This is a genomic window from Mesorhizobium caraganae (assembly GCF_016836705.1).
In the GTDB taxonomy this organism is placed as follows: domain Bacteria; phylum Pseudomonadota; class Alphaproteobacteria; order Rhizobiales; family Rhizobiaceae; genus Mesorhizobium; species Mesorhizobium caraganae.
Window position 1 is genome coordinate 1 of sequence record NZ_JAFCGY010000014.1, and the last position, 56,583, is coordinate 56,583.

Genomic DNA, 56,583 nt, shown 5'->3' on the forward strand with positions numbered 1-56,583 from the left:
ATAAGGAGCGTGGCGCTCTATGCCGGCGCACCTGAGATTCCAGAAAACTTCTATCCGCGTCGCTCAGAACGACGACGTCCGCCTGCCTGCCAACCATCGATCAAACTCCTGCTCTTGTGACAGAAGCCGAACAAAATGAACCTTACTTTGGTTCCAGGTGACTAGTCGGCGCCTTCCTCGGGATCGATCGCCGAGGCCTCGGTGGCTAGGACCTCGATCTCCTGGTTCTGTCCGGCAACGACGGTAAAATCCTTCTGGTAGATGCGGTCGCGGTTCTTGGCGATGATGGTGTATTGGCCTTCGGCCAGCACCATCGAGGCGAAGGCGCCGACGGCTTCCTTGATCGGATCGCCGGATTCGTTGAGCAGCGACCAGGATGTATCGGCGATGGCTTCGCCGCCGGTCTCGCGCACCAGCTTCATGGTCATTTCAGCCGCACGATGCTCGACCGTGGCTTCGGTCAGCTTGCCGGCCTCGACGCGTATGTCGGAGCGAATGACGGCATTCACAGCGCCATAGGTGGAGACGACATGGTAGACGCCGGCGTTGAGCCGCACGACGCTGTTCGGCTCGACATCGGGGATGATCAAAGCACGGTCGCCATTGGCCTCCGCGGTGCCCTCATAGATGGAAAAGCGCAGCTTTTTCGGCGGAATGCGCACGCCGCCCGACAGCACCGCGTCGAGCTTGAGGCCGCCGGCATCGAGCACCAGGCTTTCGCGCTTGGCGTCCTTGCCGACGGTGATGCGCTTGGTGGCGCCGGCGCGTCCGTAGGAGGCGTGCACCAGATAGCTGCCCGGTTCGAGCTGGAACACCGCGGTGCCGCCATGCGCGGACGCCACCATCGGCAGCTTGCCGTCGCTGGCGGCCTCGGGCTTGAACACGCGCCAGACGATGCCGCGGGTGATATCGGCGCCCTTGTCGGTAAGTTGGGCCGACAGCGTTATGGCGCCACCGCCACTAAGCGCCAGCGACGTCCCGCTCTTGGGCGATGTATAGCTCGAAATATCGGGGAGTTTCAGATTGGAGATGCCGTCGGCATTCTGCGCGATGGCCATCGAGGCCGGCGCCATCAACAGCGCGGCGGCGAGCCAAATCAGGAAAAGGCGCAATGTCCCCTCAAACATGCCTTGCGTTGAAGCCCAAGGCGGTGGCAATTTCAAGGCTTAAGAGTCCGGTCCGCCTTGGCAACAGGCTCTTTCGTCCGGCGCGTCCGCGCCAATGCCCGAGCCGCCCCGATCCGCAATGGCGCGCTTCAGCTCAAAATCGAGTGCTTTAGGAGACTAGGCCCCCATGGCGTCGCCGATCATCGACTTCCTGCTGACCCGAAATTCCGCACCGATCCCTGAATTGAAGGAGCCGGCGCCCAGCGATGCCGATATCGCGACCATGATCGCGGCTGCAAGCCGTGTGCCTGATCACGGCCGGCTGGAGCCCTGGCGCTTCATCCTCTATCGCGGCCAAGCACGCGTCGAGATCGGCAGGAAGCTGGCCGCCCTTGCCGAACAGCGCGAAGGGCCGTTGCCGGAAAACCGCCATAACCAGGAACTGGCGCGGTTTTCGCGTGCGCCGCTGGTGATCGGCGTGGTGTCGGTTCCGAAGGACAACCCAAAAATCCCGCAATGGGAAATGTTCCTGTCCGGCGGCATGGCGGCGATGAACCTGATGATCGCGGCCAATGCGCTGGGCTACGGCACCAACATGATCAGCAACTGGTATTCCGACGTGGCCGAGGGCAGGGCACTGCTTGGGCTGGCGCCGCAAGAACGCGTCGTCGGCTTCGTCCATATCGGCTCCTACCAGGGGCCGGCGCCGGAACGGCCGCGGCCCGATCCGGCAAAGCTCTACGCCGACTATACGGGGCCGTGGAAGGCTTGAAGGCGTGCCGTCGTGAGCCGGCGCATCCGTGCCGACGAGCGGCCGTTGGGCGGCGTTACACTCAACGGGACTAAGTAGAAACGCCCGCAGCGCCGGCCCGGGCCAGGAGCCGTTCGGCCAGCCGCAGATGTGGCCGGTCATACATCTTGCCGTCAATGCCGACCACGCCGGGATTTCCGGCAGCTTCGAACGCTGCGACGATGGCCTGCGATCGTTCAATCGCCTCGGCCGATGGCGTGAAGGCGGCATTGATGACCGGTACTTGCGCCGGATGGATCGCCATCTTGCCGGTAAAGCCGTCGCGCTCGGCCTCGGCGCATTCGGCTTCGAAGGCAGCTATGTCACGAAAGGCGGGGAAGACCGTGTCGATCGCCGCGACTTCGGCCGCGCCGGCGGCGAGGATGGTCATGGAGCGGGCAAGACGGAAGACATCGGTATAGCGGCCGTTGTCGTCGCGCGCGGCGCGCGCACCGATCGCAGCCGACAGATCTTCCGCACCCCAGGTGAGGCCGGCAAGCCGGGCGCTTGCCCCCGCATAGCTCGCGGCGGCAAGCACGCCGGCAGCGGTCTCGGTGATGATCGGCAGGATTTTTATGCCGCCGTCCGGCAATCCGTTTTCGGCTTCGTGCACGCGGAGCTTTGCAGAGAGCTGCTGAACATCCTGGCCGCTGTTCGACTTCGGCAGCATGATGCCGTCGGGTTTGACTGCCACCAGCACTGCCAGATCATCGTCGGTCAATCCGGTCGAGAGATCGTTGACTCTGATATAGATGGCGGAGCTTGTCTGCCGCCTGTTGCCGGCAATGAAGCGTGCCGCGATCTCGCGCGCCGCCACCTTGTTTTGTGGCGCGACGGAATCCTCGAGGTCGACGATGACCACGTCGGCGCCGGCGCCAAAGCCTTTCTCCAGCTTCTTTTCGGAATCGCCGGGCACAAACAGCAGCGAGCGCATCAGATCGCCTTTTTCATCATCATCGCCTGACGCGTGCATTTGGCGACAAGCACATCGCTCTGATTGTAGGCGCGATGTTCGAACTCGACGATGCCGCGGTCCGGTTTCGATTTCGAATCCCGGACCGAGAGCACCGTCGTCTCGACACGGATGGTGTCGCCGTGGAAGACCGGGTGGGGAAACACCGTCTCCTTCATGCCGAGATTGGCGACCGTGGTGCCGACGGTGATGTCATTGACGGAAATGCCGATCATCAGGCCGAGCGTGAACAGTGAATTGACCAGCGGTCTGCCCCATTCGCTTTTGGCGGCGAAGTCGAAGTCGATATGCAGCGGCTGCGGGTTCAGCGTCATCACCGAAAACAGCATGTTGTCGCTTTCGGTGACGGTCTTTCGCAGAGTGTGCCGGAAGACATGGCCGACGACGAACTCTTCGAGATAAAGCCCGGCCATCGTTGTTCTCCTCTCCTGCCTGACGGTTGATAGGCGCTGCCCATGCCACCCGCAAGCCAGTTAATAAACATGGTGAACCGTTCGTAAACCTTTTCTGCCTAGGGTCATTCCTGGGGCCGGAAGCTTTCCGGCAAGGGGCATAAGCAGGCAGTATGGTTGTCTCGCATCTTCTCAAATGGATCTACACGGCGAGGGTTTCGGAGCGTGCCGCGGCGGCGAGCGCGCTCGCCCGCGCCTATATCAATTCCGACCTGCCGTTCGAGGACCGCTGCGCCGCCGAGGCGGCGCTGACGCTGCTGCTTGACGACGCCTCGTCGAAGGTGCGGCTGGCGCTGGCCGAGGCACTGTCGATGAGCCACCACGCGCCGCTGCAGATCATCAGCGCGCTCGCCTCCGACCAGCCGGAGGTTGCAGCCCTGGTGCTGGCACGCTCGCCGCTGCTCACCGATGCCGACCTGATCGACCGTGTTGCGGCCGGTCACAAGGCGACGCAAAAGCTGATCGCCGACCGGCCGGTCGTTTCGATGGCGGTTGCCGCGGCCATTGCCGAGATCGGCGAACCGGAAGCATGCGCCGCGCTGCTCGCCAATGACGGCGCCGATATAGCATCGCTCAGCTTTCGCCGCATGGCCGAGCGGCATGGCCATATCGCTCATTTGCGCGAGGCTATGGTCACCGACAGCAGGCTGCCCGCCGACTGCCGGCACATGCTGCTGGTCAAGCTCGGCGAAACGCTGAAGGGTTCACCGCTGGTGATGGCGCTGATGGGGGCAGCCAGGGCCGAGCGCGTCACGCGCGATGCCTGCGTCAAGGCTTCGGTGCGGCTGGTCGAAGGCACGCGCACGGAGGAACATGCCGCACTCATCGAACATCTGCGCCTGCGCGGCGACCTGACCGCAAGTTTCATCATCCGCACCATTGCCCATGGCAAGGTCGACTTTTTCGGCTCGACCCTGGTCGCGCTCAGCCAGCAGTCGGAGCAACGGGTGCGGGCGCTGCTTGCCGGCGGACAAGACGTTGCGCTGCAGGCGCTGTTTCGCAGCGCCGGCCTTGCCGCGCCCACCCACGCCATCATCCTGCGGGCGCTCAAGATCTGGCGCGAGGTCGCCAATGGCAAGCGCGTCGCCGGCGTCCAGGAAGTCAGCTGGCTGATGCTGAAGGAACTCGGCGGCCAGTCCACCGAGGGCGATCTCGCCGGCCTGGTCAAGTCGATCCATCTCGACGCGCTGCGCGAAAACGCGCGCGGCCATGCGCTGGCGATCGCCGCAGCTTAACTGCTTAGCCCCGATCCTTGGCGAAAAAGTCCGGAAAGTTCTCGATTGCGGCGGCGATGATGCGGAGCGAGGCTGCAATCTGCAGTGTGTCGGCACTGCCGCTGCGTTCGCTGAGGCCGGCTGCATATTGCCGGGCGACGGCGATGGTTGCCGTCTGCGGATCGCCGGGTGCGCGAAACAGCAGTTCACGCGCCAGGCCGCGCAGGAAATTGCCGATCGAAAGCGCGGTTTCGGAAGGCGTGGCCGGCCTCTGCTGCGCGGTGCGCAGCCGCAGGATCTCGAGGCCGACGGTGACGGCGGCAACGCTGCCGCCGAGGACGGCATCGCCTTTCCTGCCGGCATTCTGCAACAGCGGCATCAACTGGTTGATGCGGTCATAGGCCAGGCTCTCGAAGGCCGAACGCCGCGGCACACGCTCATGCAGGCAAAGCCGGGCCAGATCCTCGCGCATGGCGCGTACGATGCGGTTGGCCGCGAGCCATGGGTCGGCGGGCAGCACCACGATAAAGACACCGATCGCCAGCAGGATGCCGACCAGCACCGACGCCGAGCCGGCGAAGAACGGGCCTGGAGCATAGGTCATCGCCTGATGCGGGCTGAGGAAGGCGAGGAAATTGATTGCAAAGGCGGTCGCCACCCCGACGGTGCGCGGATTGGCCATGCCCAGCGCCGTCGGAATCAGGATCGGCACGACAAACAGCGTGAACCAGCCGAAGCCGGGCAGGGCGGGCAGCGCGACCTGGCCGACAAGGAAGGCAAAGGGCAAAGCCAGCAGCGTTCCCCTGAAGAAGCCCCAGGACACCTGCACCGGGTCAGGCCGGGCGGCGAAAAGACTGGAGACGACGGCCACGAGAATGACGGTGCCGGCCGCATCGGACCATTTCGTCGCCAGCCAGAAGGCTGCCACCGCCAGCGTGGCGAGGGCCGCGCGTATGGCATTGCGAAAAGCGCCGGGGTAGTCGCGGTGCACCACCAGCGCGGGCTGCTGCCTGTTGCCTTGACCAGGACGGGTCACCGGTGCGCGCAGGGCATCGAGACCGCGCAGCACCTGCTTGAAGGCTTCGGCGAAATCGGCGGCGATGGTGAGGCGCGTTATGGTGCCGACCCTGTCGTCGCCTTGATCGGTCGAGGCATCGGGCATTTGCCGGGCCTTGCCGGCAATCGCGTCGAGCCGCGTCACCCATGGTGACGTGTCGTCCAGCGCCTCGGGCGTGGCGGCTAGTTCGCTGACCAGCGACTGCAGTTCCGAGCGCACCGGAATGAGTGCCGCGTTTTTGGGAGCGGCGTGAGAATGCAAGGCACGTGCGGCCGACAGCGCCGACAGGAGCTGGCCGATGGTGCGCCGGACCGGATGGGCGCGGGTGGCGAAGCTCGGCGCTTCGAGCCTTGCATAGGTGCGCATTTCGGCCAGCGTCTGGGCGTCAGCAATAAGCTTGCGGTGCAGGCCGGCCAGCGTCGCCGGGTCGCCGCCGGAAAAAGCGCCGCCGGCATAGGTGGCAAGGTCGAGGATGCTGCGCTTCAGCCTGGAGATGATGGCGTCGACCGCCAGCTTGGGCAGGATCAGACGGCTCGTCAGCCCAGCACAGACAATGCCGAGCACAATCTCGGCGCAGCGCGCGACAGCGAGATCGACGATCACATGCGGCTGGCCGAAGGCCGGCAGCCCGATGATCATCGCGGTATAGCCGGCAAGGGCGGCGCCATAGGCTTCCGGGTTGCGCAGCAGCGACGAAACCAGCGTGCACAGGCCGATCCAGACGGACAGGGCAGTCACCAGAAGCCATGGATTGGCGCCGAAAATCGAGGTGATGCCGATCGCCGCAAGCCCACCGGCCAGCGTGCCGAGCAGCCGGTAAAAGCCTTTCGCCAGCACCATACCGGCGACCGGCTGGGCGACGATGAAGACTGTCATCATCGCCCATTGCGGGTGTTCGAGTTTTAGCGCGTAGGCAACGAGAAGCGCGATCAGGCCGGCCGAAACGGTGCGTAGCGCGAAAATCCAGTCCGAGCGTGTCGGCTGAGTCAGCCCCGCCAAACTGGCTTCGAAATAGCTCTTCAGCCGCGCCCAGATCACAAGCTGGTCTCCGTATCGGAAGCGCAGGCTAGACCGGCTGACGCTCAGATATCCAGCACTTCCGTCGCGGCGAATTCGGCGCGTTCCTGGATGAAGCGGAAGCGGGCCTCAGGCTTGGTTCCCATCAGCGCGTCGACCGCATCCTTGGTCGCCGCCACGGCATCGATGACATCGACCCTGAGCAGCGTGCGCTTCCTCGGGTCCATGGTGGTTTCCTTGAGCTGCGCGGCCATCATCTCGCCCAGGCCCTTGAAGCGGCCGATCTCGACCTTGGCGCGGCCGGTGAACTCGGTGCGCAAGAGCTCGTCCTTGTGCGCATCGTCGCGGGCGTAGGCAACCTTGCCGCCTTGCCGGATCGAATAGAGCGGCGGCACAGCCAGATAGAGATGGCCGCCATTCACCAGGTTCGGCATTTCCTGGTAGAAGAAGGTGATCAGCAGCGAGGCGATGTGGGCGCCGTCGACGTCGGCGTCGGTCATGATGATGACGCGGTCGTAGCGCAGATCCTCGTCGCGGTATTTTGAGCGCGTGCCGCAGCCGAGCGCCTGGATCAGGTCCGAAATCTGCTGGTTGGCGGCCAGCTTGTCGTTGCCAGCGCTGGCGACGTTGAGGATTTTTCCGCGCAGCGGCAGGACCGCCTGGCTGGCGCGGTCGCGCGCCTGCTTGGCCGAGCCGCCGGCCGAGTCGCCTTCGACGATGAACAGCTCGGCGCCGGCTGCGGCATTCTGCGTGCAGTCGGCGAGCTTGCCGGGTAGCCTGAGCTTGCGCACCGCGCTCTTGCGCGACACTTCCTTTTCCTGACGCCGGCGCACCCGTTCGTCGGCGCGCGCGATCACCCATTCCAAGAGCTTGGAGGCTTCCTGCGGATTGTCGGCCAGCCAATGGTCGAAGGGATCGCGGATGGCGGTCTCGACAATGCGGATGGCCTCGATCGTTGCCAGCCGATCCTTGGTCTGGCCGACGAATTCCGGCTCGCGGATGAACACCGACAGCATGCCTGCCGCCGAGATCATGACGTCTTCGGAGGTGACGATCGAGGCGCGCTTGTTGCCGACGAGGTCGGCATAGGCGCGAAGCCCGCGCGTCAGCACATTGCGGAAGCCGGCCTCATGCGTGCCGCCTTCGCCGGTCGGGATGGTGTTGCAGTAGGAATTGATGAAGCCGTCGCCGCCGAACCAGGTCACCGCCCATTCCAGCGAACCGTGGCCGCCCTGCTTCTCGCTCTTGCCGGCGAAGATTTCGCGCGTCACCTGGAAGTCGTCGCCGAGCGATGCCTTGAGGTAGTCCTTCAGGCCGCCGGGGAAATGGAACTCCGCCTTGGCCGGCGTCTGGTCCTTTTCCTTGATCAGCGACGGATCGCAGCTCCAGCGGATCTCGACACCGCCGAACAGGTAGGCTTTCGAGCGCGTCATGCGATAGAGCCGCGCCGGCTCGAAGGCTGCGCCCTTGCCGAAGATCTGCTCGTCGGGATGGAAGCGGATCTTGGTGCCGCGGCGGTTGTGCACTTCGCCGAGCTGCTCCAGCCCGCTTACCGGAACGCCACGAGAGAATCTTTGGCGGTAGAGCTGGCGGCCTCGCGCCACTTCGACTTCGAGATGGTCCGACAGCGCATTGACGACGGAGACGCCGACGCCGTGCAGGCCGCCCGAGGTCTCATAAACCTTTGAGTCGAATTTGCCGCCCGAATGCAGCGTCGTCATGATGACTTCGAGCGCCGGCTTCTTGAATTTAGGATGCGGATCGACCGGGATGCCGCGGCCATTGTCGGTAACGGTCAGAAACCCGTCGGCCGAAAGCTCGACGTCGATGAAGGTGGCATGGCCGGCGACCGCCTCGTCCATCGAATTGTCGATGACCTCGGCGAACAGATGGTGCATCGCCTTGTCATCGGTGCCGCCAATATACATGCCGGGACGGCGCCGCACCGGCTCCAGCCCTTCCAGCACCTCGATGTCGGCAGCGCTGTAGCCTTCGCTGCCATCCTTGGTCGCAACGGGACGCTTCGCGGCCTGCACCAGCGGATCAGCTGGGCGCGCCGTTGTCCGGGTCGGTTGGGGCTGCTTTTCCAGATTGCCGAAAAGATCGTTGTTGTCGTCCATGCCTGCCATAGAATCCGGTGCCGCGAATCACCCGTCGATACTGCCACGCTTTTCAGCGCCAAGCGACGGAAGTTCCTGTTACGTTCGGGGATTTAACCCCTTCTTATCCTAAAACCTTTCGATAACCAAGCCGGCGGAAATAGGTCCGTGCGGACCGGCCGGGATTCCTGAATCTTTAACCAAGCGGCCTAGTGTGGGCCTCAATAAACAAAAGACCATCAGGGTGTCAGGGGTTAGTTGTGAGGGGCAAGGCCATAACTATGATCGGAATCGCCGCCGTCTTCGGCGCGATCTCGATCTTTGCCGCGGATTTCTGGGTCAAGAGCCAGGCCAGGACCGATGCCGAGGAAAAGACGGCAGCGATCCCGGCGCCCGTGACCCCAAAAGTTGAGTTCAAGACCATTGTGGTGGCCAACGCACCGCTGCGTTACGGCATGGAACTCGACCGCGCACAGCTCACCGAAATCCCATGGTCGGAAGAGTCCGTGCCGCAGGGCGCCTTCACCACCATCAATGCATTGCTTGCCGAAGGCAGCCGTGTTGTACTGTCGCCGATCGAGATCAACGAGCCGGTGCTGCTCAGCAAGCTGTCTGGGCCGAACGGCCGCGCGACGCTGTCCAACATGATGACGCCCGGCATGCGGGCGGTGACCATCCGCACCGATGAGATCGCCGGGGTCGGCGGCTTCGTGATGCCGGGCGACCGCGTCGACGTGGTGCTGACACGCGATGCCGGCGAAATCCAGGAAGTGGCCAAGAATGCGCAAGGCGCGGCCGGTTCGACCGTTACCTCCGAAATCGTCGTCTCCGACGCCAGGGTGCTGACCGTCGGCCAGGGCGCCGACGAGCGCCAGACCACGCCGCAGATCGCCAATTCCGTAACCATCGAGGTAACAACGGACGGCGCGCAGAAAGTGGCGCTTGCCCGCACCGTCGGCACCTTGTCGCTGTCGCTCCGCTCCTCCGCCGACGGCGGTGCCGCAAAGGACGGCGTCACCACCATCTCATCCTTCGGCGGGTCGGTCGCCTCCGGCGTCCAGGCCGCTGCCGGCGCGCTGTTCACGGCCGCGACCAAGGAGCCTGAGAAGCCGAAATTCAAGACGATCATCGTGACGCGCGGCACGCAGGTCGAGGAATACCAGGTTCCTGCGCGGGACCAGCCATAACTGCCGGTGGGGACCGGGCGAGGGACGGGACAGATGTCGGGACTTCATGCATATCGGATGACGAAAGGGCTGCGCCCAATGCGGGCGTTTGCGATGGCGGCTTGCCTCGCCGCGGCCGCAATGCTCGGCCTCAGCGCGCCGGCCAAGGCAGACAACGACATCGTCTATGTGTCGTCGACCAAGAATGCGTCGATCAAGGTGGCCAAGGGCAAGCCGAAGACGATCATGACCAATGCCGCCTTCTACCAGATCGTCATCGGCGATCCGGAGATCGCAAACGTCAATCCGCTGACCGACAAATCCTTCTATGTGCTGGGCAACAATCTCGGCACCACCGGCGTCGCGTTGTTCGACGAGAACAAGCAGCTGGTCGGCACCATCGACATCGAGGTGACGCTGGACACCGACCAGCTGGCCAGCACCATCCGCGCCAGCGTGCCGGATGCCAAGATCAAGGTCGGCTCGGCCAATGGCCGCGTCGTGCTGTCGGGAGAGGCGGATGACGCGGTCGCCGCCGAGAAGGCGAGCAAGATCGCCAGCCGCTTCTCCGGCAATGAGGAAGTGATCAATTCGGTCAACATCTCGTCCTCGCAGCAGGTTCAGCTCAACGTCCGCTTCGTCGAGATCAACCGCCAGGCCGGACAGGATCTCGGCGCCAAATACAGCGCCAATTTCGCTTACGGCCTTGGCGGGCGCGACGTCACCATCGAGCCGGGCTCGTTGCCGGCGGCGGGCAATGGCGAGATCATCGGCCGGCTGCTGTCGAACGGCCTGTCGATCGACGTTGCCATCAAGGCCCTGGAAGAGCGCGGCCTTGCCAGGCGGCTGGCCGAGCCGAACCTGATCGCCCGTTCGGGGCAGACGGCAAGCTTCCTTGCCGGCGGCGAGTTTCCGATCCCGGTCTCCGAGGACAATGGCAAGATCTCCGTCAGCTACAAGAAATACGGCGTCAGCCTGGATTTCACGCCAACCGTGCTGAAGGACGGGCTGGTCAGCCTCGACATCGCGCCGGAAGTGTCTTCGATCGATGCCTCGGCCTCCTACAATATCGGTGAGATTTCGGTGCCGGGCTTCATCGTGCGCCGCGCCAGGACATCGGTCGACCTGAAGAACGGCCAGAGCTTCATGATCGCCGGTCTGCTTCAATCGCAGAACGACATCACCACGTCGCGCCTTCCCGGCCTCGGCAAGCTGCCGGTGCTCGGCCCGCTGTTCTCTTCGAAATCCTATCAGCGGCGCGAGACCGATCTGGTGATCATCGTCACCCCCTATCTGGTCAAGCCGGTCGATCCGTCGAAGAAGTTGCTCGAGCCGACCGACGGCACGCAGCCGGCCAGCAATGTCGACTATTTCCTCAACAACACCGAAGAAGTGAAGGCGTCCGACGCCAACCGCGCAATGGCAATGGCCAGCGGCAGCACGGCACAGCCGGCCCCGGTCACCACGGTCGGGCACTTCCTCGACCTGCCGAAGGATTGAAGCCATGCGCGTGGGACCATGCATTGCCCTGCTGCTCGCCGGCTTCGCCAGCGGCTGTACCAGCGACGACTATATCCGCTCCGAGGGGCCGACGACCGCCGCCGGCAACGCGCAAGCTGCCAATACGGCCATGCAGATGGTCGATCCCTGGAAATACGGCGTCCAGAACACCAGGCTGTTGGTGCCGGCGCAGCGCAGTGACGCGGCGGTCAACGCCGCCGATCAGGCGGCTGCTGCCAAGGCCGTGCAACCAACAGCGACAACCGATTGATTTGCCTGGCGATTTGACCGGGAATGACCTGACAGGCTGACAAAATGGCAAGCGGCATCAAGACCAAGAAAATCCTGCTGGTGTCCAGCGACCGGACCTTTGTGCAGGATACGCGCACCGCATTCGCGGCCTCGGAGGTGATCCAGCTTTCGACAGTCGAGAAGAATATTTCCGAACTGCGCGGCGAGGTCCAGGAAGCCGATTTCGGCGCGCTCATCGTCGACATGGACGCGGCGAAGCTGGAAGAGATCGAGTCGCTGCAGCGCATCATGCGCCGGCTCGAAGGCCGGGTTCCGGTCGTCGTCGTCACCCAGGAGTTCAACGCCGCCGCGGTGCGCATCCTCGTGCAGCTGCAGGTCGCCGATTTCCTGGTCAAGCCGATCACCACCGCAGACCTGGTGCGCTCCGTCATTCGCGCGCTGCAAGGGCCGGGACGCGAGGAAAACACCGAGTCGCAGATCTACACCTTCATGCCGGCCGCCGGCGGCGTCGGCACCACGACGCTGGCGTTGCAAACCGCCTTCCAGCTGCATCATTCGGTGACGCGCGGCGCGTCGACCTGCGTGGTCGACCTCAATTTCCAGCAGGGCGCCTGCGCCGAATATCTCGACCTTGAGCCGCGCTTCGACATCACCGAAATCGAGAACCAGCCCGAGCGCCTCGACCGGCAGCTGCTGGATGTGATGCTGTCCAAGCATGCCAGCGGGCTCTGCGTGCTGGCCGCCCCCACACATCCATCGGAAATGCGCTCGTTCAAGACCGATGTCGTGGTGCGCATGCTCGATCTCGTCTCGGCCTATTTCGACAATGTCGTCATCGACATGCCGCGCACCTGGTTTCCGTGGACGGAGACGGTGCTGCTCGGCTCCAACAAGCTCTACATCGTCGCCGAAATGACGGTGCCGTGCCTGCGCCACACACAGCGGCTGATCCAGGCGGTCTACGAGACGGCCGGCAAGGAAGTGAAGCCCAATGTCATCGTCAACCGGTTCGAGCAGAAGATGTTCGACAGCGGTATCAAGCAGGCGGATGTGCAGGAAATCCTCGGCGAGCATTTCGTCGGCGGCATCTCCAACAATTACCGGCTGGTGCGCGAAGCGGTCGACCGCGGCGTGCCGCTGCACGAGATCGACCCGAACGCCAATGTCGTCAACGATCTGAAGAAGATCATCCTGCCGGAGGAAGCCGTGGCGACGCCGGAGAAATCACGCTCGCTGTTCGGCATCGGCAGGGGCCTCCTGAAGAGGAAAGCGGGATGACCAGTCGCTTCTCGACCCTGCAGAACCGTGACGTCCGCCCGCTGAAGCCGGCCGATGCGGCGCCGGTCGCGCATCATGCGGTGGTCATTCCGACGATCCGCAAGGCCTCGCCGCCGAAGCCAGATACAACACCGGGAAAAAGCGCCAACAAGGTGCTCGACGCCCGCGTGCGCATTCACCGTCTGCTGCTCGAAGAAATCAACCTTGTCGCGCTGGAGCGCCTGCCCAAGGAAGAGATGCGCCGGCAGGTGCAGGAATTCGTATCGGAAAAGACCCGCCAGGAGCGGATGGCGATCAACACCGTCGAGCTCGAGTCGCTGGTCGACGACATCGTCGACGAGATGGTCGGCCTCGGTCCGCTGGAGCCGCTGCTCAAGGACCCCGACATCAACGACATCCTGATCAACGGCCACCAGAACTGCTTTGTCGAAAAACGCGGCAAGCTGCAGCAGGTCCACATCCCGTTCAAGGATGAGGCGCACCTGTTGCGCATCATCAACAAGATCGTCGCCGCCGTCGGTCGCCGGGTCGACGAATCGCAGCCGATGGTCGACGCCCGCATGCTCGACGGCTCGCGCTTCAATGCCGCCATCCGGCCGGTGGGCGTCGACGGGCCGCTGGTGTCGATCCGCAAGTTTTCCAAGAACAAGCTCGGCCTGCACAAACTGGTTGAGTTCGGCGCCATCACCCAGAATATGGCCGAGGTGCTGGCCGCCGCCGTGCATGCCCGCAAGACCACCATCATCTCGGGCGGCACAGGCACCGGCAAGACGACGATGCTCAACGCGCTGTCGGCCTTCATTCCGGAAGACGAGCGGCTGATCACCATCGAGGACGCGGCCGAACTGCAACTGCAGCAGCCGCATGTCGCGCGCATGGAAACGCGCCCCGCCAACATTGAAGGTCACGGCGAACTGAAGCAGCGCGACCTGGTCAAGAACGCGCTGCGCATGCGCCCCGACCGCGTCATCCTCGGCGAGTGCCGCGGCGAGGAGGCCTTCGACATGCTGCAGGCGATGAACACGGGCCATGAAGGTTCGATGGCGACCATCCACGCCAACACGCCACGCGATGCCATTTCACGCCTAGAGCAGATGCTGGGCATGACCGGCATGCCGATGACGGTGCAGTCGATCCGCAGCCAGATCGCCAGCGCGCTCGACCTTATCGTCCAGCTGACGCGTCTGTCCGACGGCAAGCGCAAGGTGACCAGCGTCGCCGAGGTGACCGGCATGGAAGGCGACGTCATCCAGATGCAGGAGATATTCCGCTTCGTGCGCACCGGCATGGAAGCCGACGGCACCATCCTCGGTCACTACGAGGCGACCGGCATTCGCCCGCGCTTTCTTGAGGATCTGCGCAATATGGGCATCGAATTCCCCGGTAAATATTTCGAACCCGGCCGACCGCAGGAGTAGGCTGGTGTTCGAGAGTTTCAGCCCGATCTATGTCGTCTATGCCGCGGCAGCGCTGACCGGCATCATGATCGCCGAAGGCTGTTATCTGCTTTATGCCGGCCGTAGCGATAAGCGCCTGGCCATCAACCGGCGCATGAAGCTGCAGGAAAACAAGATCAGCCAGGAACAGGTGCTGATCCAGTTGCGCAAGGAGCGCGGCCTGGACGCCGGCACCTCACTGTTCTCGCCCGATCGTTTTCGCGCCTTGCGTACGCAGTCGGGCATGGTGATGCCGTTGCCGAAATTCCTGATGATCACGACGGGCGTGGCGCTGGCGATGACGCTCGCCGCGCTCTGGTACGGTCTGCCGCTGCTGCTCGCCATCTTGCTGTTTGTGATGCTCGCGCCATTGCTGCCGGTGCTGGTGCTGCGTACCAAGCGCAGCCGCCGGGTCAAGCGGTTCGGCGTGCAACTGCCGGAAGCGCTGGAGTTGATCACGCGCGGCCTTAAAGCCGGGCATCCGGTTCCGGTGGCGATCTCTATGGTGTCGCGCGAGATGCCCGATCCGATCGGCACGGAGTTCGGCGTTATCTCCGACGAGGTGACCTATGGTTCCGACCTGGTCTCGGCGTTGAACTCACTGTTCGACCGGGTCGGCCAGGAGGATCTGCCGCTGTTCGTCACCGCGGTGTCGATCCAGACGAGTTCGGGCGGCAATTTGCGCGAGATCCTCGACGGGCTGTCAACGACCATCCGCGAGCGCGGCAAGCTGCGCCGCAAGGTGCGCGCCATTTCGACGGAAGGCCGTATGTCGGCCTACATCCTGACGGCGGTTCCGGCGCTGCTGTTCGCCGCCATCATGGTGCTGATGCCGCAATTTTACAGCCAGGTTTGGGATGTGCCGAAGACCTGGTACCTGCTGGGCGGCTCGGTGACATGGCTGATACTGGGCAACATCATCATGTTCAAGATGTCGAACTTCCGGTTCTGAGATGGAACAGGTGATCCAGTTCCTCGCCTCGCTGGCGCCGACCTCGATGATGCCGGTGGCCGCGCTGCTCCTGGCATTGGGCGGCAGCGCGGTGGCATGGCCGCTGGTGTTGGCCAAGGGCGACCGCAACGATCTCAAGCGCCGGCTCAAGGTCGATGACAGGAAGGTTCCCGAACAGGTCGAGGCGGCGCCGAAGAAGAGCCAGAGCGTCGTGCGCGAGAAGGCGGTGAAGCGGGCGCAGGAATTCTACGCCAAGAGCGATCCGGAAAATGTCGCCCGGCTGCGCATGAAGCTGATCCAGGCGGGCTATATGGAGCCGCGTGCGGTCGGCACGTTCTTCCTGATCCGCTTCGGCTGTCTCGTGGGCACAGCGATAGGCGCGTTCCTGGTCAATCAGTGGATGGCGAGCGCCGATTCCACCGCGACCAGCCGCTGGACCTTCATCATCCTGTCGGGAGCCGCCGGCTATTTCGTGCCCGGCCTGGTGCTCAGCCAGAAGGTGCGGGAAAAAATGCGCGAATACCGCAACGGCTTTCCCGACTTCATGGATTTGATGATCGTCTGCTCCGATGCCGGCATGAGCATGGAAGCCGGCATCGAGCGCGTCTCGAAGGAACTGGCCAAGACCTATCCGTCGCTCAGCCAGAACCTGCAGTTGGTGTCGCTGGAACTGAGGGCTGGCCGCAGCCTCGACGATGCCCTGAAGGCGCTCGCCGATCGCCTCAGCCTTGACGAGGTGCGCTCCTTCGCCACGCTCCTGCAGCAGTCCAAGGAACTCGGCACCAGCCTCGCCGGGGCGCTGCGTGTGTTCTCCGACGAAATGCGCCACAAGCGCATGTCGCTGGCCGAGGAAAAGGCACATGCCTTGCCGGCCAAGATGTCGGTGCCGGTGGTGGTGTGCATCCTGCCGGTGGTGCTGATGATCGCCGTCATCCCGATCATCGTCAAAATGACTGCCGCGCAGTAGATACGTCGGAGCCGCCCGGCGACTTCCTGCGGTTACTCACTTCAATTAGCCCTGCCTGGATTTCGCGGGACCCGGCCAGTGCGGCTGCTTCGGCAAAACCAGCAAATGAGTGATCAGCCAATGCGAATAATCTTGTGCACCGTCTTCCTCAGCCTAGCCACGGCCGGCTTGTCGCCTGCCCAGGCTGCGGCCGGCGACTGCGGCGATGCTGCCGCTCTCGTGCAGCAGGCCTATCCCAAGGCTCGCAAGAGTACTGACGGCACCTCGTTCACACTCGAGCCCCATACCAGCATCGCTCAAACCCTCCGGGACGGCGATATGCCGTTCGGTTTGGTCTGCAAGGTCTGGCCCGCCCATGACGAATTGTTGCTGGTCGCGGTGCCGCTGCTCGACAGCTCCCAATCCAGCGACGACCGACACGTCGGCGATATCGAGTTGCTGGTGGTCGACCGGAACAGCCTGCAGGTGCGCCAGCGGCTGCTCCAGCCTGATCTGATGACGGATGACGCCATCGCAATCCGCGAGATCGAGTTCGACACCGGCCACTATGGGCTGGCCCCTGGTATCACCGCCTTCGGCCTGCGCATCGGGATGGCAAACCATTCGCAGCCGAATCCCTTTAGCGAGACCGATCTGCGGCTCTATGCGGTTGACGGCAACGGCCTGCGGGTGGTGCTCGCTGGCATGATCGTGGCAGGCAGTGGCGGCGAGGGCGATACCAACTGCGCAGGATCGTTTCATTCCACTCAGGTGACGCTGACCATGGGCCGGGCGGTACATCACGGCTATCACGACATTCATGTGGTCGAGCGATCGGATACCGATAATCCATTTCCTGATGCGAACGGGGAGTGCCAGTCTCATCCCGGCAAGTCCACAGGCCATACCTATCGGCTGCGTTATGACGGCAGCCGCTATCCGGTTCCGGCTGCGCTCAACGCCTTGGAACCTTGAGGCCGCTCGCGTCGGTGCCGATGGAAGGCTGCGCCTGCTGGTTAATGGACGGTGTGCCGGAAACCAAATTTTCAGCGCATTTCAGCACCGAAGCTTAATCGCTCTCCTGTACAAATGATCCCCAGAGAATGACCCGGTAAATCGGGCGATTGGGGCAGGGGCATGCGTCACAGAAATTTCACGGCAATGGCCGCGCTAGCGGCCGTCTTGGCGGTCAGCGGTTGTACGACCGAGAACGTCGACAAGACCAAGACCACATCTATCCAACCGGCGGCAAAGGACGTCAGCACGTCCGACCTGGCGCAGGGCAAGGCGCAGTTCCGCGACGCCAATTACGGTCTTGCCGAACAGCATTTCCGCAAGGCCGTGGAGCTGAAGGCCGACAGTGCCGAGGGATGGATGGGGCTGGCTGCGTCCTACGACGAGCTCGGCCGCTTCGACTTCGCCGACCGCGCCTACGACCAGCTGTTGAAGGTTGCCGGGCGCAAGCCGCAGATCGTCAACAATATGGGTTATTCGCAGCTGCTGCGCGGCAACAAGCAGAAGGCAAGAGCCCTGCTGATGGAAGCAAGGGCCGGCATGGCCGACCCGACCGTGGTCAACGCCAATCTGGCGCTGCTCAACAAGGGGTGAGGCTTCGCAACCGTCGTTTGTGGTATCTGCCGCGATCTATCGACGGTTTGTAAACCCTGTCGAAAATTTGCACTGCAAGCCCGGTCAAAAACGGTATCTCGAAGCCATCGCTCGCCTATGATGCGGTGCAACCGACGATCCCTGAAGGCTGTCGTTCACCCATGCTGGATTTCAGTTCGCTCCTGCTGGCGGCTGCGCTGTCGGGCACATGCCTCAGCGTTACCATGTTTGCGATCTGGTTCACGGCGCCGCGTGCGCGCTTTGTGCTAACGGTGGCGTGCGGCATTCTGGTCCTTGTCACCCATGTCATCGTGTTCTGGCGCTACACAAGGGAGCCCAATCCCTGGCTTTGCCAGACGGCATTAGCACTTCTCAGCCTCGGGTTCCTGGCCCTCTCGCTTTCGGCCATGCAGTATCTCGGTGTGCGCGACCACAGTCGAGCCGTCCTGCCGACCCTGCTTGCGATGGCGATCTGCGCCGGCGTGACCTATCTCGGTTTCGACGGCGTCGGTTTCATCCTCACCTATACGACGGTAACGGTGCTACTCGCCTCGATCGGGGTGATGTTCTGGATAAAGGGCGGCGGTCATGATCGCGGCATTCTTCTGGTCGTCTCGGCTCTGAGCGGTGTCTGCGGGCTGTCCTTCGGGCTCTGCGGCGCGGTGCTTCTGGTTAAGGGCCAGTGGGTGCTTGGCGTCGCGCCCGACAATTGGGCCGAGCGGCTGAATTCCGTCGTCGCGGTCGCCTGCATGACGGCGCTCGGCGCGCTGACGCTGTCGCTGCATCATTTGCAGGCGCAGATCGAGTTGAAGGCCGAGACCTTGACCGACCCGCTGACCGGCCTGATGAACCGGCGGGCTTTGAATTCACTCTATGGCGAGCGCGTCTTCGGACCGTTCATGTCGGTCGCCATGTTCGACCTCGATCATTTCAAGCGGACCAACGATGTCTATGGCCATCCGGTCGGCGACCGGGTGCTTTGCCGCTTCGCCGCAATCATCAAGAAGTATGACAGGGCCGGCGTCCATGCCTTCCGGCTGGGCGGCGAGGAGTTCGCGCTGGTCATGTCGCGGATGACCGAGGACAAGGCCTACGATCTCGCCAGCAAGATCGGCGTCGCTTTCGGTACGGAAGTGGTGCCGACGCCGCGCGGTCCGCTGCGCAGCAGCGTCAGCGGCGGCATCGGCTTCGGCGCGGAGGGCGGCAGCAGCCTCGACGAGGTGCTGGCCGAGGCCGACAAGGCGCTCTACGCGGCCAAGCACGCCGGGCGAAACCGTGTGCTGGTCCTGGACAAGACGAGCAAGGCCGACGGGCCGGCCTTGCGTTCTGCCTGATCCATCTGCTTTTTCCGCAATTCCCAAGGGAAAGCGCTGCGCTTTTCCCGCGAAAACCGCGTCGCATTTTCCCTGCTTATAGCCTCTACTCGGCGGCGCCGAGATATTCCGACAGCGGCGGGCAGGAGCAGACGAGGTTGCGGTCGCCGGCGACATTGTCGATGCGCGACACCGGCGGCCAGTACTTGGCTGATGTATCGGCGTCGCCGGCAGGGTAGGCCGCTTCCAGCCGCGAATAAGGATGCGTCCACTGGCCGGCAAGCGTTTCGGCCGCTGTGTGCGGCGCGTTGACCAGCGGGTTGTCCTCAAGCGGCCATTCACCCTTCGCCACCTTGGCGGCCTCGCCGGCGATGGCGATCATCGCCTCGCAGAACCGGTCGAGCTCGCGCTTGGGCTCGGACTCGGTTGGCTCGACCATCAGCGTGCCGGCGACCGGGAACGACATGGTCGGCGCGTGAAAACCGTAGTCGATCAGGCGCTTGGCGATGTCGTCGACACTGATGCCGGCGCTTTCCTTGAGCACGCGGGTGTCGAGGATGCATTCATGCGCGATGCGATCGTGCCTGCCCTTATAGAGAAGCGGGAAGTACGGCGCGAGCCGCGTCGCCACATAGTTGGCCGAGATGATCGCCGTCTCCGTCGCCTGCTTCAGCCCGCCGGCGCCCATCATGCGGATGTACATCCAGGTGATCGGCAGGATGGAAGCGCTGCCGAACGGGGCAGCCGACACGGCATGCGCCGAGCCTTCGGTGACATGACCCGGCAGATAGGGCTTGAGATGCGCCCTGACGCCGATCGGGCCGACGCCTGGACCGCCGCCACCATGCGGAATGCAGAAGGTCTTGTGCAGGTTCATATGGCAGACATCGGCGCCGATGTCGGCGGGGCGCGCTAGGGCGACCAGCGCATTGAGGTTGGCGCCGTCGAAATAGACCTGGCCGCCATGCTCATGGATCAGGGCGCAGAGGTGGCGCGCGCCTTCTTCGTAGACGCCGTGCGTCGAAGGATAGGTGAACATCAGCGCTGCGAGATTCTTCGAATGCTCGTTGGCCTTGGCCCGCATATCGTCCATGTCGATATTGCCGTCCTCAAGGCAACGCACGACGACGACGCTCATGCCGGCCATGGCCGCACTCGCCGGATTGGTGCCATGCGCGGAGGAGGGGATCAGGCAGATGGTGCGATGGCCTTCACCGCGCGCGCGGTGATAGGCGCGGATGGCAAGCAGGCCGGCATATTCGCCCTGGCTGCCGGCATTGGGCTGCAGGCTGACGGCGTCGAAGCCGGTAATCTCAGACAGCCAGCCCTCCAGTTCGCCGACCATGGCGCGATAGCCCTGCGAATGGCTGGCCGGTGCAAAGGGATGCAGATTGGCGACGCTCGGCCAGCTGACCGGCATCATTTCGGCCGCCGCGTTGAGCTTCATGGTGCAGGAGCCCAGCGGGATCATGGTGCGGTCGAGCGCCAGGTCCTTGTCGGCCAGCCGGCGCAGCAAGCGCATCATGTCGGTCTCGGAGTGGTTCTCGCGGAAAACCGGCTGGGTGAGGAATTCCTTGCCGCGCGGCTTGCCGGGCATCACGCCGGCTTCGGCAGCCCCGGGCTTGGCGCCGAACAGGGCGGCGATCGCCTCGAGATCGGCCTCGGTCGAGGTCTCGTCGAAGGCGATGCTGATGCGGTCGGCGTCGATGACACGCAGCAACCGGCCATCCTTTTCAGCGGCAGCGTCGATCGAGGCTGCCTTGCCCTTCACCTCGGCCGTAACCGTGTCGAAGCGGCTTGAGCCGAGTATGGAAACACCTGCGGCCTTCAGGCCCGCCGCGAGGCGATTGGCGAGCTCATGGATGCGCGCTGCAATCGCCTGCAGTCCGGCGGGGCCATGCCAGATCGCATAGGCCGTCGCCATGTTGGCAAGCAGCGCCTGCGCGGTGCAGATGTTGGAGGTCGCCTTGTCGCGGCGGATATGCTGTTCGCGTGTCTGCAGGGCAAGACGATAGCCCGGGCGGCCCTTGCTGTCAGTGGACTGGCCGACGAGGCGGCCGGGCATCAGCCGGGTCAGTTTGTCGGAGACGGCGCAATAGGCGGCGTGCGGGCCGCCAAAGCCCATCGGCACGCCAAAGCGCTGCATCGGGCCGACGGCGATGTCGGCGCCAAGCTTGGCCGGCGCATCGGTGAGCGTTAGCGCAAGCGGATCGGCGATGAAGACGACGACCGCACCGGTGGCGCGGGCCTTGTCGATCGCCGCCTTGTGGTCGCCATAGACACCAAACGTGTCCGGCCAGGAGACGAGCAGAGCGGCGGTGTTGTCGTCGATGGTCTCGCCGTCGACCTCGATGCCGAGCGGTTCGGCGCGGGTACGCACGACGTCCAGCGTCTGCGGGTGTGGCGTACCGGCCAGTGCCACCTTGGTGCGCTTGTCGCGATGATGGCGCAAGGCGATGCCGACGGCTTCGGCCACCGCCGTCGCCTCATCGAGCAGTGAGGCCGAGGCCACGGGCAGCCCGGTCAGTTCGGTGACCAGGGTCTGGAAATTGAACAGCATTTCCAAGCGGCCCTGGCTGATCTCGGCTTGGTAGGGCGTATAGGCGGTGTACCAGGCCGGGTTCTCGAACAGGTTACGCTGGATGACCGGCGGCACATGGACGCCGTGATAGCCAGCGCCGATGAAGCTCTTCAGCACCGTGTTCTTCGCCATGGTCGCCGACAATTCGGCCAACGCCTCGGCTTCGCTCGCCGGTGCGGGCAGGCCCAGCGGCAGGTCGAGGCGGATCGACTGCGGCACGGCCTGGCTGATCAGCGTCTCGACGGAGGGGACGCCGATCACGGCAAGCATGGCTCTGACATCATTTACGCCCGGGCCGATGTGGCGGGCCGAGAAGGGGGTAAGTGCTGCGCTCATCGTTTTTAAGTCCTGTTATCAGCCGATATGGGCTTTGTAGGCGGCCTCATCCATGAGGCCGGCGAGCTGGCCTTCGTCGGCAAGCTTCATCTTCCACAGCCAGCCGTTGCCGGTGGCGGCCGAATTGACCAGCGACGGGTCCGAGGACAGTGCGCCATTGGCGTCGGTGATCTCGCCGTCGACCGGCGCATAGACGTCCGATGCCGCCTTGACGGATTCGACGACCACGGCCGTATCGCCCTTGCTCAGCTTCGTGCCGATTTGAGGCAGTTCGACGAAAACGAGATCACCGAGCTGTTCCTGCGCATAGTCGGTGATCCCGACGGTGGCGATGCCGCCCTCGACGCTCAGCCATTCGTGATCTTGTGTGAAATAGGTTTTTGCCATCGGGGTTATCCTTTGCGGTAGCGATGAGGAGTGAAGGGCAAGGAACTGATATCGATCGGGATTTTCGTCCCGCGAACGTCGGCGAACAGTTTTGTCCCCGGCTTTGCCAGGGACGCCGAGGCATAGCCCATGGCGACGGGGTGGCCGGCCGAAGGGCCGAAGCCGCCTGATGTGACATGGCCGGCCGGATTGCCGTCGGGGTCGAACAGGGCGGCGCCGGCGCGCACCGGCTGGCGGCCTTCCGGCTTCAGGCCGACGCGCTTTTGCGCCGCGCCACGCTCCAGGATCGCCCGCAAGGCGTCGGCACCGATGAAGGATCCGCTGGCACGGAGATCCTTGGGGATCGCCCACATCAGGCCGGCACTGGCCGGATCGATTTCCGGCGTAATGTCCTGGCCATGCAGGCAAAGCCCGGCCTCCAGCCGCAGCGAGTCGCGGGCGGCAAGGCCGATCCACAACACGCGCTCGTCCTCAAGCAATTTCGCAACCAAAGCCCGCGCATCCGCTTCCGGCAGGCCGATCTCGAATCCGTCCTCGCCGGTATAGCCGGAGCGGCTCATGAACCAGTTCTGCTTCGGCTCGATGCCGTGCATGAACAGCAGAGAGCCGGTTTCGATGCCGGCGCGGGACAAGGCAGCCCAGGCTTCGGGTCCCTGGATGGCGAGAAAGACGCGGTCGAGCGCCTCGACCTTCACATCGAAATCCACCGCCAGCGCGCGCAAATGCTTCTCGTCCTCGACAGCATTGCCGGCATTGGCGACCACCATGAACCTGGTATCGCCGAGCCGGGTGACGATCAGGTCGTCGATGATCCCGGCGGCTTCGTTGAGGAAAAAGGTGTATTTGGACTGCGAAATCCCGAGCGCGCCGGCATCGAGCGGGCAGGCGCGGTTGAGCAGGGCGCCGGCGCCAGGGCCGCTGACTTCGAACAGCTTCATATGCGAAATGTCGAACAGGCCGGCATGTTCGCGGGTGTGGAGGTGCTCCTTCATCACGCCGGCCGGATAGGTCAGCGGCATCGACCAGCCGGCAAAGGCGCCAAAGCGCGCGCCGACGGCGGTGTGCAGGTCCTCGAGGGGAAGGTGTTTGGTATCGTCGCCCGTCATGTCATCTCCAGAGTCGCACGCAATCGGCCGCTGCTGGCGACCAGTCCGTGCCCCTCTGTCTGAAGCCTGAGAGACTCGCGCAACCGGAACTCTGTCGGCGACGCTTACACCTTCGGCGCGGGGGCAAGCCCCGACTTTCCAGAGTGTCTTTCCCGTCTACGGTTCTTTTGCCTGAGAGATTTCGGGCGATTTCCCCTTCGGCGGCAGCTCGCGCGCTGCTCTCTCCCGCAAACAGGTAGGACTCAGACCCTGAGTCCTCGACGCGCCATCCATAGCTTGTCGGCGACACCTTGTCACCTGCCAGCGACATCTTCCTGACAAGTCTTCACTAACCACGCCGTTTGCCGGTTTTTCAAGACACTGCTGATAGTTTGGTGGGCAATTGCGTTGGGCACGGCGGACGGGGATTGACAGATGAGCGAACGGATCCAGAGCGCACCGGTGGCGGCGCTGACTTCGAAAGATCGCATCACGGCGGAAGATGTCGTCATGTTGCGCCGCGAAGTGTTCGCCGACGGCGTGGTGAGCCGCGGTGAGGCCGAGGCGCTGTTCGCGCTTGACGCGTCAGCGACGAACAAATGTCAGGAATGGCCGCCTTTTTTCGTCGAGGCTGTCACCGACTACATCGTCCACCAGGAAAAGCCGGCGGGCTACATTTCCGAGGACAATGCCGACTGGCTCATCAGGACAATCTCCTGCGACGGTATGGTCGACAGTCTCACCGAGCTGGAGCTTCTGGTGCATGTGCTGGAGAGGGCGAAATCATCGCCCGGCCGGCTGTCCGCCTATGCGCTGGAACAGGTCGCCCATGCCGTGGTGGATGGCAAGGGACCGCTGATGCTCGGTGGCGCGCTGGTTCCCGGGCTGGTCGCCAAGGCTGAAGTCGATCTGTTGCGCCGCATCCTCTATGCCTATGGCGGCGACGGCAACATCGCCATCACCCGCACCGAGGCCGAGGTGCTGTTCAGGATCAACGAGCAGACTTCAGCCGCCGGCAATGATCCGTCCTGGAATGAGTTGTTCGTCAAGGCGCTCGCCAATTTCGTCATGTGTTCGGCCGGCTACGAAGCGCCGACGCGCGAGGCCGCCTTGCGCCGTGACAGCTTCTTCGAACAGGCCGAGCCTGAGTTTGGCGGCTTTTTCAGCCGGATGGTGTCGGGCGGGCTCGCCGGCATCATGGAAGCCTATCGTTCGCCCGGCGATATCGAGGCCGAGTGGGAATCGAAGAACCGGGCTGCCGAAGCGCTCGCGCGCCGTGCCGAAACGATCGATTCCGGCGAGGCAAAATGGCTGGCCGAGCGCATCGGCACCGGCCGTCCGCTGCATGACAATGAACGCGCGCTGCTGACGCTGATCAAGCACGCCTCGCCGGAAATCCATCCGGCGCTGAAGCCGCTGCTCGACAAGGTGGCGTGAACTCGATCGGCAGGCTCAATCAAATCCCGCCATACCAGTCGTAGCCATTGTCTTCCCAGTAGCCACCGCGGCCGCCGCCGACATTGGCGAAACTGTCGACCAGCTCGATCTTGTAGAGATATTTCGGCATCTTGTAGCCGAGCTGGCGCTCGACGCGCACGCGCAGCGGTGCGCCGTTTTCGACCGGCAACGGCTTGCCGTTGAGGCCATAGGCGAGGATCGTCTGCGGGTGGCGGGCGTCGATCAGGTCGATGCTGCCGTAATATTTGATCTCGCCGGCGAGGCTGCGGTCGATCGTGTCGAGGCAGTGGAACATGACGTAGCGCGCCTCAGGCTTAACGACAGCCTGATCCAGCACCAGCGACAGCGGCGTTCCGGTCCATTTGGCGATGCAACTCCAGCCTTCCACGCAGTCATGCCGGGTGATCTGGGTGCGGCTCGGCATGTTCTGCAGCTGCTCGCGGCTGAGCGACAGCGGCTTTTCGACCAGGCCCGTCACTTCCAGCCGCCAATCGGCGAAATTGTTGGCGAGCAGGCCTTTGTAGGTGTCGTCGTCGGGCGCGGTCACGCCGTTCGGCCGCTGCGGCTGGCGGATGTCGGCCTCGGAAAATTCCGGCGCCAGCGCGTCGCGACCGGCCAGCAGGCGCTGCGCGCGATAGGTCAGGCTGTTGGCGTTTTCGAGGAAGCTGCGAAGGCCGTCGCCCATGCCGAGCTGGCTATCAAAGGCATCGCAGCCCGACAGCATGATGCCGGAAACACCGAGGCTGGCACCGGTCAGGAATTTGCGGCGGCTGATCTGGAATTTGGCCATGTCAGACGCTCCTCTCTGCGGGTTTGTCGTCATGCGCAGGAGGATCGGTGCGGTACCAGCCGGTGATGATCGAGCGCAGTTCGTTGATCGGGCCGGCAGCAAGGATCATCAGCATGTGGATGATGAAAAACCCGACCAGCAGCAGCATCACCGTGAAATGGATGGTGCGCGCCGTCTGCCGGCCGCCGAGCACCTCGTTGAGCCAGGGCAGCACCGAGTTCATGCTCGGCGACATGGCAAGACCGGTGATGATCATCAGCGGCAACAGCACGAACAGCACGCCGCCATAAGCCATTTTCTGCAGCGTATTGTATTCACGGGTGTGGTGAAACCTGAGCTTGGCGTGGTCGATAATGTCCTGGGGCAAGCGCTTAAGGTCGTCCAGGCGCGGAGCCAGATCACGGCGCAGGTGGCCGTTGACCAGGCTGGCGACCAGCCAGACGACCAGGGTGGCAGTCAGTATCCAGGCAAAGAAGAAATGCACGACGCGGGCGGTGCCGAGGTCGTAGTAGGACGGGATCGTCGCCCAGGACGGGAAGGCGCGCGAGGTCTCCTGGCCGGCCGGTCCCGACCAGCCGAGCACGCCGGTGGTGTCGAAGCGATGGCCGAAGATCTCGGTATAGCCGCGCGGACCGGTCGTGGTGTTTTCGGCGCCGATGGCAAAGACAGTGTTGTTGTACTCGAAGCCGGATTGCTTGCCGATGTAGAGCTGCGGGCGGGCGTTGAAGATCTGCAGACCGGACAACAGCATGAAGAATAGCGAAATCGCCCACAGCCAGTGCGTCAGACGGGTCCAGCGCGATTGCCGGTAGATCAGTGTCGTCTCCTTCAGCGTAGTGGCGTCAGCCCCGATGCTTGGCTGGGTCATGGCAACGGATTCCATGTTTCCTGGTCTCCTGGCTGCGCGATCTCGCGCTTGTCGTTCTCCTCCCAATACGTCGCTATCGAAAGCAATGTTTCATGCGATCACGTTTTTATTACAGGCACGTTTTTGATACTGGGACGGATTGCTATGAATTGCCGAGGCTGACGGCGAGATTGACGACGGCAGCGACGATGACGGTGTTGAAGAAGAACGACAGGATCGAATGGACAAGCACGACGCGGCGCATATGGGAGGTGGTTATCGCCGTGTCGGCCGTCTGCGCGGTCATGCCGATCACCGTCGCGAAATAGAGAAAGTCCCAGCCATCCGGCCGTTTGCTGCCGGGAAAATCGAGGCCGCCGACCGGCATCTTCTTCTTGGTTTCGGCATCGATTGCGTCGCCGTCCATCCAGTAGACATGAGCATAGTGAAGCGCCGCCAGGGAGTGGATGGTGAACCAGCCAAGCGGGATCGACAACATAGCAATACCGAGTTCGGTCGGGTCGCGGTCCTTGTGGTTGATCAACTGGAACAAAAGGACGATGGCGATGCTGACGACACCCAGCGTAATGGCAAAGATGCCCAGCACCGGCAGGTCGACCTCGCGCGCATTCTTGCTGAGATAGCGACCGGACAGCAGCGGCATCTTGGCGAGGACGAGTGCGATGAAGACGACGAAGAAGGCGTCGGCAGCGATCGAGACGGAATAGGCAAGCGGCAAGCCCGCGATCAGCGCGATAACCAATGCCGGCAGACCGACGCATGCCGACACCAGGAATTGCTTGTGCCGGTGCAGCGGGTTCGTGATGGGGATGTCTGTTGCCATGGGCCGGCCTCGGGTGCCGTTTCTATTCCGGTGTGACGGATTTCAGCGCGCGCCGCAAGATACGGTCGAGTTCGCCCAGGAAGCGCGAGCGGTCCTGCGGCGCAAAGCTGGCATTGTAGCCCTTGCTCTCGCCGGTCTCGCGCAAATGCTGCTTCAAATCGCGCATCGCCACCGCCATGCCGATGGTTTCGGGCGTGAAAGGGCGACCGGTTGGCCCAAGCACATGGGCGCCCAGCGCCACGGCGCGGGCGGCAAGCGGAATGTCGGCGGTGATCACGATGTCGTTGGATTTCGCGTTGTCGACGATCCAGTCGTCGGCGGCGTCAGCACCCTTGGAAACGACGACGTTGCGGATCATCGGATCACGCGAGGGACGAAGCCCGCCATTGGAGACGTAAGTGACGACGACGCCATGGCGCTCGGCGACCTTTTCGACCTCGGCTTTCACCGGGCAGGCGTCGGCGTCGACATAGATGGCGGGTGCGGGCATTGTCTCTCCAAAACGAAGATGGGGCCGGCATATTACCCGGCCCCATGCCAGAAATCTCGTATTGTCAGGCCGGCAGCGCGCCCGACTTCTTCGCCGTCCAGGTGGCGATATAGTCCATCAGACCGGGGTTGAGGCAGTCATAAGGCTCGAGCCCGATCGACTTCAGCTGGCCGCGGATGCCGTCCATCCGCTTGGGGTCGACACCGGATTCTATGATCGACGACACGAAAGCGGTGAAGCCGGGCGGTGACCAGCCGTCCTCCTCAAAACGCTCCGGATGGATGAAGGTTAGGCCCTTGAACGGATGATCGCGCTCGACGGGGCCATGCATGTGGACGCCACAGCCGGTGCAGGCATGGCGCTGGATGAGCGCTGAGGGATCAACCACCTTCAGCTTGTCGCCGTTCTCGGTGACGGTGACGTCGCCGGTGCCGGCGACCGCCACGATCGAGAACACCGCGCCTTCTGGTTTCCAGCACTTCGTGCAGCCGCAGGCATGGTTATGGGCGATCTGGCCCTTGACCTTTACCTTCACCGGCTTGCTGGTGCAGGCGCAGACCAGCGTGCCGCCGGCAAAGCTAGCGCTTTCCCTGGGCAAGCCATTGTCGATTTTCGGATGCAGTTTTTCAGGCATTTTCTTCCTCCCTGTCTTGTCATCTCGATCACGTCTCGATGACCACCTCATTTTCCATGAAGTGCACCTTCAGCAGACGATGCGCTTCGGTCAGGCTCCTCCTTAGAAACTGTCCATGCACGAGATAAGCGATCTCATCTTGCGCCCGATCGATCTCCTCCAGATTGATCGTGACGCGCTTTTCCTCGCGAAAGCTACGCCAAAGATCCTCACCAAAGTTCCGTATTCGATGGATCGTCGACTTCTCAGGGTCGATGAAGCGAATTCGAACCTCCTTCAATAGACCACCACGCTCCTGATCGACTTGCCCTCATGCATGAGGTCAAAACCCTTGTTGATGTCTTCCAGCTTCAGCAAATGGGTGATCATCGGGTCGATCTGGATCTTGCCGTCCATGTACCAGTCGACGATCTTCGGCACGTCGGTGCGGCCACGTGCGCCGCCAAAGGCGGTGCCCATCCAGGTGCGGCCGGTGACCAATTGGAAGGGTCTGGTCGAAATCTCCTGGCCGGCGCCGGCGACGCCGATGATGACTGACTTGCCCCAGCCGCGATGCGAGGCTTCCAGCGCCTGGCGCATCACCTTGGTGTTGCCGGTGCAGTCGAACGTGTAGTCGGCGCCGCCGATCTGGTCGGCGCCGCGCTTGGTCATGTTGACGAGGTGAGGGACGATGTCGCCGTCGACCTCCTTCGGATTGACGAAATGCGTCATGCCGAAGCGCTCGCCCCAGGCTTTCTTGTCGTTGTTCAGATCGACACCGATGATCATGTCGGCGCCGGCCAGCTTCAGGCCCTGGATGACGTTTAGGCCGATGCCGCCGAGGCCGAAGACGACGGCGGTGGCGCCTTGCTCTACCTTGGCCGTGTTGATGACGGCGCCGATGCCGGTGGTGACGCCGCAGCCGATGTAGCAGATCTTGTCGAAGGGAGCGTCCGGATTGACCTTGGCGACCGCGATCTCGGGCAGCACGGTGAAGTTCGAGAAGGTCGAGCAGCCCATATAGTGGAAGATCTTGTCCTTGCCGACCGAGAAGCGCGACGAGCCGTCCGGCATCAGGCCCTGGCCCTGCGTGGCGCGGATGGCGGTGCACAGATTGGTCTTGCGCGACAGGCAGGACGGGCACTGGCGGCATTCCGGCGTATAGAGCGGGATGACATGGTCGCCCTTCTTGACCGACGTCACGCCCTTGCCGACATCGACGACGACACCGGCGCCCTCGTGGCCGAGGATCGCAGGGAACAGGCCTTCCGGATCGGCGCCCGAGAGAGTGAACTCATCGGTATGGCAAATACCGGTCGCCTTGATCTCGACCAGCACCTCGCCCTCGCGCGGTCCGTCGAGGTCGACCTCCATGATCTCCAGCGGCTTTCCGGCGGCGACAGCGACTGCGGCGCGAGTTTTCATCGGACAATTCCTCCCATGCGATTTTGGCTCCAAGGTTTCAGGTTTTGGCCGCTCCAGCAACTGCCAGATGAGGCAAAATGCCCGCTTTCTTGACGCAGATAGCACACCATCGGCCAATAAGCTGACCGGATCGGGAAAGGGTCGGTTATGCTTGCCAATCTGCTGCTAGCGGCACTCTTCGATGTGCTGACATTTCTGGTCCATGCTGCCGGGCTGATCATGCTCACGCAGCTCATCGCCTATCTGCTGGCCCATCCGTTGCTGGACGGCAGCCAGGCGGAAAAGGTGGTTGCGCTGGTGGTGCTGGCGCTCGGCATGTTCGTGCTTGTCTGCGTCGAACTGGCGCTTTGGGCCACCGGAATGGTGGCCGTCGGCGCGTTCGCAGAGTTCGACACTGCCTTCTATTTCTCTGCATCGGCCTTCGCCACGATCGGCTTCACCGATGTGGCGCCGCTGGCCGAGTGGCGGCTGCTGGAGGCGATGGAAGGCATCACCGGCTTCCTGATCATGGGCTGGTCGGCCGCCTATCTCGTCACATCAGGCATTCGCTTCGGTCCGTTCGAGCGCGACAAGCATTTTTTAAACAGGCGCCTTGAAGCATGCTTTTGCCATGCGTATGCCGCCACTTGAGCCACAACCGGATAGTCCATAGAACAGGACGGCTTCGCCGGAGGAACGACGTCTGCATGTTCACGAAAATCCTGATCGCCAATCGCGGCGAGATCGCTTGCCGCGTCATCAAGACGGCGCGCAAGATGGGCATCGCCACGGTCGCAGTCTACTCCGACGCCGATCGCGACGCCGTGCATGTCGAAATGGCCGACGAAGCCGTGCATATCGGGCCGTCGCCCTCCGCGCAAAGCTACCTCCTGCCTGAGAAAATCATCGCTACCTGCAAGGAAACAGGCGCGCAGGCCGTGCATCCCGGCTACGGGTTCCTGTCGGAGCGGGCCGCCTTCTGCGAAGCGCTAGAGGCCGAGGGCATTGTCTTCATCGGTCCGAAACCCAAAGCGATCAAGGCGATGGGCGACAAGATTGAATCGAAGAAGTTCGCCAATGCGGCCAAGGTTTCGACGGTACCCGGCTGGCTTGGCGTCATCGAAAATGCCGACCATGCCGAAAAGATCGCCGGCGAGATCGGCTATCCCGTGATGATCAAGGCCTCGGCCGGCGGCGGCGGCAAGGGCATGCGGATCGCCTGGAGCCAGTCGGAAGTGCGCGACGGCTTCGACCGGGCGCGTTCGGAAGCCAAAAGCTCGTTCGGCGACGACCGTGTCCTCATCGAGAAATTCGTCGTCGATCCGCGCCATATCGAAATCCAGGTGTTGGCCGATGCGTATGGTACCGCGCTCTACCTCGGCGAGCGCGAATGCTCGATCCAGCGCCGTAATCAGAAGGTGGCGGAAGAGGCGCCGTCGCCTTTCCTCGATGCCAAAACCAGAAAGGCGATGGGCGAGCAGGCCGTGGCTCTCGCCAAGGCGGTCGACTATCAGAGCGCCGGCACCGTCGAGTTCATCGTCGACGCTGAAAAGAACTTCTATTTCCTTGAAATGAATACACGATTGCAGGTCGAGCATCCCGTCACCGAGCTCGTCACCGGCATTGATCTGGTCGAGCAGATGATCCGCGTCGCTGCCGGCGAGAGGCTGGCTTTGAAGCAGAGCGACGTCAAGCTGAACGGCTGGGCGGTGGAAAGCCGGCTCTATGCCGAGGATCCCTACCGCAACTTCCTGCCGTCGATCGGCCGGTTGACGCGCTATCGGCCGCCGGAGGAGGGCACGTTCGGCGATGTCATCGTTCGAAACGACACCGGCGTCACCGAGGGCTCCGAAATTTCGATGTTCTATGACCCGATGGTGGCAAAGCTCTGCACCTGGGCGCCGACGCGTATCGAGGCAATCGATGCCATGTCGGAGGCGCTGGACAGTTTCGTTGTCGACGGCATCGAGCACAACATTCCATTCCTGGCAGCGCTCATGCAGCATCCGCGCTGGCGCGAAGGGCGGATATCGACCGGCTTCATCGCGGAGGAATATCCCGACGGCTTCGCGCCGATCGTACCCAATGAGGACGAAAAAGCGGTGCTGGCGGCAATTGCCACCGCGGTCGAGCTTCTGCGCCGCGACCGGCTCGACCGGCTGGGCGGGCGGCTGGCGCCGCATTCGGGTGCGCTCAAACGCGACTGGGTGGTGAAGATCGGCGAGGATTATCTTTCCGCCTCGATCCTGGAAGGCATGGTCTCCATCCCGATGGAAATCGACCTGTCGGTCAATGGTGGCAAGGCGCTGACGGTGACTTCCGACTGGCGGCCGGGCGATCTGATCTGGCGCGGTCATGTCGGCGCCCGCAAGGTTACAGCGCAGATCAGGCCGCTGCCGAACGGCTTGCGCATCGCCTGGAAAGGCATGTCGGTGAACGCACGCGCCATGCTGCCGCGCATAGCGGAGCTGGAACGGCTGATGCCGGAAAAGGTGGCGCCGGACACGTCGAAGATGCTGCTTTGCCCGATGCCGGGCCTGGTCGTGTCGATCGCGGTTGTCGAGGGGCAGGAGGTCAAGGCCGGCGAGACGCTGGCAGTTGTCGAAGCGATGAAGATGGAAAACGTTCTACGCGCCGACCGTGATCTTGTCGTGTCGAAGCTCAACGCCAAACCTGGCGATAGCCTTGCCGTCGACGCGGTGATCATGGAATTCGCCTGAGCGGTTGGAATGCTGGGGTCAGTAGTCGTTTGTACTGGACTGGTATCGCGCCGTCCCGGACAATACATCTCCATCGACTCAAAGCCTTTAGGCAGCGCGAGAAATCATGGCGGATGACAGACTTCCACGCGATCCCCTGAAGCGCGAAGCAGCGATCGCCGCTTCGCGCCCGGAGGTACCGGCGCGGCGGTTCATCCATCTGCGCGTGCATTCGGCCTATTCGCTGCTCGAAGGCGCATTGCAGCTCGGCGCCGTTGTCGGTCATGCCGTCAAGGACGAGTGCCCGGCGATCGCTGTCACCGACACCAACAATCTGTTCGGTGCACTGGAATTCGCCCAGAAGGCGGTGAAGGAGGGTATCCAGCCGATCATCGGCTGCCAGATCGATCTCGCCTTTTCCGGGGAGACCAGCGACGCGCAGCGCGACCGCCGCCGCCATGGTCCGGATATGCACCCCGTGGTCCTGCTCTCCGCCACCGAGGCCGGCTACGGCAATCTGGTCAGGCTGGTCAGCCAGGTCTATCTGGAGACGCCGCCGGGCGAGGCAGTGCATCTGACGTCAGCAATGCTTGAGGGCCATAGCGATGGCCTGATCTGCCTCAGCGGCGGCCCGCGCGGTCCGATAGGTCGGGCCCTGAAGGAGGACCGCCGCGATCTCGCCGAAGCGCGGCTGCTGGCGCTCAAGGCGCTGTTTGGCGACCGGCTCTATGTCGAGCTGGATCGGGTTTCCGGCTATGACCGCATGATCGAGAAATCATCGGTCGATCTTGCCTACATCCATGATCTGCCGCTTGTCGCCACCAATGAGGCGTTCTTCTCCGCCCGCGACGACTATGACGCGCATGACGCGCTGATCGCCATTGCCGAAGGCTCGGTCGTTGCCGCCGACAACCGCCGCCGCCTGTCGCCGGACAATTTCCTGCGCAGTCAGGCCGATATGGCACGGCTGTTCGCCGATCTGCCGGAAGCGATCGACAACACCGTCGAGATCGCGCTGCGCTGCTCCTATTATCCCAAGACGCGCAACCCGATCCTGCCGCGTTTTACCGGGGGCGATGTCGCCGACAATGAGGTGGCGCTGAAGGCCGAGGCCGACGAACTGCGCCGCCAGGCCCATGAAGGGCTCGATGCGCGGCTGGCGGCGCATGGACCCACTGCCGGCTATACCGCCGAGCAGTATCGCGAGCGGCTCGATTTCGAGCTTTCCATCATCGAGAAGATGAAATTCCCCGGTTACTTCCTCATTGTCGCCGACTTTATCAAATGGGCGAAGGCGCAAGGCATTCCGGTTGGGCCGGGCCGCGGTTCGGGCGCCGGTTCGCTGGTTGCCTATTCGACGACCATCACCGACATCGACCCGCTGCGCTTCTCCTTGCTGTTCGAGCGCTTCCTCAATCCCGACCGTGTGTCGATGCCCGACTTCGACATCGACTTCTGCCAGGACCGGCGCGAGGAGGTTATCCGCTACGTCCAGCAGAAATACGGCCGCGATCAGGTGGGGCAGATCATCACCTTCGGCACGCTGCAGGCGCGTGCCGTGCTGCGCGACGTCGGTCGTGTGCTGCAGATGCCTTACGGCCAGGTCGACAAGCTGTCCAAGATGGTGCCGCAGAACCCGGCCAATCCGGTCAAGCTCGCGGATGCCATCGCCAACGAGCCGCGCTTTGCCGAGGAGGCCGAGAAGGAGCCGATCGTCCAGACGCTGCTCGATATGGCGCAGAAACTGGAAGGCCTCTACCGCCACGCCTCGACGCATGCCGCCGGCATCGTCATCGGCGACAGGCCGCTGTCGGAACTGGTTCCGATGTACCGCGATCCGCGCTCCGACATGCCGGTCACCCAGTTCAACATGAAATATGTCGAACAGGCCGGGCTGGTGAAGTTCGACTTCCTCGGCCTCAAGACGCTGACCGTGCTGGAGACCGCGGTGAAGCTGATCCGCCGCCGCGGCATCGAGATCGACCTGGCGACGATCCCGCTCGACGATCCCGACACCTACGCCATGCTGTCGCGCGGCGAAGTGGTCGGCGTGTTCCAGGTGGAAAGTGCCGGCATGCGCAAGGCGCTGATCGGCATGCGGCCCGACTGCATCGAGGACATCATCGCGCTGGTGGCGCTCTACCGTCCCGGTCCGATGGAGAACATCCCAACCTACAACGCCAGAAAGCATGGCGAAGAGGAGATGGCCTCGATCCACCCCAAGATCGACCATCTGGTGAAGGAGACGCAAGGCGTCATCGTCTATCAGGAACAGGTGATGCAGATCGCGCAGGAGCTGTCGGGCTATTCGCTCGGCGAAGCCGACCTTCTGCGCCGCGCCATGGGCAAGAAGATCCGTGCCGAGATGGACAAGCAGCGCGAGCGCTTCGTCTCCGGTGCCGTCGAGCGTGGCGTCGGCAAGCCGCAGGCCGACTTCATCTTCGACCTTTTGGCCAAGTTCGCCGACTACGGCTTCAACAAATCGCACGCCGCGGCTTACGCCGTGGTTTCCTACCAGACCGCCTATCTCAAGGCGCACTACCCGGTCGAATTCCTGGCGGCGTCGATGACGCTCGACATGGGCAACACCGACAAGCTCGCCGATTTCCGCCAAGATGCGCTGCGTCTCGGCATCGAGGTGGTGGCGCCGTCGGTGATGACCAGCTTCCGCAATTTCGAGGTCGGCGAGAACCGCATCTATTATTCGCTTGCCGCGCTGAAAGGCGTCGGCGACGCGGCGGTCGAGCACATCGTCGCTATGCGCGGCGAAAAGCCGTTCAAGAACCTCGCCGATTTCTGCGAGCGGGTCGACCCGAAGATCGTCGGCAAGCGGGTCTTCGAAAGCCTGATCATGGCCGGCGCGCTGGATTGCTTCGGCCACGACCGCGCCCAGATGATGGCCGGCGTCGAGCGGATGATGGGGCTAGCCTCGCTGGCGCAGCAGAACGCAATTTCGGGCCAGCACGACATTTTCGGCGCTTCTCTTGGCGCGCAGCAGCAGGCGCTCAATTTGCCGCCGACCGATCCATGGCTTGCAGCGGACCGGCTGCACCGCGAATTCCAGGTGGTGGGCTTCTATCTCTCTGCGCATCCGCTCGACGAGTACAAGGCCGCACTCCAGAAGATGCGGGTGCAAAACTGGGGCGAGTTCTCGGCCGCGGTCAAACGCGGTGCCGCCGCCGGGCGGCTGGCCGGCACGGTCACCACCAAGCAGGAGCGCAAGACCCGCACCGGCAACAAGATGGGCGTCATCGCCTTTTCCGACACGTCTGGTCAGTATGAAGCCGTGCTGTTTTCCGAGGGGCTGGCGCAATATCGCGACCTGCTCGAGCCCGGCCGTTCGGTGGTGATCACCGTTTCGGCCGAAGACCGGCCCGAAGGCGTCAATCTGCGCATCCAGACGGTGCAGTCGCTGGAGGACGAGGCAAGCCGTATCCAGAAGGCGCTGCGCATTTTCGTGCGCGATGCGGCACCCATCGGCATGCTGGCCGGCCAGCTGGCGGTGAAGGGGGAGGGCCAGGTCAGCTTCGTGCTGATCAAGGAGGCAGGTCAGGGCGAGGTCGAGATCGAATTGCCCAACCGCTACCGCATCTCGCCGCAGATCGCCTCTGCGATGCGCGCTGTGCCGGGCGTGGTGGAAGTCGAACTCGTCTAGGCTGCGCTGATATTCAGGCGATGCCGACGGCAATCACATGGACGTCGGCTTCCTGGTCGACGGCGACAACGTCGCCATCCGCTGGACATTCGACAAAACCGACAAGGATGGTGTCGTTCAGCGGCTGGAAGAGGTGGCGCTGCAGCAGTGGCGCGGTGGTCGGATCGCCAAGGAGCAGTTCTTCTACGATACGGCGACCGCCTGGGGCGTTGTCGGACCCGATGGCACGGTGCAGCGCTGACGGCGTCCCTTGGCCACTGGACGGCTTGCGCGCCGGACGCTACGCAATCTCGATGAAAGAGCATGACAAGGACGGGTCGCAGCAAAGCTCGGCGATAGCGCGGCTGCGCGACCGGCTGCGCAAGCTCTATCACGGGCGCTCGCCGGCGGCGTTCCGGTTTCAGCTGACGGCTGTCATCATCGACCTCGCCATCATCGCCTTTTTCGTTGCTACGCCGGTGCTCCAGGACAAGCCGTCATTCCTGTGGCTCGACTATACCGTCGCCGCCCTGGTCGCGGCCGACCTGATTGCCCGGCTGCTCGCCTCCAACGACATGCTGCAGCTGATGAAACAGCCGACCTCATGGGTCGATGTCTTCATCCTGTTGACGCTGCTGATGCCGACGGCGCTGGCAAATCTTGCTTTCCTGCGCATCCTGCGGCTGTGGTCGGATGCGCGGCTTGAGACCCTGGCGCGAGGCAAGCCAGGCGGTCATCAACCTGTTGACGTTCCTGTTCGTCATCACAGGTTTCGTCTACACCTTCTTCTTTCGCACCGGCGCGGGCCTCGAGAACTATATCGACGCGCTGTATTTCACCGTCGCCACGATGACGACCACCGGTTTCGGCGACATCGTGCTGCCGGGGATCGCCGGCAAGCTGACCGCAATCGTCACCATGATCATCGGCATATCGCTGTTCGTCAGGCTGGCGACGGCGATCTTCCGCCCCGCCAAGGTGTTCTTTCCCTGTCCGCAATGCGGCCTGCAGCGGCACGAACCGGACGCAGTGCATTGCAAGGCCTGCGGGCATCTCCTCAACATCCCCGACGAAGGAAGCTGATTGGCGGCAGTGCTATGACGTAGCGACTTCCGCTGGTTGCGGCGCCTTGCGCTGCAGGTTGAGCAGGTTGCCCAGCAGGATCAGCAGGGCGCCGCCGGCGGTGAAGGCGTCGATCTGCTCGCTGTAGAGCAGCCAGCCGATCAGCGCCGATAGCGGCACGCGCAAAAAGTCCATCGGTGAGATCACGGTCGCGTCGGCATAGGCGAGTGCGCGGGCCATGCAGAAATGCGAAGACATGCCGGTGAAGGCGATCAGGGCGATCCACGGCCAGAGTTCCAGTGGCGGGTTGCGCCATTCGCAGAGCGCCGGGATCAAGCCGACCACGGACTGGATGATCAGCATCCAGAAGATGATGCGCACGACGCTGTCGGTGCGCGTCAGCGACTTCACCATGACCACCGAAATGCCGAAGCAGACCGCGGCGCCGAGCACGATCAGGTGCCCCGGATCGACGGCGCCAACGCCGGGCCGCACGATGATCACCACGCCGATCAGCCCCAGCGCGATCGCCGCCAGCTTGGGCCGCGACAGCCTTTCGCCGAGGAAGCCGACCGCGAGCAGGGCCGTCCAGATCGGCGTCGTGAATTCGATCGAGATCAGCACGGCCAGCGGGATCAACGTCAATGCGTAAAGCCATGCCGCCTGGCCGGTATAGTGGATGACGTTGCGGGCGAGATGGGCGACGGGGCGCTGCGTGCGCATCGCCGCAAAGCCGCCGCTCATCATCACCAGCGGCAACAGGATGAAAAAGCCGATCACCGAGCGCAGTTCCAGCACCTGGAAGACGTTGAGCTCCGCGGTGGTGGCGCGGCCGGCGACCGACATCGCCAGGAACGAGGCGATCGACAGCGCCATCCAGAAGGCGGCTCTAGGGATCGATGGGGAAGGGGCCATAGGCGCTATGTCGCAAGCCGGGACTTCTATCGCAACCGCTAGGCGACGCATTCGACTGGGCCAGACCCGTTGCAAAACAGCCAGCAGGAAGTGGAACCTGACACGACGGCAGGCGTTGGTTCCCGATGTTGGCCAATTCCTGGACGCATTGTTCTTCAACATCAACGGGGGAGAGATACCAATGAAATCATTCGCGCGATTTCTGCTATCCGGCTGCCTGATAACTGCGAGCGGGGCGGCCCATGCCGACGAGGCGGATTTTCTCAGCTCCCTGCAGGGCAATTTCTCCGGCAAGGGCACAGTCAAGGTCACCACCGACGCACCGACGGTGAATGTGTCCTGCACCTTCAATTCCGACGCGACGTCGACCTCATTGTCGCTTGACGGCAACTGCCGTGGTCTTGTCGTGGTGACGCGCGCCATCAGCGCGGATCTGAAGGCCAGCGGGGCGAAGTACACCGGCGTCTATGTCGGATCGCGTACCGGGCCGGCACAGCTCGCCGGCAGCCGCTCGGGCAACGCGATCAATCTCGGCATCAGCTGGGCGACGGAGGTCAATGGCGATCGCAAGGCGCGGTTGACGGTCGAGAAAACCAGCGGCGACGGAATGCGGTTGACCGTTACCGATGTCGATCCGAAAACCGGCAAGAGCGTGGTGACGAGTCGCATAGATCTGCAGCGCATCTAAGCCGATTACTCTTCGATCGGCTCGGGCGGGTTGGCGTTGCGGCCCTTGCCGAAGGTGTAGCCGGTTTCCACCGCCTTCTTGCCGAACTTGTCGCGCAGCGTGTCGATGGCGCTTTCGGCCATGGCTCGCTTGCGCGAGCCGACATCGATGAGATCGGGCGGGTCGGCCTTCCCGTCATCCGAGAGATCGCTGACGCCGATGCCGAGCAGCCGGTATTTCGTGCCGTCGGCTTCCTTGCGCAACAGGTCGAGGCCGGTCTGGAAGATGCGGTCGGCCAGCCTTGTCGGGTCGCCGAGCTGGCGGTTGCGGGTGCGCAGCTTGAAGTCCTGCGTCTTCAGCTTCAGCACCACGGTGCGCCCGGCAATGCCTGACTTTTTCAGCCGCGCCGATACCTTTTCAGACAGTCCTCGCAGCACCGGAACCAGCTCGTCCATGTCAGCTATATCAGTGTCGAAAGTGGTTTCGGCCGAGACGCTTTTTGCATCCTGATCGGGGTCGACACGGCGGTCATCCTGGCCGCGCGACAGATGGTAGAGCCGGGTGCCCATCACACCATAGCGGCGCATCAGATCGGTGCGCTCCATGCGCTGCAGCTGGGCGATGGTGCGGATGCCGTCGCGTTCGAGCGTTGCGGCAAAAGCCTTGCCGACGCCCCAGATCAGCGTCACCGGCTGCTCGGCCAGGAAACCCAGCGCCTCGGCCTCGCCGATCACCGAAAAGCCGCGCGGCTTGCGGAAATCGGAGGCAACCTTGGCCAGGAACTTGCAGTAGGAGAGGCCGGCCGAAACGGTGATGCCGATTTCCTTTTCGACGGTGAGCGAAAAGCGCGCCAGCACCACTGCCGGCGGCATGCCGTGCAGGCGCTCGGTGCCGGCAAGGTCGAGAAACGCCTCGTCAATCGAGAGCGGTTCGACCAGCGGCGTCAGGGCCTGCATCAGCGCGCGCACCTCGCGGCCGACGCGGACATATTTTTCCATATTGGGCGGGATGACGACCGCCTCCGGACAGGCTTCGAGCGCCTTGAACATCGGCATTGCCGAGCGGACGCCCTTGATGCGGGCGATGTAGCAGGCGGTGGAGACGACTCCGCGCTTGCCGCCGCCGATGATCAGCGGCTTGTCCTTTAGCGCCGGGTTGTCGCGCTTTTCGATCGCCGCATAAAAGGCGTCGCAATCGATATGGGCAAGATGCAGACGGTAGAGTTCGGGATGACGGGCGAGCCGGGGACTGCCGCAGCGCTCGCAGCGTCTGACATCGCTGCGCTGAAAGGTCAGGCAGTCGCGGCAAAAACCGTGCTCGGGATTGTTGACAGGGGCCGCCATCGTTGCGAACATAAAGAGAACAGATGCAATGGTACGTCAGGACGGGAGCCGCCACAAGCGGTTAGCCGGGAGAGAACTCATGAGCACGACCATAGCGCCGCTGAAGCCCGACCTATGGGCGGATTTCGAGGACCTTTTCGGCAAGCAGGGCGCCTGCTACGGCTGCTGGTGCACCTATTTCAGGCAAGCGCCGGCGGCGCGGCGCGCCAGCGACAAGCAGCGCAACAAGGATCTTATCAAGGCGCGCATCGAGGCCGGGCCGCCGCCGGGGATCTTGGCTTTCGAGGACGGCCAGGCGGTCGGCTGGATGCAGATCGGGCCGCGCGCCGACGTGCCCGAATGGAACAATCGGGGCAGGGGTTCGGCGCCGATCGATCCGTCCGACGCCACCGATCCGGGCGTGTGGGCGATCTCCTGCTTCTTCATCCGCGCCAGTGCGCGCGGCAGGGGCATCAGCCATCGCCTGGTCGAGGGCGGCATCGCCTTTGCGCGCCAGAACAAGGTGCGGCTGGTCGAGGCCTGTCCGATCGATGTGTCGCGCGATTCGCGTTCGATCGGGCTGTTCGTCGGCTCCTCGCGTGTGTTTGAAAAGGCCGGCTTCGAGCGGCTTGTCGAACGCAAAGCCGGCAGGCCGTTGATGCGGCTGGTGCTGTAGCCGGCAATCCAAGGTCTTGTCTTGCGGCTGTGATGGTATTTCCCTACCAGTGGCAGAAACGGTTTTGACGGCCGCAATAGAGTGGAGGATCGATATGAAGCGCGTTTTGCCATTTGTTTTGCTTCTTGCCTGCAGCGCACCGGCGTTTGGCCAGACGGTCGACAGCCAGGGCGCCAAGCAGCTCACCGACAATCTGGCGCACTATTTCGGCAAGAAGCCTTTCGACATTGGATTTGTAAAAGTCTCGGTCGAAGGCGATGCCTACAAGCTTGCATTCGACTTCAAGCCGCTCGTGGAAATGATCGGCAAACAAGACGGCTTCAAGTTCGATTTCAGCCCCTACGCGCTTTTGACCAAGCCGCGCAGCGACGGCGCTTGGGATGTATCGGCCAATTTCACTGCGCAAGGCTCGATGGAGTTCAACGGTGATCGGGGTCCGCAAAGCGCGAAGATGTCGTTCAAGGGTCATAGGCTCGTTGGCATCTACGATCCTAAACTCGCGGCTTTCAGCTCCGCGACGTCGTCGCTGGAAGGTATGACGATGACGTCGCAAGACCCCACGCAGCGCACGGATTTGAGCACAGGCGCTGGAACCGCGACCATAGGCGCCACCAAGGGCCAGAATGGCGGTGTCGATTTCACCATGGGTCAGACGGTTGCGGATTTTAACGAGACGGTCACGATCGGCAGCCCAGGCAGCGGGCAAAAAATCCCGCTGACGCTGAAGTCGCCGGAATTGTCGGTGGATGCAAAAGGCAAGGGGGTGCGTACGAAGCCTCTCTTGGACCTGCTGGCATTTGCCGTAGCCAATGAGGACGAGGCGAAACTGAAGGCCAACCAGGCGGAGCTCAAGTCGCATCTGCTGGCCGCGCTGCCGCTTTGGGAGCGGATCGATGGGGCGTACAACTTCAAGGATGTGCGTGTCGTGAGCCCGACCGGTAATTTCGGCGCGGCCGAGGTCGGCATCGCTTTCGGCATGGACGGCATAGCCCGCAACGGAACCATCAACTACGCGATCAAGGCGTCGGGTCTTTCGATGCCGCAAAATCTTATTCCAAGCTGGGCCATCGCGCTGCGTCCCACCGATCTCGACCTCAATTTCGGTGGCGCCAACATCGATCTCGACACGATGGCCAAAAAGGCGATCGAGGCTTTCGATCTCAACAAGAACCCGCCCCTTTCGCAGGAGTTTGGTGACGGACTGAAGAAAGAGTTCCTAGCGAACGGCCCGAAGATCGTCATCGGCCACAGCACGGTCAAGGGCGGCGGTGCCGAAATCGCGCTGGAAGGCGACATGACGTTTCCCGATGGCGAGAAGCCCGATGCCAACGTAACCATCGACGTCACCGGCTACGACAAAATCGTCGCGGCCTTGCAAGAGGCGGCGAAGACAGATCCGCAGGCGTCGCAGGCTTTCACCGGGGCGCTGGCCATCAAGGGTTTCGCCAAGACGCTGCCGGACGGCCGTATCGAATGGGTGATCAATGCCAGGCACGATGGGTCAGTGACGGTCAACGGCGCCATGCTGAAGGGCCCCGATCCGGTCATGGAAGACGGCGCCGGTCAGGGTGCGAGCCCTGGCGAAGGCAATAGTGGCGGCGCAGGGGCGAAGTTGCAGCCGTGATCCCCAGAGCGGCTCAGCGTTTCACGGAATCGCTAAGCCGCTCTAAGCATTTGTTTTTACGCAATTCCGGACGGAAAACCGTTACACACTTTTCCTGGAATTGCTCTAGGCTCGGAAGCGCTTGGACTTAAAGCCCGAGCGCGCTGGCGATTTTCGGCGCGGCGTCGCGCCAGTCCTCGACCGAGACGATGTCGTCCGGCACCGGCGGCAGGTAGGCGCGCAGCGAATTGTCGGCCATCAGATGGAACAGGTGCGCATCGGCCACGGAATTGCGCGCTGAGATGAGGTTGGCGGGCTGGTCGTCGACAAACGCCACCGGCCGGCCTTTGCTGCCGCGCAATTTCGCCACCGCGGGCCCCTTCGCCATTTCGGTGGTCAAAAGCGGGTAGGGCAGTCCGAGCGCGTCCAGATGGGCGCGGCGCGCCGCGCGATGGCGGTGCGGCATGGCGGTCAAAAGGACGATTTCGGCGCGGTCGCCGAGGCTGGCAAGCGCTTGCTCGGCGCCTTCGGTGACGCTCTGCCAGTCGGCCTGCGCGTCGAAGAAATCGCCAAGCAGTGCCGTCACCTCCGGCTGTTCGATCAGCCGGCCGCTCGCCGTTTCGGCGATGTTGCCGGTGAGGCGGAAGGAGGCCAGCGTGAGCCCAAAGCCGCGCGATTTCAGGAAATGCGGAAACGGCCGGATGAATTCGAGCACGACATCATCGACGTCGAGGATCAGCAGAGGCCGGTCGTCGGCTGCAAGTTCGGCGATCTGGCGTGCCGTCTCGGGATCGTCGCTCATATCGAATGCTCATGGTCATCGCCGCCAAGCGGCAGCGCGCGCAATGCCTTGCCGACGGCAGCCGGTGGGGTGCCGGTTTCCTCGGCAAAGCGCAGCAAGGTCGGCTCGTGGGCCAGGATGAACTGCAGGACGCCGGCAAGGAATCCCGGCTCGGCTGCGGCGCGCCGGATGGCGGACGCCTCGATGCCGGTGATGGCCAGGAAGCGCGGCAGGAGTTCGGGGTCGGCTGCGACGAAGCCCAGTGCCTTCACGGCAATGGTTTCCGCCTCCTCGCGCATTGACGCTGCGTTTGCCATCATTACCTTCTGGTTTGCGGAAATGAGTCTCTTTTCCGCAGTAATGGCAAGCGTCGCTTGCGGCAAGCCACCGCCCCAATCCAATGTGGTTTTCGAGGTGGAATCCGAAGGGCTTTTACAGCTGCGGGTTTCCGTTTCGTCAATCATATTGTCGTAGAGTGAAGGAGGGTTTGGTGTGCTCCGACAAGGGCGCATGACGGCGGGTTTCAGGCAGAAGCTCGGCCGGGACGGGAAATCGATGCCTAAGAAGGTGATGATCGTCGAGGACAATGAGCTCAATATGAAGCTCTTTCGGGACCTCATCGAAGCCAGCGGTTACGAGACGGTGCGTACGCGCAACGGCCTCGAGGCGCTCGATCTGGCGCGCCAGCACCGGCCGGACCTGATCCTGATGGATATTCAGCTGCCGGAAGTGTCAGGCCTGGAAGTGACGAAATGGCTGAAGGAGGATGACGACCTCCGTTCCATTCCGGTGATTGCCGTCACCGCCTTCGCCATGAAGGGCGACGAGGAACGTATTCGCCAAGGGGGCTGCGAGGCCTACATCTCCAAGCCGATCTCGGTGCCGCGTTTCATCGAAACCATCAAATCCTATCTGGGTGACGCCTGATGCCAGCACCCATTCCAGCCGGAGCCTTGTGAAATGACTGCGCGGATTCTCGTCGTCGACGACATCCCTGCCAATGTGCGGCTACTGGAGGTTCGGCTGCTGGCCGAATATTTCGAGGTGCTGACCGCCTCCAACGGGCTGGATGCGATCGAGACCTGCGAAAACGGCAAGGTCGATGTCGTGCTGCTGGACGTGATGATGCCTGACATTGACGGGTTCGAGGTCTGCAAGCGGTTGAAGAGCGATCCGGCGACGTCGCATATACCGGTGGTCATGATCACCGCGCTCGACCAGGTTTCGGACCGGGTGCGCGGCCTCGAGGCCGGCGCCGACGATTTCCTGACCAAGCCGGTCAACGATTTGCAGCTGATGACGCGGGTCAAGAGCCTGGTCAGGCTGAAGTCGCTGACCGACGAGTTGCGTCTGCGCGCCTCGACCACCCGCAACATCGGCATCGAGGCGCTGTTGAGCCGCAGCTTCACATCCGAGGACGCGACGCCGAAGGTGTTGTTGATCGACGAGCGCAAATCCTCCTTCGAACGCATCCAGAAAATGCTGCGGGGCAGCGCCGAGCTCGACATTGCCACCGACCCGCATGCCGGTTTCTTCCAGGCTGCCGAGGCGCCATACGAATGCGTGCTGATCTCGACCGGTTTTGCCGATTTCGATCCGCTGCGGCTATGCTCGCAATTGCGTTCGCTCGATCGCACCCGCTTCCTGCCGATCATCCTGCTTGCCGAGGAAGGCGAGGAGGGCCGCATCATCCGCGGCCTCGAACTCGGCATCAACGACTATCTGATGCGGCCGATCGATCAGCAGGAGCTGATGGCGCGGCTGCGCACGCAGGTGCGCCGCAAGCGCTACAACGACCAGCTGCGCGCCAGCGTCACCCAGACCATCGAGATGGCTGTGACCGACGGGCTGACCGGGCTGCACAACCGCCGCTACCTCGACAGCCATCTGCAGACGCTGTTCGACCGCGCCGTGGCTCGGCGGCGGCCTCTGTCGGTGATGATCACCGATCTCGATCGCTTCAAGACCGTCAATGACGCGCATGGCCACGATGGCGGCGACGACGTGCTGCGCGAATTCGCCCGGCGGCTGCGCAAGAATGTCAGGGGCATCGATCTTGCCTGCCGCTTCGGCGGCGAGGAATTCGTCGTTGTGATGCCGGACACGGACGGCGCGGTGGCGGAAAAGGTTGCCGAGCGCATTCGCGCCGAAATCGCCCAACTGCCGTTTACCATCGGTCAAGAAGGCAAGACGATCGAGGTCACGGTCAGCGTCGGCGTGTCGTCGGTGCTGAACGGCGCTGACACGGTCGCGGCGTTGATGAAGCGCGCCGACGTCGCGCTTTACGAAGCCAAGAGCGGTGGCCGCAACCGCGTCGTCGCCAAGGCCGCGTAGATCCGACGCCGAATTATCCAGTCAACCCGATAGGGTTAGTAATTTACCTTAATCCAAGCGATTCCCGAGCCTTGGTTAAGAAACTGTTGATTTTCATACGTTGTTGCGCAAATGTGCAGTGCAAGAACTAAGGCGATGCGGGCACGAGGGTAGACAGCCGTATCGCTCCGAATACCCCATGATGCTCAGGTCCGCCGCATCTCCTGGGTCCGTGGGGTCGGCCGGCCGGCCTTGGCACATAGTGGCCTCCTCGTACCGCTGCCATACGCCGACCGGCCCCCTTTTTTGCCAAAAATCACTCGAAGCCCGCGTCAGGCTGTGGAGGCTTCCGGCTTTTCTGAGCCTACAAAACAAAAACGCCGCCCCAAGGGACGGCGTTTTAAAGACGTATGGAAAATCAGATTACTTGATCTTGGTTTCCTTGAACTCGACATGCTTCTTGGCGACCGGATCGTACTTGCGGAAGGACAGCTTGTCCGTCTTGGTACGGCTGTTCTTGCTGGTCACGTAGAAGAAACCGGTGTCGGCGGTCGACAGAAGCTTGATCTTGATGTTTGCGGCTTTGGCCATTGTATCAGTCCGTTATGTTCGTGGGGTTTTGGCCGCTGGAGCGGGGGAAAACACCCGGACGCGGGAAACTTGGCGCGACACATAAAGAACGTGCCCGGAAAGTCAAGCCCGGCGCACCAGCTGTGTCGTAAGCACACGAGTTGTCCGGATTAGGTAGCACGCGAGTTGTCCGGTTTTATCGCCAGCGAATGGAGGCTGGGGATGAAGCGGGCAGCGTGGCTACAGGACCGGAGAATGCAGAAGTTTCGGGATGTTTTGAGCCGCTGGAATGGCGGCGACCTTTCGATGATGGAGGCAGGCGAGTTGCTGGGCATGTCGGAGCGGCAACTCCGGCGTTATCGCGACCGATATGAAGAGGCCGGGGACGCTGGGTTGCTCGACCGGCGTTTGGGCAAGCTTTCGACGCGCCGGGTGCCAGCGGAAGCGATCGAGGAGATGCTGGAGCTTTATCGCCATCGTTACCTTGGCTGGAACGTGAAGCATTTCCACGAGCACCTGCTGCGCGATCACGATTTCAGCTGGGGCTACACCTTCATCAAGACGCAGCTTCATGCGGCTGGGCTGGTGGAACGGGCCAAGCGGCGCGGTGCTCACCGGCGCAAGCGCGAACGCAAGCCGTGCGAGGGAATGATGCTGCATCAGGATGGCAGCCGTCATCAATGGCTGGCGGGTGGGCCGATGCTGGATCTGATCGTGACGATGGACGATGCGACGAGCACGATCTATTCGGCCTTCCTGATCGAGGAGGAAGGCACGGCGTCGAGCTTTCAGGGGCTCCTGGAGACGTTCGTTGCCAAGGGACTGCCATCGAGCCTCTACAGCGATCGCGGCAGCCACTATTTCGTGACGCTCAAGGCCGGCGGGACTGTCGACAAGATCCGCTTGACCCAGGTCGGCCGGGCCCTCGGGCGGCTCGGCATCGAACATATTCCAGCCTATTCTCCTGAAGCGCGGGGCCGCTCCGAGCGGATGTTCTCGACCTTGCAGGACCGGCTGCCGAGGGAACTGGCACTGGCCGGCATTGCCGATATCGAGGCCGCCAACCGCTTCATCGCACAGACCTATCTGCCGGCCCACAATGCCCGCTTCGCCAGGCCGGCCGCGGTCGAAGACAGCGCCTTTGTCGCCGCCGACCCGCAACAACTGGCCCAGATCCTGTGCATCGAGGAGGAGCGCGTCGTTGCCCGCGACAACACGATCGCTTTCGCGCGGCTGCGATTGCAGCTGCCGAAAAGTCCGATCCGGCATCACTTTGTCAAAGCCACCGTCAAGATCAGGCAATACCCGGATGGGACGCTTGCGATCTTCCACGGGCCGCGCCGCATTGCGCGATACATGCCTGATGGCGCCGCAATCGAGGAAACTTGCCCCATCAGGCAAGCCGCGTGAACCGCTTCGACGCAAAACAGAAGCGGACAAATGATGTGCTACCAAACCGGACAACTTGATTAGCTATCGACAGCCCGGCGCACCAGCTGTGACCCACGCAAGCCGCCCTTTGGCTTGAAATCACGCGCGTTGCGCTATCGGCGCTGCCGCATTCTTCCAGTCGCCGGTGGTGTTCCACCAACGATTCGGATTGGCGCGGTCGTCCAGGCCCTTGGAGCGGCTGGCGAGGATCGGCTGAATGCGGATCACCGGCTCCTGATAGGAATGCGCCTGGAAAATCGCCTCGACGACGCGGGCGGCGAGCATCTGGTCATCGGGAAGTTCGAACGAGACCTCGACCGTGCCGGGGCGGCGGCGCAATTCGGTTTCGGCGCCGGCGGCAGCACCTTCAAGTGGCCTGTAGCGTTCGATGCCGTGCGCTGTTTGATAGGCGTTACGATCGTATTTGCCCATGGCGAGCGGGGCGATCGCGACCACGGCGTCCATGATGCGGTCGACATCGGCTGCCGGGGCCTGGAAGCTGACAAGCAGCAGGAGCGTCATGCGTAACGATGTGGTTTCAAAGCCGCTGTCGATCATCGCAGTATCCTCAAACTCGGGTGTTTTGGGACACCCTTTTAGCTGAGGCCTCCTGACACGGTGCTGTCAGCAGCCATGTCTTTGCGTTGTGGGAAAGGGCTTGCCGCGGCGGGCTACAACAGGAGCTTGCGGATCAGCCTGACGCTGACCAGGGCGATGTAAGCGCCGAAGAACAGGCCGAGCGACCAGCCAAATCCGGACGGGCCGAACGCATCCATGCCGATGCCGATGGCTTGCGGGCCGAGCACCATGCCGACACCGTAGCAGAGCACGAAGGCGGCGTTGGCCGAGGCCAGTTCATGGCCGGAGAGCTGGGAGCCGAGATGGGCAAGGCCGATCGTGTACATAGCGGCCACCACACCGCCCCAGACGAACAGAAGCGCCGCCATCAGGTGCCAATTCTGAGCGAAGAACGGCATGAAGATGGTGCCGGCAAGCCCGACCGCGGCGCAAGCCAAAAGCAGATAGCGGCGGTCGCTGACGCGGTCGCTGATCATGCCGATCGGAATCTGCAGCAACACGTTGCCGAGACCGATCATGGTGAGGAGAAGGGCTGCATCCGCTTCGGAATAGCCAATGCGGTTGCCATAGACCGGGAACAGCGCAAAGCCGCCGGTCTCGACGGCGCCGAACACGAGCACGGCGGCAGTCGCCGTGGGTACCAGCCAGATGTAGCGCAGGAAGTGGCTGGTCTCGCCGTCGACCACAATGGTGGGGCTTTCGTTGCGCGCGGCCAGCACCGGTATCGCGGCCAGTGCCACCAGGACGATGATGACCCCGAACGGCCTGAAGCCGGTGCTGCCGATATGAGCGAAGATCCACGGCCCAGCGGCAAAGCCGAGGGACAGCACGGTGGCGTAGATGCCGAGCACCAGGCCACGCCGTCGGGGCGGCGCCGATGTGCTGATCCAGAATTCCGACAGGATGAACAGCACCGTGAGCGCGATGTGCAGGACGATGCGCAGCGGGAACCACATCCAGAAGTCCGGGGCGAAATGGAAACCGACAAAGGCGAGAGCGCCGGCGACGATCATGCCAACCATCGTCCAGGCGACGCCGAAGCGCATCGCCAGCGGCGTGGCGAGCGGGGCGCCGGCGATCGAGGCGAGACCGGCGACCGCCGTGTTGAGGCCGATCATCGAAGCTGAATGGCCGCGCGTCTCCAGAATGACACTGAGCAGCGGCATGCCGAGGCCGATGGCGATGCCGACGACGCTGATGGACGAGATCGCAGCCACCATCGGTAGCCAGTGTACGCGTTCGTCGCCCTCTTGTTGGGTATCGACCGTCATGGGAATGCCTGAATACTCGATGCTAGTAAATTTCGGGGGCTAAAGAACTTCGCGAACGAAGCGGTTGCGGACAAGCCGGTAGAACGGCGCGGAGCCACCGGGGCGCAGCAGCGGATCGTCGGCAAGCCGCTTTTCCAGCTCCTGCAGGATCGTCCGGGTGATGTCGGGGATATCGGCCTCTCTCGCCTTGGCAAGCGGCAACCAGACCAGTTCTTCCAGCTCATTGGTCGGACCGCCACCCGGCAGCTCGACGGCGACGTCGCTGCGCCAGGCGCTGAAGAACCTTGTGTCGAAACGACGCACGCGATTGGGCGGGGTGATGGCGCGGGCGACGAAGCGAAGCGGCGCCAACGAAGGCTGGACGCCGTGCTCGACAAAGCCCTGCCAGTCGCGCTTGTCCGTTGCGAAGGCGGCCTTGCGGCCGATGAGCAGGCCGGCTTCCTCATAGGTCTCGCGGATGGCCGAGAGCGCGATAGCGCGGGCGCGCGACCGGCTGATGCGGCCTACGCTGGCGGTGAGCTTGGCTTCTTCCTCGGGATGAAGCGCTGTGGCAACGGCAATGCGGCTGTCGGCCGGATCGGTGCGGCCGCCGGGAAAGACGAATTTGCCGGGCATGAAAGCGTGGCCGGCATGGCGCCGGCCCATCAGCACCAGCACCTCGTCGCCCTGGCGTTCCAGCAGGATCAGAGTCGCGGCGTCGCGGGGACGCATCGGCTGGCCGCTATGGGCGATCGTGCCCCGCTCCATCCTGTCGACTTCCGCCTTGGTCATACCTTCCATGCGCAGGACCTAGCGGAAACTTTTGGCAAACGAAAGTGGCCTTTCACGGTCGGCATGTTGCGCCAGGCGACATTGCCCGATGCGGGTCAGGTTCCGGGACGTGGCTCTGTCGCGTCCTTTTCGCCGCCGAAGCCGTGCATATAGAGCGCCCATTGCAGTCCGATGACGGCACCCTTGACCGGTTGCAGCAGAGCGACCGACAGCGCGATGGTCAGCGGTACCCAGATGGCGATGTGCTGCCACATGGAGAGCGTCGAGGTCGCCTCGACAGCCATAAAGGCGCCGAGAACGATGTGGCCGACAATGACGATGACGAGATAGGCGGGCAGGTCGTCGGCGCGGTGGTGATAAAGCTCCTCGCCGCAGACACTGCATTTATCGACGCTCTTGGTGAAGCCGGCAAACAGTTTGCCTTCGCCGCAATGCGGACAGCGGCCAAGCGCGCCGCGCTTCATCGCCGTCCATAGCGGGCGGGCGACCCGGCCCGAATGATGTTCACCGCCGAAAACCTGTTCCTGGATCCCCAGTTCGCTTGCCATCCCAAATTCTTTCGGCATTTACCGCCTCCTGCCGCGCGACCCCGGGCGCGATTGCGACGCACGGGCGCGGCCTTTTGCCTTGTGAAACGACCTCTTGGAGCCGGGCAGGGGCTTCGGGTCGGTCAGCATTTCGAACCGCATCGCGCCAGCCATCGGCGCCACCTCGATCAGGCGAACCTCGACGCGGTCGGCAAGCTGATAACCCTTGCCGGTGCGTTCTCCGAACAGCGATCGCGCGGTTTCGTCGTATATATAGTAATCGCCGTTCAGACTTGACACCGGGATGAAACCATCCGCGCCAAACTGCGGCAATTGGACAAATAGTCCTGCCTTGGTGACGCCGGAGATGCGCGCGTCAAAGCAGTCATCGATGCGCTCGGCGAGATAGGCGGCGATCAGCCGATCGACCGTGTCGCGCTCCGCGGCCATGGCGCGACGCTCGGTAGCGGAGATCAGCACCGCCACTTCTTCCAGCCGCGCCTCCTCATCCTGCGTCAAGCCGCCCGGGCCAAGCCCGAGTGCGGCAATCAGTCCCCGATGCACGATCAGATCGGCATAGCGGCGGATCGGCGAGGTGAAGTGCGCGTAGCGTTTCAGGTTGAGGCCGAAATGGCCGATGTTCTTGGGCGAGTATTCGGCCTGGCTCTGCGAGCGCAGCACCACTTCGTTGACCAGCCCTTCATTGTCGGCGCCACGCACGCGCTCGAGGATGCCGTTGAACTGGGCGGGCCGCATCTGTGCGCCGCGCGCCAGCGACAGGCCGAGCGTCTGCAGGAACTCGCGCAGCGATTCCTGCTTGGCCAGTGACGGCGCGTCATGCACGCGGTAGGCCAGCGCCTGCTTCTTCGCCTCCAGCGTCTCAGCAGCGGCGACATTGGCCTGGATCATGAACTCTTCGATCAGCTTGTGGGCGTCGAGCCGTTCCGGGACGATGACGCGGTCGACGGTGCCGTCCGGCTTGAGCAGTATCTTGCGCTCCGGCAATTCGAGCTCCAGCGGCTGGCGGCCATCGCGGCCGCGCTTGAGGATGGCGTAGGCGTCCCACAGCGGCTTCAGCACCGTGTCGAGGATCGGCCCGGTCTTGTCGTCCGGCACACCGTCTATCGCCGCCTGCGCCTGCGGGTAGGCGAGCTTGGCCGCCGACTTCATCATGACGCGGTGGAAGGTATGTCGCAGCTTGCGGCCATCGGCCGAGAAGGTCATGCGCACGGCGAGCGCTGGCCGGTCCTGGCCTTCGCGCAGCGAACAGAGGTCGTTGGAGATGCGCTCGGGCAGCATCGGCACGACACGGTCAGGGAAATAGACCGAATTTCCGCGGTTCAGCGCCTCGCGGTCGAGTGCGGTGCCATAGCGGACATAGGCCGCCACATCGGCGATCGCCACGGTGGCAATCACGCCGCCCGGGTTCTTCTCGTCGAGGTCCGGCGTGGCGAACACCGCATCGTCATGGTCCTTGGCGTCGGCTGGGTCGATGGTGACCAGCGGCAGGTCGCGCCAGTCCTCGCGGTGAGCAAGCGTCGCCGGCTTGACCGCTTCGGATTCGGCGATGACGTCGGCCGGGAAAATATGCGGAATGTCATGCGCATGAATGGCGATCATCGAGACCGCCTTTTCACTGGTCAGCGAACCCAGCACCGCCAGCACTTTTGCGCGCGGCAGGCCATAGCGGGACGCGCGCGCTGGTTCGACCTCGACCAGGTCGCCGTTCCTGGCGCCGTTCTGGAATTCCTTGTCGACGATCAGCTCGGGTTGGCGCCGTTCCACCGGCTCGATGCGGAAAGTGCCGTCCTCAAGGATGCGGAAGACGCCGAGCACGGCATCGGTCCGCTTCTCGAAAATCTTCATCACGCGGCCGGTATAGGCGGGGCCGTTCGGCTCATCGGTCGGGAAGGTTTTGGCCAGCACGCGGTCACCAATACCTGGCGCCGGGCCGTTGCCGCCGCGCGAGACGCGGATCGAGACGACGGGCGGTTCGCCCGGGCCCACGGCCTCGGCCGGATGCGCCAGCAAGATGCCGTCGCCGTCGCGGCCAAAAATGTCGAGTATGGCGACATGCGGCAGGGCGCCGACACGGGCCAGCCGCTTGCGCTCCTTGGTCAGCACGCCTTCGTCCTGCAGGTCGCGCAGAATGTCCTTCAGCCAGATACGGTCGTCACCGCGCAGCGCGAACGCCTTGGCGATGTCGCGCTTTCCCGCGCGGTCGGGATTTTCGGCGATGTAGCGCAGGATTTCGTCACGCGAGGGCCGGTAGTCATCCTTGACCTTGGCCCTGGTGTCGGCGGTGCGCGGATCGCCGTGGCTTCTACCGGTGATCCTGCGCGCCACGCTGCTATCCCTTTTTCTTCGCCGCCGGCTTCTTGGTCGCCGACTTCTTGGCTGTGGTTTTCGTGGCCGCAGGAGCCTTGGCCGCTGTCGCCTTGCGGAATGGCTTCTTGCCGCCGCCGCCCTTGGCTTCCTTCTCGGCAATCAGCGCCAGCGCGTCCTCGACCGTCACCGACTGCGGATCCTTGCCCTTGGGCAGGGTCGCATTGACCTTGCCGTAGTTGACGTAAGGTCCGTATTTGCCGTCGCGCACAACGATCTTGCCGCCGCCGTCGGGATGGTCGCCGAGCTCCTTGAGTGCCGCGGCAGTGCCGCCATTGCGGCCGCCTTTGCCCTTCAACTGCTTCTCGGCGATGACCGACACGGCGCGGTTGAGGCCGATCGAGAACACGTCCTCGATGCTGTCGACATTGGTATAGGTGCCGTCATGCAGCACGAACGGACCGTAGCGGCCGAGCCCGGCCGAGATCATCTTGCCCGACTCCGGATGCTTGCCGACATCGCGCGGCAAAGAGAGCAAAGCGAGCGCCTTCTCATGGTCGATTGTATCCGGCGTCCAACCCTTGGGCAAGCTGGAGCGCTTGGCTTCCTTGCCGTCGCCGCGCTGGATGTAGGGGCCGAAGCGGCCTGAGCGCAGCGTGATTTCCTCGGCGGTGTAGGGGTCCTTGCCCAGCACCTTGGTGCCGTCCTCGCCGCCGCCATTCTCGCCATTGGGGTTGGCGGCGTCGCCGAGCTGGCGGGTGAACGAACATTCCGGATAGTTCGAGCAGCCGACGAAGGCGCCGAACTTGCCGAGCTTCAGCGACAGATTGCCGGTGCCGCATTTCGGGCAGATGCGCGGATTGGAACCGTCTTCGCGGGTGGGAAACACCAGCGGCGCCAGTTCCTCGTTCAGCGCGTCGAGCACGTCGGTGACGCGCAGTTCCTTGATGTCGGCGACGGCGCCGGAAAAATCCTTCCAGAAGTCGCGCAGCACGTCCTTCCAGGCGAGCTTGCCGTCGGAAATCTCGTCGAGCTTTTCCTCCAGCGAGGCCGTGAAGTCATATTCGACATAGCGCTCGAAGAAGCTTTCAAGGAACGCCGACAGCAGGCGGCCCTTGGCCTGCGGCACCAGACGGCGCTTGTCGATGGTGACGTAGTCGCGGTCTTCCAGCGTCTTCAGGATCGCGGTGTAGGTCGAGGGACGGCCGATGCCGAGCTCTTCCAACTTCTTGATCAGCGACGCCTCGGAATAGCGCGGCGGCGGCTCGGTGGTGTGCTGGGTGGCGTTGATGGCCTGGCGGGCAAGCTGTTCGCCGGCGCGGATTTCCGGCAGGCGGCGGTTTTCCTCGTCCTCCGCATCATCATCCTTCTGGTCGGTGTAGGCGGCGATGAAGCCGTCGAAGCGGACGACCGAACCGACGGCGCGAAGCTCCGCCGTGCGGGCGCCGTTGATCGCCTCGATTTCGACCGTGGTGCGCTCGATCTCGGCCGACTGCATCTGGCTGGCGATGGCGCGCTTCCAGATCAGCTCGTAAAGCCGCAGCTGATCGGAATCGAGATACTGCCTGACCGAAGCCGGGGTGCGCATGAAATCGGTCGGGCGGATAGCCTCGTGCGCTTCTTGGGCGTTCTTGGCCTTGGTCGTGTACTGACGCGGCTTTTCCGGCAGATATCTGGGGCCGAATTCCTTGGCGATGGCGTCACGTGCGGCATCGATTGCCTCGGGCGCCATCTGCACGCCGTCGGTTCGCATATAGGTGATCAGGCCAGCGGTCTCGCCGCCGATCTCCATGCCTTCATAAAGCCGCTGTGCCACCTGCATGGTGCGTGTGGCCGAAAAGCCGAGGCCGGACGAGGCCGCCTGCTGCAGCGTCGAGGTGGTGAAGGGCGGGCCGGGATTGCGCCGGGTCGGCTTGGCTTCCACCGACAGCGCCTTGAAGGTTGCGCCCTCGAGCATGCCCTTGATGTCGTCGGCCTGCGCCTTGTTGGCGATATCGAGCTTCTGCAGCTTCTTGCGCTCGAAAGCGGTCAGCCGCGCCTCGAAAGTCTCGTTGCGCGGCGTGCCCAGCAGAGCGGCGATCTGCCAGTATTCCTCGCGAATGAAGCGCTCGATTTCGGATTCGCGGTCGCAGACCAGACGCAGCGCCACCGACTGGACACGGCCGGCCGAGCGAGCGCCCGGCAATTTGCGCCACAGCACCGGCGACAGCGTGAAGCCGACGAGATAGTCGAGCGCACGGCGGGCGAGATAGGCATCGACCAGCGGTCCATCGATCTGGCGCGGATTGGCCATCGCTTCCAGCACCGACGATTTGGTGATGGCGTTGAAGACGACGCGGCTGACCGGCTTGTCCTTCAGCGCGCGCTTCTGCTTCAGCACTTCCAGCACATGCCAGGAAATGGCTTCGCCCTCGCGATCCGGATCGGTGGCGAGGATCAGGCCATCGGCATCCTTGACCGCCTTGGCGATGTCGGCGAGGCGCTTGCCCGACGCGGTATCGACCGCCCAGGACATGGCGAAATCCTCGTCCGGACGCACCGAGCCATCCTTGGCCGGCAGATCGCGGACATGGCCGAACGAGGCCAGAACCTTATAGTTCTTGCCGAGGTATTTGTTGATTGTCTTTGCCTTGGCCGGCGATTCGACGACGACGACGTCCATGAGTTCTCATATCAGCTGTGGTGCGGCAGAAGGATTCCGCTGCGCGCGACGAAATCTCGTTCTATTTGTCGCTCACATGGCCGCGCTTTTGCATCCGGTCAAGGGGAGGCGGCCAAATTGCCGGCACGTCTGACGCAATACACTCTAAGAGTGTATGGAGAAAATCACAGAATTCGGGGACGTCCGGTTTGGGCGCCAAGTCTTGCGCAAACGAGTCGAGGTTGCGCGCTTGTCGGTCTTTGCGAGGTGCCACAAACGAAACCGGCCGCCGGGTCGCTTGGAGCCGGCAGCCAGTTGCGTCCCGCCGATCGGCGGGGATAGAGGTTCGAAGATCAGTCGGCCTTGACGATGTGCCAGACTTCGCCGACGCCGTCGCCGGTCGTGTCGCCGGCCTTCTTGTCCTTGATGAAGGTGTAGACCGGCTTGCCGTCATAGGCCCACATCTTGGTGCCGTCGGTGCGGTCGACGATGGTCCATTCGTCGTCCGCCTTGGCGCCGGCCTCGGCCTTCAGCGGCGGCCAGTTGGTGGCGCATTTATCGTAGCAATTGCTCTTGCCCTTCTCGTCCTTGTCGTAGGTATAGAGCGTCATGCCGTTGGCATCGGTGTAGATCTTGGTGCCGTTGACTTCGGCTTCCTTCCAGGCTTCGGCGGCGAAGGATGCAGCGGTGCTGAGCAAAAGCGCGGCCAGGCCAACAGTGATCGTTTTCATGGAAATCTCCCTGGGTATCCGAAGAAGCGCGCAGAAATCGCGGCTTCGCTCTGTGAACGCTTGGCGAGGAG

General features: G+C 63.2%; 50 protein-coding genes, 1 pseudogene and 1 riboswitch. Of the genes and pseudogenes, 24 read left to right on the forward strand and 27 right to left on the reverse strand.

Going from position 1 to position 56,583, the window contains the following annotated elements:
• Positions 1 to 161: 161 nt before the first annotated feature.
• Entirely contained in the window at positions 162 to 1,127 is a 966-nt protein-coding gene (locus tag JQK88_RS21550) for an RgsD C-terminal domain-containing protein (protein ID WP_192258772.1), read from the reverse strand.
• 166 nt (positions 1,128 to 1,293) lie between these two features.
• On the opposite strand from JQK88_RS21550, the gene JQK88_RS21555 reads away from it, so the two are divergent.
• Complete coding sequence (locus JQK88_RS21555) at positions 1,294 to 1,878, forward strand: nitroreductase family protein (protein ID WP_192258771.1); 585 nt, start codon at positions 1,294 to 1,296, stop codon at positions 1,876 to 1,878.
• Positions 1,879 to 1,948: 70 nt separating this feature from the next.
• Here the strand turns inward: JQK88_RS21555 and JQK88_RS21560 are convergent, their stop codons facing one another.
• Together JQK88_RS21560 and JQK88_RS21565 are read right to left on the reverse strand one after the other, a co-directional pair.
• A complete protein-coding gene (locus tag JQK88_RS21560; protein ID WP_192258770.1) occupies positions 1,949 to 2,830 on the reverse strand; it encodes an HpcH/HpaI aldolase/citrate lyase family protein in 882 nt (293 codons plus the stop codon).
• Positions 2,830 to 3,342: a MaoC family dehydratase gene (locus JQK88_RS21565; protein ID WP_446669881.1), complete on the reverse strand. Its 513-nt coding sequence runs from the start codon at positions 3,340 to 3,342 to the stop codon at positions 2,830 to 2,832. The genes JQK88_RS21560 and JQK88_RS21565 overlap by 1 nt, the downstream gene beginning before the upstream one ends.
• Positions 3,343 to 3,434: 92 nt before the next feature.
• Between JQK88_RS21565 and JQK88_RS21570 the strand changes: the two genes are divergently transcribed.
• Positions 3,435 to 4,556 carry a DUF2336 domain-containing protein gene (locus tag JQK88_RS21570; RefSeq protein ID WP_203279401.1) on the forward strand — a complete coding sequence of 374 codons (1,122 nt, stop codon included), beginning with the start codon at positions 3,435 to 3,437 and terminating at the stop codon, positions 4,554 to 4,556.
• A 4-nt stretch (positions 4,557 to 4,560) separates the two neighbouring features.
• On the opposite strand, the gene JQK88_RS21575 is transcribed toward JQK88_RS21570, so the two are convergent.
• Both JQK88_RS21575 and parE read right to left on the reverse strand, forming a co-directional pair.
• Positions 4,561 to 6,630 (reverse strand): FUSC family protein, encoded by a 2,070-nt coding sequence (locus JQK88_RS21575; RefSeq protein ID WP_203279402.1) that lies wholly within the window; start codon positions 6,628 to 6,630, stop codon positions 4,561 to 4,563.
• 44 nt (positions 6,631 to 6,674) lie between these two features.
• The gene (parE, locus tag JQK88_RS21580) at positions 6,675 to 8,729 is read right to left on the reverse strand and encodes a DNA topoisomerase IV subunit B (protein ID WP_112564842.1); all 2,055 of its coding nucleotides are present in this window, start codon (positions 8,727 to 8,729) and stop codon (positions 6,675 to 6,677) included.
• Positions 8,730 to 8,989: 260 nt separating this feature from the next.
• Here parE and cpaB point away from each other — a divergent pair, with 260 nt between their 5' ends.
• From cpaB to JQK88_RS21630, 10 genes are all read left to right on the forward strand, one after another.
• The gene (cpaB, locus tag JQK88_RS21585) at positions 8,990 to 9,895 is read left to right on the forward strand and encodes a Flp pilus assembly protein CpaB (RefSeq protein WP_192258766.1); all 906 of its coding nucleotides are present in this window, start codon (positions 8,990 to 8,992) and stop codon (positions 9,893 to 9,895) included.
• A 78-nt stretch (positions 9,896 to 9,973) separates the two neighbouring features.
• Positions 9,974 to 11,374: a type II and III secretion system protein family protein gene (locus JQK88_RS21590; RefSeq protein WP_246501858.1), complete on the forward strand. Its 1,401-nt coding sequence runs from the start codon at positions 9,974 to 9,976 to the stop codon at positions 11,372 to 11,374.
• Between the two features lie 4 nt (positions 11,375 to 11,378).
• A complete protein-coding gene (locus JQK88_RS21595; RefSeq protein ID WP_192258764.1) occupies positions 11,379 to 11,645 on the forward strand; it encodes a hypothetical protein in 267 nt (88 codons plus the stop codon).
• A gap of 44 nt (positions 11,646 to 11,689) precedes the next feature.
• Positions 11,690 to 12,904: a CpaE/TadZ family protein gene (locus tag JQK88_RS21600; protein ID WP_203279403.1), complete on the forward strand. Its 1,215-nt coding sequence runs from the start codon at positions 11,690 to 11,692 to the stop codon at positions 12,902 to 12,904.
• A complete protein-coding gene (locus JQK88_RS21605; protein WP_192258762.1) occupies positions 12,901 to 14,322 on the forward strand; it encodes a TadA family conjugal transfer-associated ATPase in 1,422 nt (473 codons plus the stop codon). The genes JQK88_RS21600 and JQK88_RS21605 overlap by 4 nt, the downstream gene beginning before the upstream one ends.
• A 4-nt stretch (positions 14,323 to 14,326) precedes the next feature.
• A complete protein-coding gene (locus tag JQK88_RS21610; protein ID WP_203279404.1) occupies positions 14,327 to 15,292 on the forward strand; it encodes a type II secretion system F family protein in 966 nt (321 codons plus the stop codon).
• A gap of 1 nt (position 15,293) precedes the next feature.
• Complete coding sequence (locus tag JQK88_RS21615; protein WP_203279405.1) at positions 15,294 to 16,259, forward strand: type II secretion system F family protein; 966 nt, start codon at positions 15,294 to 15,296, stop codon at positions 16,257 to 16,259.
• Positions 16,260 to 16,391: 132 nt separating this feature from the next.
• Positions 16,392 to 17,213 (forward strand): PA3715 family protein, encoded by an 822-nt coding sequence (locus tag JQK88_RS21620; protein ID WP_246501857.1) that lies wholly within the window; start codon positions 16,392 to 16,394, stop codon positions 17,211 to 17,213.
• Positions 17,214 to 17,375: 162 nt separating this feature from the next.
• On the forward strand, positions 17,376 to 17,846 hold the full coding sequence (locus tag JQK88_RS21625) for a hypothetical protein (RefSeq protein ID WP_192258759.1): 471 nt from the start codon (positions 17,376 to 17,378) through the stop codon (positions 17,844 to 17,846).
• A 161-nt stretch (positions 17,847 to 18,007) separates the two neighbouring features.
• Positions 18,008 to 19,180 carry a GGDEF domain-containing protein gene (locus JQK88_RS21630; RefSeq protein WP_203279406.1) on the forward strand — a complete coding sequence of 391 codons (1,173 nt, stop codon included), beginning with the start codon at positions 18,008 to 18,010 and terminating at the stop codon, positions 19,178 to 19,180.
• An 85-nt stretch (positions 19,181 to 19,265) separates the two neighbouring features.
• Here the strand turns inward: JQK88_RS21630 and gcvP are convergent, their stop codons facing one another.
• The 3 genes from gcvP to gcvT are packed head-to-tail and all read right to left on the reverse strand — an operon-like array spanning position 19,266 to position 23,569.
• A complete protein-coding gene (gcvP, locus tag JQK88_RS21635) occupies positions 19,266 to 22,076 on the reverse strand; it encodes an aminomethyl-transferring glycine dehydrogenase (RefSeq protein ID WP_192258757.1) in 2,811 nt (936 codons plus the stop codon).
• A gap of 18 nt (positions 22,077 to 22,094) precedes the next feature.
• A complete protein-coding gene (gene gcvH / locus JQK88_RS21640) occupies positions 22,095 to 22,463 on the reverse strand; it encodes a glycine cleavage system protein GcvH (protein WP_192258756.1) in 369 nt (122 codons plus the stop codon).
• Positions 22,464 to 22,468: 5 nt separating this feature from the next.
• On the reverse strand, positions 22,469 to 23,569 hold the full coding sequence (gene gcvT / locus JQK88_RS21645) for a glycine cleavage system aminomethyltransferase GcvT (protein WP_192258755.1): 1,101 nt from the start codon (positions 23,567 to 23,569) through the stop codon (positions 22,469 to 22,471).
• A 149-nt stretch (positions 23,570 to 23,718) separates the two neighbouring features.
• Positions 23,719 to 23,807: riboswitch (glycine riboswitch) on the reverse strand.
• Between the two features lie 176 nt (positions 23,808 to 23,983).
• Between gcvT and JQK88_RS21650 the strand changes: the two genes are divergently transcribed.
• Positions 23,984 to 24,985 (forward strand): hypothetical protein, encoded by a 1,002-nt coding sequence (locus tag JQK88_RS21650; protein ID WP_192258754.1) that lies wholly within the window; start codon positions 23,984 to 23,986, stop codon positions 24,983 to 24,985.
• A gap of 19 nt (positions 24,986 to 25,004) precedes the next feature.
• Here JQK88_RS21650 and JQK88_RS21655 read toward each other — a convergent pair whose 3' ends face one another.
• The 7 genes from JQK88_RS21655 to JQK88_RS21685 all read right to left on the reverse strand — a co-directional run bounded on the left by JQK88_RS21655 (position 25,005) and on the right by JQK88_RS21685 (position 30,015).
• On the reverse strand, positions 25,005 to 25,796 hold the full coding sequence (locus tag JQK88_RS21655; protein ID WP_203279407.1) for a molybdopterin-binding protein: 792 nt from the start codon (positions 25,794 to 25,796) through the stop codon (positions 25,005 to 25,007).
• Between the two features lies 1 nt (position 25,797).
• Positions 25,798 to 26,664 (reverse strand): cytochrome b/b6 domain-containing protein, encoded by an 867-nt coding sequence (locus tag JQK88_RS21660; RefSeq protein WP_246749981.1) that lies wholly within the window; start codon positions 26,662 to 26,664, stop codon positions 25,798 to 25,800.
• A gap of 142 nt (positions 26,665 to 26,806) precedes the next feature.
• A complete protein-coding gene (locus tag JQK88_RS21665) occupies positions 26,807 to 27,487 on the reverse strand; it encodes a DUF1345 domain-containing protein (RefSeq protein ID WP_192258751.1) in 681 nt (226 codons plus the stop codon).
• Between the two features lie 22 nt (positions 27,488 to 27,509).
• Positions 27,510 to 27,977, reverse strand: a complete 468-nt coding sequence (locus tag JQK88_RS21670) for a YaiI/YqxD family protein (RefSeq protein ID WP_112564610.1) — start codon at positions 27,975 to 27,977, stop codon at positions 27,510 to 27,512.
• A gap of 64 nt (positions 27,978 to 28,041) precedes the next feature.
• Positions 28,042 to 28,611, reverse strand: coding sequence for an S-(hydroxymethyl)glutathione synthase (gfa, locus tag JQK88_RS21675; protein ID WP_192258749.1), 570 nt, complete (start codon positions 28,609 to 28,611; stop codon positions 28,042 to 28,044).
• A gap of 28 nt (positions 28,612 to 28,639) precedes the next feature.
• On the reverse strand, positions 28,640 to 28,891 hold the full coding sequence (locus JQK88_RS21680) for a hypothetical protein (RefSeq protein WP_192258748.1): 252 nt from the start codon (positions 28,889 to 28,891) through the stop codon (positions 28,640 to 28,642).
• Entirely contained in the window at positions 28,888 to 30,015 is a 1,128-nt protein-coding gene (locus tag JQK88_RS21685; protein ID WP_203279409.1) for an S-(hydroxymethyl)glutathione dehydrogenase/class III alcohol dehydrogenase, read from the reverse strand. Before JQK88_RS21685 ends, JQK88_RS21680 begins: the two co-directional genes overlap by 4 nt.
• Before the next feature lie 147 nt (positions 30,016 to 30,162).
• On the opposite strand from JQK88_RS21685, the gene JQK88_RS21690 reads away from it, so the two are divergent.
• From JQK88_RS21690 to JQK88_RS21710, 5 genes and pseudogenes are all read left to right on the forward strand, one after another.
• A complete protein-coding gene (locus JQK88_RS21690; RefSeq protein WP_203279410.1) occupies positions 30,163 to 30,645 on the forward strand; it encodes an ion channel in 483 nt (160 codons plus the stop codon).
• A gap of 56 nt (positions 30,646 to 30,701) precedes the next feature.
• Positions 30,702 to 32,714 carry an acetyl-CoA carboxylase biotin carboxylase subunit gene (locus JQK88_RS21695; protein WP_203279411.1) on the forward strand — a complete coding sequence of 671 codons (2,013 nt, stop codon included), beginning with the start codon at positions 30,702 to 30,704 and terminating at the stop codon, positions 32,712 to 32,714.
• A 106-nt stretch (positions 32,715 to 32,820) separates the two neighbouring features.
• Positions 32,821 to 36,348, forward strand: a complete 3,528-nt coding sequence (gene dnaE / locus JQK88_RS21700; RefSeq protein ID WP_192258745.1) for a DNA polymerase III subunit alpha — start codon at positions 32,821 to 32,823, stop codon at positions 36,346 to 36,348.
• Between the two features lie 37 nt (positions 36,349 to 36,385).
• The gene (locus JQK88_RS21705) at positions 36,386 to 36,589 is read left to right on the forward strand and encodes a nuclear transport factor 2-like protein (protein ID WP_192258744.1); all 204 of its coding nucleotides are present in this window, start codon (positions 36,386 to 36,388) and stop codon (positions 36,587 to 36,589) included.
• A 52-nt stretch (positions 36,590 to 36,641) separates the two neighbouring features.
• Positions 36,642 to 37,410: pseudogene (locus JQK88_RS21710) on the forward strand (potassium channel family protein).
• Positions 37,411 to 37,422: 12 nt separating this feature from the next.
• On the opposite strand, the gene JQK88_RS21715 reads toward JQK88_RS21710, so the two are convergent.
• Complete coding sequence (locus JQK88_RS21715) at positions 37,423 to 38,304, reverse strand: DMT family transporter (protein WP_192258742.1); 882 nt, start codon at positions 38,302 to 38,304, stop codon at positions 37,423 to 37,425.
• Between the two features lie 181 nt (positions 38,305 to 38,485).
• Between JQK88_RS21715 and JQK88_RS21720 the strand changes: the two genes are divergently transcribed.
• The gene (locus tag JQK88_RS21720; protein WP_192258741.1) at positions 38,486 to 38,992 is read left to right on the forward strand and encodes a hypothetical protein; all 507 of its coding nucleotides are present in this window, start codon (positions 38,486 to 38,488) and stop codon (positions 38,990 to 38,992) included.
• A gap of 5 nt (positions 38,993 to 38,997) precedes the next feature.
• Here the strand turns inward: JQK88_RS21720 and JQK88_RS21725 are convergent, their stop codons facing one another.
• On the reverse strand, positions 38,998 to 40,326 hold the full coding sequence (locus JQK88_RS21725; RefSeq protein ID WP_203279412.1) for a DNA polymerase IV: 1,329 nt from the start codon (positions 40,324 to 40,326) through the stop codon (positions 38,998 to 39,000).
• Positions 40,327 to 40,393: 67 nt separating this feature from the next.
• On the opposite strand from JQK88_RS21725, the gene JQK88_RS21730 reads away from it, so the two are divergent.
• Together JQK88_RS21730 and JQK88_RS21735 are read left to right on the forward strand one after the other, a co-directional pair.
• Positions 40,394 to 40,969, forward strand: a complete 576-nt coding sequence (locus JQK88_RS21730) for a GNAT family N-acetyltransferase (protein WP_192258739.1) — start codon at positions 40,394 to 40,396, stop codon at positions 40,967 to 40,969.
• Between the two features lie 94 nt (positions 40,970 to 41,063).
• Entirely contained in the window at positions 41,064 to 42,593 is a 1,530-nt protein-coding gene (locus JQK88_RS21735) for a DUF2125 domain-containing protein (protein ID WP_192258738.1), read from the forward strand.
• A 127-nt stretch (positions 42,594 to 42,720) separates the two neighbouring features.
• Here JQK88_RS21735 and JQK88_RS21740 read toward each other — a convergent pair whose 3' ends face one another.
• Positions 42,721 to 43,374 carry a hypothetical protein gene (locus tag JQK88_RS21740; RefSeq protein WP_203279413.1) on the reverse strand — a complete coding sequence of 218 codons (654 nt, stop codon included), beginning with the start codon at positions 43,372 to 43,374 and terminating at the stop codon, positions 42,721 to 42,723.
• Positions 43,371 to 43,670: a DUF3572 domain-containing protein gene (locus JQK88_RS21745; protein WP_192258736.1), complete on the reverse strand. Its 300-nt coding sequence runs from the start codon at positions 43,668 to 43,670 to the stop codon at positions 43,371 to 43,373. The genes JQK88_RS21740 and JQK88_RS21745 overlap by 4 nt, the downstream gene beginning before the upstream one ends.
• A gap of 238 nt (positions 43,671 to 43,908) precedes the next feature.
• On the opposite strand from JQK88_RS21745, the gene JQK88_RS21750 reads away from it, so the two are divergent.
• Together JQK88_RS21750 and JQK88_RS21755 are read left to right on the forward strand one after the other, a co-directional pair.
• Entirely contained in the window at positions 43,909 to 44,280 is a 372-nt protein-coding gene (locus tag JQK88_RS21750) for a response regulator (RefSeq protein ID WP_142864985.1), read from the forward strand.
• A 33-nt stretch (positions 44,281 to 44,313) separates the two neighbouring features.
• Entirely contained in the window at positions 44,314 to 45,687 is a 1,374-nt protein-coding gene (locus JQK88_RS21755) for a PleD family two-component system response regulator (RefSeq protein ID WP_192258735.1), read from the forward strand.
• Positions 45,688 to 46,089: 402 nt separating this feature from the next.
• Here the strand turns inward: JQK88_RS21755 and rpmG are convergent, their stop codons facing one another.
• On the reverse strand, positions 46,090 to 46,257 hold the full coding sequence (gene rpmG / locus JQK88_RS21760; protein ID WP_006201775.1) for a 50S ribosomal protein L33: 168 nt from the start codon (positions 46,255 to 46,257) through the stop codon (positions 46,090 to 46,092).
• Positions 46,258 to 46,491: 234 nt separating this feature from the next.
• Here rpmG and JQK88_RS21765 point away from each other — a divergent pair, with 234 nt between their 5' ends.
• Positions 46,492 to 47,646: an ISNCY family transposase gene (locus JQK88_RS21765; protein WP_203279414.1), complete on the forward strand. Its 1,155-nt coding sequence runs from the start codon at positions 46,492 to 46,494 to the stop codon at positions 47,644 to 47,646.
• Positions 47,647 to 47,766: 120 nt separating this feature from the next.
• Here JQK88_RS21765 and JQK88_RS21770 read toward each other — a convergent pair whose 3' ends face one another.
• The 7 genes from JQK88_RS21770 to JQK88_RS21800 all read right to left on the reverse strand — a co-directional run bounded on the left by JQK88_RS21770 (position 47,767) and on the right by JQK88_RS21800 (position 56,512).
• Positions 47,767 to 48,225: a YqfO family protein gene (locus JQK88_RS21770; RefSeq protein ID WP_192251190.1), complete on the reverse strand. Its 459-nt coding sequence runs from the start codon at positions 48,223 to 48,225 to the stop codon at positions 47,767 to 47,769.
• Positions 48,226 to 48,338: 113 nt separating this feature from the next.
• The gene (locus JQK88_RS21775) at positions 48,339 to 49,517 is read right to left on the reverse strand and encodes an MFS transporter (protein WP_192251187.1); all 1,179 of its coding nucleotides are present in this window, start codon (positions 49,515 to 49,517) and stop codon (positions 48,339 to 48,341) included.
• A 39-nt stretch (positions 49,518 to 49,556) separates the two neighbouring features.
• The gene (locus JQK88_RS21780) at positions 49,557 to 50,297 is read right to left on the reverse strand and encodes an NUDIX hydrolase (protein ID WP_192251184.1); all 741 of its coding nucleotides are present in this window, start codon (positions 50,295 to 50,297) and stop codon (positions 49,557 to 49,559) included.
• Between the two features lie 86 nt (positions 50,298 to 50,383).
• Complete coding sequence (locus JQK88_RS21785; RefSeq protein WP_192251199.1) at positions 50,384 to 50,836, reverse strand: DUF983 domain-containing protein; 453 nt, start codon at positions 50,834 to 50,836, stop codon at positions 50,384 to 50,386.
• Positions 50,837 to 50,854: 18 nt separating this feature from the next.
• Positions 50,855 to 53,161: a ribonuclease R gene (gene rnr / locus JQK88_RS21790; protein ID WP_203279415.1), complete on the reverse strand. Its 2,307-nt coding sequence runs from the start codon at positions 53,159 to 53,161 to the stop codon at positions 50,855 to 50,857.
• 4 nt (positions 53,162 to 53,165) lie between these two features.
• Positions 53,166 to 55,802, reverse strand: coding sequence for a type I DNA topoisomerase (topA, locus tag JQK88_RS21795; RefSeq protein WP_203279416.1), 2,637 nt, complete (start codon positions 55,800 to 55,802; stop codon positions 53,166 to 53,168).
• A 332-nt stretch (positions 55,803 to 56,134) separates the two neighbouring features.
• Positions 56,135 to 56,512, reverse strand: coding sequence for a COG4315 family predicted lipoprotein (locus JQK88_RS21800; protein WP_203279417.1), 378 nt, complete (start codon positions 56,510 to 56,512; stop codon positions 56,135 to 56,137).
• Between the last annotated feature and the right edge of the window lie 71 nt (positions 56,513 to 56,583).

What these genes read in the sequence shown, in the direction of transcription:
- JQK88_RS21550 (WP_192258772.1), bottom strand. Translation starts at nt 1,127, where the DNA reads ATGTTTGAGGGGACATTGCGCCTTTTCCTGATTTGGCTCGCCGCCGCG.
- JQK88_RS21555 (WP_192258771.1), top strand. Translation starts at nt 1,294, where the DNA reads ATGGCGTCGCCGATCATCGACTTCCTGCTGACCCGAAATTCCGCACCG.
- JQK88_RS21560 (WP_192258770.1), bottom strand. Translation starts at nt 2,830, where the DNA reads ATGCGCTCGCTGCTGTTTGTGCCCGGCGATTCCGAAAAGAAGCTGGAG.
- JQK88_RS21570 (WP_203279401.1), top strand. Translation starts at nt 3,435, where the DNA reads ATGGTTGTCTCGCATCTTCTCAAATGGATCTACACGGCGAGGGTTTCG.
- parE (WP_112564842.1), bottom strand. Translation starts at nt 8,729, where the DNA reads ATGGACGACAACAACGATCTTTTCGGCAATCTGGAAAAGCAGCCCCAA.
- cpaB (WP_192258766.1), top strand. Translation starts at nt 8,990, where the DNA reads ATGATCGGAATCGCCGCCGTCTTCGGCGCGATCTCGATCTTTGCCGCG.
- JQK88_RS21590 (WP_246501858.1), top strand. Translation starts at nt 9,974, where the DNA reads ATGCGGGCGTTTGCGATGGCGGCTTGCCTCGCCGCGGCCGCAATGCTC.
- JQK88_RS21595 (WP_192258764.1), top strand. Translation starts at nt 11,379, where the DNA reads ATGCGCGTGGGACCATGCATTGCCCTGCTGCTCGCCGGCTTCGCCAGC.
- JQK88_RS21600 (WP_203279403.1), top strand. Translation starts at nt 11,690, where the DNA reads ATGGCAAGCGGCATCAAGACCAAGAAAATCCTGCTGGTGTCCAGCGAC.
- JQK88_RS21605 (WP_192258762.1), top strand. Translation starts at nt 12,901, where the DNA reads ATGACCAGTCGCTTCTCGACCCTGCAGAACCGTGACGTCCGCCCGCTG.
- JQK88_RS21615 (WP_203279405.1), top strand. Translation starts at nt 15,294, where the DNA reads ATGGAACAGGTGATCCAGTTCCTCGCCTCGCTGGCGCCGACCTCGATG.
- JQK88_RS21625 (WP_192258759.1), top strand. Translation starts at nt 17,376, where the DNA reads ATGCGTCACAGAAATTTCACGGCAATGGCCGCGCTAGCGGCCGTCTTG.
- JQK88_RS21630 (WP_203279406.1), top strand. Translation starts at nt 18,008, where the DNA reads ATGCTGGATTTCAGTTCGCTCCTGCTGGCGGCTGCGCTGTCGGGCACA.
- gcvP (WP_192258757.1), bottom strand. Translation starts at nt 22,076, where the DNA reads ATGAGCGCAGCACTTACCCCCTTCTCGGCCCGCCACATCGGCCCGGGC.
- gcvH (WP_192258756.1), bottom strand. Translation starts at nt 22,463, where the DNA reads ATGGCAAAAACCTATTTCACACAAGATCACGAATGGCTGAGCGTCGAG.
- gcvT (WP_192258755.1), bottom strand. Translation starts at nt 23,569, where the DNA reads ATGACGGGCGACGATACCAAACACCTTCCCCTCGAGGACCTGCACACC.
- JQK88_RS21650 (WP_192258754.1), top strand. Translation starts at nt 23,984, where the DNA reads ATGAGCGAACGGATCCAGAGCGCACCGGTGGCGGCGCTGACTTCGAAA.
- JQK88_RS21655 (WP_203279407.1), bottom strand. Translation starts at nt 25,796, where the DNA reads ATGGCCAAATTCCAGATCAGCCGCCGCAAATTCCTGACCGGTGCCAGC.
- JQK88_RS21660 (WP_246749981.1), bottom strand. Translation starts at nt 26,664, where the DNA reads ATGACCCAGCCAAGCATCGGGGCTGACGCCACTACGCTGAAGGAGACG.
- JQK88_RS21665 (WP_192258751.1), bottom strand. Translation starts at nt 27,487, where the DNA reads ATGGCAACAGACATCCCCATCACGAACCCGCTGCACCGGCACAAGCAA.
- JQK88_RS21670 (WP_112564610.1), bottom strand. Translation starts at nt 27,977, where the DNA reads ATGCCCGCACCCGCCATCTATGTCGACGCCGACGCCTGCCCGGTGAAA.
- gfa (WP_192258749.1), bottom strand. Translation starts at nt 28,611, where the DNA reads ATGCCTGAAAAACTGCATCCGAAAATCGACAATGGCTTGCCCAGGGAA.
- JQK88_RS21685 (WP_203279409.1), bottom strand. Translation starts at nt 30,015, where the DNA reads ATGAAAACTCGCGCCGCAGTCGCTGTCGCCGCCGGAAAGCCGCTGGAG.
- JQK88_RS21690 (WP_203279410.1), top strand. Translation starts at nt 30,163, where the DNA reads ATGCTTGCCAATCTGCTGCTAGCGGCACTCTTCGATGTGCTGACATTT.
- JQK88_RS21695 (WP_203279411.1), top strand. Translation starts at nt 30,702, where the DNA reads ATGTTCACGAAAATCCTGATCGCCAATCGCGGCGAGATCGCTTGCCGC.
- dnaE (WP_192258745.1), top strand. Translation starts at nt 32,821, where the DNA reads ATGGCGGATGACAGACTTCCACGCGATCCCCTGAAGCGCGAAGCAGCG.
- JQK88_RS21705 (WP_192258744.1), top strand. Translation starts at nt 36,386, where the DNA reads ATGGACGTCGGCTTCCTGGTCGACGGCGACAACGTCGCCATCCGCTGG.
- JQK88_RS21715 (WP_192258742.1), bottom strand. Translation starts at nt 38,304, where the DNA reads ATGGCCCCTTCCCCATCGATCCCTAGAGCCGCCTTCTGGATGGCGCTG.
- JQK88_RS21720 (WP_192258741.1), top strand. Translation starts at nt 38,486, where the DNA reads ATGAAATCATTCGCGCGATTTCTGCTATCCGGCTGCCTGATAACTGCG.
- JQK88_RS21725 (WP_203279412.1), bottom strand. Translation starts at nt 40,326, where the DNA reads ATGTTCGCAACGATGGCGGCCCCTGTCAACAATCCCGAGCACGGTTTT.
- JQK88_RS21730 (WP_192258739.1), top strand. Translation starts at nt 40,394, where the DNA reads ATGAGCACGACCATAGCGCCGCTGAAGCCCGACCTATGGGCGGATTTC.
- JQK88_RS21735 (WP_192258738.1), top strand. Translation starts at nt 41,064, where the DNA reads ATGAAGCGCGTTTTGCCATTTGTTTTGCTTCTTGCCTGCAGCGCACCG.
- JQK88_RS21740 (WP_203279413.1), bottom strand. Translation starts at nt 43,374, where the DNA reads ATGAGCGACGATCCCGAGACGGCACGCCAGATCGCCGAACTTGCAGCC.
- JQK88_RS21745 (WP_192258736.1), bottom strand. Translation starts at nt 43,670, where the DNA reads ATGGCAAACGCAGCGTCAATGCGCGAGGAGGCGGAAACCATTGCCGTG.
- JQK88_RS21750 (WP_142864985.1), top strand. Translation starts at nt 43,909, where the DNA reads ATGCCTAAGAAGGTGATGATCGTCGAGGACAATGAGCTCAATATGAAG.
- JQK88_RS21755 (WP_192258735.1), top strand. Translation starts at nt 44,314, where the DNA reads ATGACTGCGCGGATTCTCGTCGTCGACGACATCCCTGCCAATGTGCGG.
- rpmG (WP_006201775.1), bottom strand. Translation starts at nt 46,257, where the DNA reads ATGGCCAAAGCCGCAAACATCAAGATCAAGCTTCTGTCGACCGCCGAC.
- JQK88_RS21765 (WP_203279414.1), top strand. Translation starts at nt 46,492, where the DNA reads ATGCAGAAGTTTCGGGATGTTTTGAGCCGCTGGAATGGCGGCGACCTT.
- JQK88_RS21770 (WP_192251190.1), bottom strand. Translation starts at nt 48,225, where the DNA reads ATGATCGACAGCGGCTTTGAAACCACATCGTTACGCATGACGCTCCTG.
- JQK88_RS21775 (WP_192251187.1), bottom strand. Translation starts at nt 49,517, where the DNA reads ATGACGGTCGATACCCAACAAGAGGGCGACGAACGCGTACACTGGCTA.
- JQK88_RS21780 (WP_192251184.1), bottom strand. Translation starts at nt 50,297, where the DNA reads ATGGAAGGTATGACCAAGGCGGAAGTCGACAGGATGGAGCGGGGCACG.
- JQK88_RS21785 (WP_192251199.1), bottom strand. Translation starts at nt 50,836, where the DNA reads ATGGCAAGCGAACTGGGGATCCAGGAACAGGTTTTCGGCGGTGAACAT.
- topA (WP_203279416.1), bottom strand. Translation starts at nt 55,802, where the DNA reads ATGGACGTCGTCGTCGTCGAATCGCCGGCCAAGGCAAAGACAATCAAC.
- JQK88_RS21800 (WP_203279417.1), bottom strand. Translation starts at nt 56,512, where the DNA reads ATGAAAACGATCACTGTTGGCCTGGCCGCGCTTTTGCTCAGCACCGCT.